The 57,220-nt window shown below is 42.6% G+C and carries 57 protein-coding genes, 4 tRNA genes and 4 pseudogenes (1 of these 65 only partly in view); 23 read left to right on the top strand and 42 right to left on the bottom strand.

Annotated elements, in window-relative coordinates:
• Positions 1-76: 76 nt before the first annotated feature.
• From htrC to dnaB, 13 genes are all read right to left on the bottom strand, one after another.
• Positions 77-1,276, bottom strand: coding sequence for a serine protease HtrC (gene htrC, locus NYE43_RS21225; protein WP_044160202.1), 1,200 nt, complete (start codon positions 1,274-1,276; stop codon positions 77-79).
• A gap of 81 nt (positions 1,277-1,357) precedes the next feature.
• The gene (locus NYE43_RS21230; protein WP_024123515.1) at positions 1,358-2,152 is read right to left on the bottom strand and encodes an MBL fold metallo-hydrolase; all 795 of its coding nucleotides are present in this window, start codon (positions 2,150-2,152) and stop codon (positions 1,358-1,360) included.
• A 14-nt stretch (positions 2,153-2,166) separates the two neighbouring features.
• Positions 2,167-3,012, bottom strand: coding sequence for a two-component system regulatory protein YycI (locus NYE43_RS21235; protein WP_024123516.1), 846 nt, complete (start codon positions 3,010-3,012; stop codon positions 2,167-2,169).
• Complete coding sequence (yycH, locus tag NYE43_RS21240) at positions 2,999-4,366, bottom strand: two-component system activity regulator YycH (protein ID WP_024123517.1); 1,368 nt, start codon at positions 4,364-4,366, stop codon at positions 2,999-3,001. Before yycH ends, NYE43_RS21235 begins: the two co-directional genes overlap by 14 nt.
• Positions 4,356-6,191, bottom strand: a complete 1,836-nt coding sequence (gene walK / locus NYE43_RS21245; RefSeq protein WP_044160205.1) for a cell wall metabolism sensor histidine kinase WalK — start codon at positions 6,189-6,191, stop codon at positions 4,356-4,358. The genes yycH and walK overlap by 11 nt, the downstream gene beginning before the upstream one ends.
• 6 nt (positions 6,192-6,197) lie before the next feature.
• Positions 6,198-6,905, bottom strand: a complete 708-nt coding sequence (walR, locus tag NYE43_RS21250) for a cell wall metabolism DNA-binding response regulator WalR (RefSeq protein WP_010332599.1) — start codon at positions 6,903-6,905, stop codon at positions 6,198-6,200.
• 383 nt (positions 6,906-7,288) lie between these two features.
• Positions 7,289-7,361, bottom strand: a tRNA-Phe gene (locus tag NYE43_RS21255).
• Positions 7,362-7,396: 35 nt separating this feature from the next.
• Positions 7,397-7,473, bottom strand: a tRNA-Asp gene (locus tag NYE43_RS21260).
• A gap of 82 nt (positions 7,474-7,555) precedes the next feature.
• Positions 7,556-7,627, bottom strand: a tRNA-Glu gene (locus NYE43_RS21265).
• Between the two features lie 10 nt (positions 7,628-7,637).
• Positions 7,638-7,713: transfer RNA gene (locus NYE43_RS21270), tRNA-Lys, on the bottom strand.
• Between the two features lie 222 nt (positions 7,714-7,935).
• Positions 7,936-9,228, bottom strand: a complete 1,293-nt coding sequence (gene purA, locus NYE43_RS21275; RefSeq protein WP_101859653.1) for an adenylosuccinate synthase — start codon at positions 9,226-9,228, stop codon at positions 7,936-7,938.
• 206 nt (positions 9,229-9,434) lie between these two features.
• Positions 9,435-9,854, bottom strand: a complete 420-nt coding sequence (locus NYE43_RS21280; protein WP_339235147.1) for a VOC family protein — start codon at positions 9,852-9,854, stop codon at positions 9,435-9,437.
• A gap of 119 nt (positions 9,855-9,973) precedes the next feature.
• The gene (gene dnaB / locus NYE43_RS21285) at positions 9,974-11,338 is read right to left on the bottom strand and encodes a replicative DNA helicase (RefSeq protein ID WP_010332602.1); all 1,365 of its coding nucleotides are present in this window, start codon (positions 11,336-11,338) and stop codon (positions 9,974-9,976) included.
• Between the two features lie 170 nt (positions 11,339-11,508).
• On the opposite strand from dnaB, the gene NYE43_RS21290 reads away from it, so the two are divergent.
• Complete coding sequence (locus NYE43_RS21290) at positions 11,509-11,709, top strand: DUF2188 domain-containing protein (RefSeq protein ID WP_038954329.1); 201 nt, start codon at positions 11,509-11,511, stop codon at positions 11,707-11,709.
• Between the two features lie 49 nt (positions 11,710-11,758).
• Here NYE43_RS21290 and NYE43_RS21295 read toward each other — a convergent pair whose 3' ends face one another.
• A complete protein-coding gene (locus NYE43_RS21295; RefSeq protein WP_101859652.1) occupies positions 11,759-11,962 on the bottom strand; it encodes a hypothetical protein in 204 nt (67 codons plus the stop codon).
• A 120-nt stretch (positions 11,963-12,082) separates the two neighbouring features.
• On the opposite strand from NYE43_RS21295, the gene NYE43_RS21300 reads away from it, so the two are divergent.
• The 3 genes from NYE43_RS21300 to NYE43_RS21310 all read left to right on the top strand — a co-directional run bounded on the left by NYE43_RS21300 (position 12,083) and on the right by NYE43_RS21310 (position 15,727).
• The gene (locus NYE43_RS21300; RefSeq protein ID WP_003242786.1) at positions 12,083-12,223 is read left to right on the top strand and encodes a YycC family protein; all 141 of its coding nucleotides are present in this window, start codon (positions 12,083-12,085) and stop codon (positions 12,221-12,223) included.
• A 72-nt stretch (positions 12,224-12,295) separates the two neighbouring features.
• Positions 12,296-13,504, top strand: a complete 1,209-nt coding sequence (locus NYE43_RS21305) for a CynX/NimT family MFS transporter (RefSeq protein ID WP_106019883.1) — start codon at positions 12,296-12,298, stop codon at positions 13,502-13,504.
• A gap of 135 nt (positions 13,505-13,639) precedes the next feature.
• Positions 13,640-15,727 (top strand): glycosyltransferase family 39 protein, encoded by a 2,088-nt coding sequence (locus NYE43_RS21310; protein ID WP_341062666.1) that lies wholly within the window; start codon positions 13,640-13,642, stop codon positions 15,725-15,727.
• 36 nt (positions 15,728-15,763) lie between these two features.
• Here NYE43_RS21310 and rplI read toward each other — a convergent pair whose 3' ends face one another.
• The 4 genes from rplI to NYE43_RS21330 all read right to left on the bottom strand — a co-directional run bounded on the left by rplI (position 15,764) and on the right by NYE43_RS21330 (position 19,529).
• Positions 15,764-16,213 (bottom strand): 50S ribosomal protein L9, encoded by a 450-nt coding sequence (gene rplI, locus NYE43_RS21315; RefSeq protein WP_010332608.1) that lies wholly within the window; start codon positions 16,211-16,213, stop codon positions 15,764-15,766.
• Positions 16,210-18,189, bottom strand: a complete 1,980-nt coding sequence (gdpP, locus tag NYE43_RS21320; RefSeq protein WP_024123525.1) for a cyclic-di-AMP phosphodiesterase GdpP — start codon at positions 18,187-18,189, stop codon at positions 16,210-16,212. Before gdpP ends, rplI begins: the two co-directional genes overlap by 4 nt.
• Positions 18,190-18,225: 36 nt before the next feature.
• Positions 18,226-19,155: a YybS family protein gene (locus NYE43_RS21325; RefSeq protein ID WP_101859650.1), complete on the bottom strand. Its 930-nt coding sequence runs from the start codon at positions 19,153-19,155 to the stop codon at positions 18,226-18,228.
• 224 nt (positions 19,156-19,379) lie between these two features.
• Positions 19,380-19,529 (bottom strand): hypothetical protein, encoded by a 150-nt coding sequence (locus tag NYE43_RS21330; RefSeq protein WP_010332611.1) that lies wholly within the window; start codon positions 19,527-19,529, stop codon positions 19,380-19,382.
• Between the two features lie 145 nt (positions 19,530-19,674).
• On the opposite strand from NYE43_RS21330, the gene NYE43_RS21335 reads away from it, so the two are divergent.
• Positions 19,675-20,160 (top strand): spore coat protein, encoded by a 486-nt coding sequence (locus NYE43_RS21335; protein ID WP_024123527.1) that lies wholly within the window; start codon positions 19,675-19,677, stop codon positions 20,158-20,160.
• A 29-nt stretch (positions 20,161-20,189) separates the two neighbouring features.
• On the opposite strand, the gene NYE43_RS21340 is transcribed toward NYE43_RS21335, so the two are convergent.
• Positions 20,190-20,567 (bottom strand): winged helix-turn-helix transcriptional regulator, encoded by a 378-nt coding sequence (locus tag NYE43_RS21340; RefSeq protein ID WP_024123528.1) that lies wholly within the window; start codon positions 20,565-20,567, stop codon positions 20,190-20,192.
• Between the two features lie 209 nt (positions 20,568-20,776).
• On the opposite strand from NYE43_RS21340, the gene NYE43_RS21345 reads away from it, so the two are divergent.
• Complete coding sequence (locus tag NYE43_RS21345; RefSeq protein WP_010332614.1) at positions 20,777-21,706, top strand: manganese-dependent inorganic pyrophosphatase; 930 nt, start codon at positions 20,777-20,779, stop codon at positions 21,704-21,706.
• 59 nt (positions 21,707-21,765) lie between these two features.
• Here the strand turns inward: NYE43_RS21345 and NYE43_RS21350 are convergent.
• Positions 21,766-22,916 (bottom strand): IS3 family transposase gene (locus NYE43_RS21350; protein ID WP_341062670.1). Its coding sequence is split into 2 segments (ribosomal slippage): positions 21,766-22,643 and positions 22,643-22,916, totalling 1,152 coding nucleotides; the frame shifts between segments, so codons are not numbered across the junction.
• Between the two features lie 113 nt (positions 22,917-23,029).
• Positions 23,030-23,479, bottom strand: coding sequence for a DUF6376 family protein (locus tag NYE43_RS21355; RefSeq protein ID WP_095712575.1), 450 nt, complete (start codon positions 23,477-23,479; stop codon positions 23,030-23,032).
• Positions 23,480-23,915: 436 nt separating this feature from the next.
• Between NYE43_RS21355 and NYE43_RS21360 the strand changes: the two genes are divergently transcribed.
• Positions 23,916-25,226, top strand: a complete 1,311-nt coding sequence (locus tag NYE43_RS21360; protein WP_038954331.1) for an MFS transporter — start codon at positions 23,916-23,918, stop codon at positions 25,224-25,226.
• 154 nt (positions 25,227-25,380) lie between these two features.
• Complete coding sequence (locus NYE43_RS21365; protein ID WP_326323494.1) at positions 25,381-26,115, top strand: MerR family transcriptional regulator; 735 nt, start codon at positions 25,381-25,383, stop codon at positions 26,113-26,115.
• A 33-nt stretch (positions 26,116-26,148) separates the two neighbouring features.
• Here NYE43_RS21365 and NYE43_RS21370 read toward each other — a convergent pair whose 3' ends face one another.
• Together NYE43_RS21370 and NYE43_RS21375 are read right to left on the bottom strand one after the other, a co-directional pair.
• Positions 26,149-26,943, bottom strand: a complete 795-nt coding sequence (locus NYE43_RS21370) for a hypothetical protein (protein ID WP_024123533.1) — start codon at positions 26,941-26,943, stop codon at positions 26,149-26,151.
• A gap of 107 nt (positions 26,944-27,050) precedes the next feature.
• A complete protein-coding gene (locus NYE43_RS21375; RefSeq protein ID WP_095712571.1) occupies positions 27,051-27,434 on the bottom strand; it encodes a YybH family protein in 384 nt (127 codons plus the stop codon).
• A 160-nt stretch (positions 27,435-27,594) separates the two neighbouring features.
• Here NYE43_RS21375 and NYE43_RS21380 point away from each other — a divergent pair, with 160 nt between their 5' ends.
• On the top strand, positions 27,595-28,443 hold the full coding sequence (locus NYE43_RS21380; protein ID WP_103672073.1) for a pentapeptide repeat-containing protein: 849 nt from the start codon (positions 27,595-27,597) through the stop codon (positions 28,441-28,443).
• Between the two features lie 79 nt (positions 28,444-28,522).
• Here the strand turns inward: NYE43_RS21380 and NYE43_RS21385 are convergent, their stop codons facing one another.
• The gene (locus tag NYE43_RS21385; RefSeq protein ID WP_341062674.1) at positions 28,523-29,722 is read right to left on the bottom strand and encodes an MFS transporter; all 1,200 of its coding nucleotides are present in this window, start codon (positions 29,720-29,722) and stop codon (positions 28,523-28,525) included.
• Between the two features lie 189 nt (positions 29,723-29,911).
• Between NYE43_RS21385 and NYE43_RS21390 the strand changes: the two are divergent.
• From NYE43_RS21390 to NYE43_RS21400, 3 genes and pseudogenes are all read left to right on the top strand, one after another.
• Positions 29,912-30,807 (top strand): annotated as a pseudogene (locus NYE43_RS21390) (LysR family transcriptional regulator).
• The gene (locus NYE43_RS21395; protein WP_095712568.1) at positions 30,804-31,247 is read left to right on the top strand and encodes a GNAT family N-acetyltransferase; all 444 of its coding nucleotides are present in this window, start codon (positions 30,804-30,806) and stop codon (positions 31,245-31,247) included. Before NYE43_RS21390 ends, NYE43_RS21395 begins: the two are co-directional and overlap by 4 nt.
• Before the next feature lie 82 nt (positions 31,248-31,329).
• A complete protein-coding gene (locus NYE43_RS21400) occupies positions 31,330-31,809 on the top strand; it encodes a DUF2798 domain-containing protein (protein ID WP_101859643.1) in 480 nt (159 codons plus the stop codon).
• A gap of 58 nt (positions 31,810-31,867) precedes the next feature.
• On the opposite strand, the gene NYE43_RS21405 is transcribed toward NYE43_RS21400, so the two are convergent.
• The gene (locus NYE43_RS21405; RefSeq protein WP_341062678.1) at positions 31,868-32,782 is read right to left on the bottom strand and encodes a LysR family transcriptional regulator; all 915 of its coding nucleotides are present in this window, start codon (positions 32,780-32,782) and stop codon (positions 31,868-31,870) included.
• A gap of 121 nt (positions 32,783-32,903) precedes the next feature.
• Here NYE43_RS21405 and NYE43_RS21410 point away from each other — a divergent pair, with 121 nt between their 5' ends.
• Positions 32,904-33,482 (top strand): LysE family translocator, encoded by a 579-nt coding sequence (locus NYE43_RS21410; protein WP_024123540.1) that lies wholly within the window; start codon positions 32,904-32,906, stop codon positions 33,480-33,482.
• Positions 33,483-33,564: 82 nt separating this feature from the next.
• Entirely contained in the window at positions 33,565-33,942 is a 378-nt protein-coding gene (locus NYE43_RS21415; RefSeq protein WP_024123541.1) for a VOC family protein, read from the top strand.
• Between the two features lie 121 nt (positions 33,943-34,063).
• On the opposite strand, the gene NYE43_RS21420 is transcribed toward NYE43_RS21415, so the two are convergent.
• Positions 34,064-34,726, bottom strand: coding sequence for an MBL fold metallo-hydrolase (locus tag NYE43_RS21420; RefSeq protein WP_101859640.1), 663 nt, complete (start codon positions 34,724-34,726; stop codon positions 34,064-34,066).
• 30 nt (positions 34,727-34,756) lie between these two features.
• Here NYE43_RS21420 and NYE43_RS21425 point away from each other — a divergent pair.
• Positions 34,757-34,948: pseudogene (locus NYE43_RS21425) on the top strand (winged helix-turn-helix transcriptional regulator).
• A gap of 105 nt (positions 34,949-35,053) precedes the next feature.
• On the opposite strand, the gene NYE43_RS21430 reads toward NYE43_RS21425, so the two are convergent.
• Positions 35,054-35,734, bottom strand: coding sequence for an ArsR/SmtB family transcription factor (locus tag NYE43_RS21430; RefSeq protein WP_095712565.1), 681 nt, complete (start codon positions 35,732-35,734; stop codon positions 35,054-35,056).
• Between the two features lie 89 nt (positions 35,735-35,823).
• Here NYE43_RS21430 and NYE43_RS21435 point away from each other — a divergent pair, with 89 nt between their 5' ends.
• The gene (locus NYE43_RS21435; protein ID WP_095712564.1) at positions 35,824-36,447 is read left to right on the top strand and encodes a flavin reductase family protein; all 624 of its coding nucleotides are present in this window, start codon (positions 35,824-35,826) and stop codon (positions 36,445-36,447) included.
• A gap of 461 nt (positions 36,448-36,908) precedes the next feature.
• Here NYE43_RS21435 and NYE43_RS21440 read toward each other — a convergent pair whose 3' ends face one another.
• The 3 genes from NYE43_RS21440 to NYE43_RS21450 all read right to left on the bottom strand — a co-directional run bounded on the left by NYE43_RS21440 (position 36,909) and on the right by NYE43_RS21450 (position 39,572).
• Positions 36,909-37,922, bottom strand: coding sequence for an NADP-dependent oxidoreductase (locus tag NYE43_RS21440; protein WP_216394749.1), 1,014 nt, complete (start codon positions 37,920-37,922; stop codon positions 36,909-36,911).
• Between the two features lie 266 nt (positions 37,923-38,188).
• Positions 38,189-38,938 (bottom strand): SDR family NAD(P)-dependent oxidoreductase, encoded by a 750-nt coding sequence (locus NYE43_RS21445; RefSeq protein ID WP_341062682.1) that lies wholly within the window; start codon positions 38,936-38,938, stop codon positions 38,189-38,191.
• Between the two features lie 58 nt (positions 38,939-38,996).
• Entirely contained in the window at positions 38,997-39,572 is a 576-nt protein-coding gene (locus NYE43_RS21450) for a TetR/AcrR family transcriptional regulator (protein WP_101859635.1), read from the bottom strand.
• Between the two features lie 466 nt (positions 39,573-40,038).
• On the opposite strand from NYE43_RS21450, the gene NYE43_RS21455 reads away from it, so the two are divergent.
• The 3 genes from NYE43_RS21455 to NYE43_RS21465 all read left to right on the top strand — a co-directional run bounded on the left by NYE43_RS21455 (position 40,039) and on the right by NYE43_RS21465 (position 42,602).
• Positions 40,039-40,851, top strand: coding sequence for a MerR family transcriptional regulator (locus NYE43_RS21455; RefSeq protein WP_024123548.1), 813 nt, complete (start codon positions 40,039-40,041; stop codon positions 40,849-40,851).
• A gap of 90 nt (positions 40,852-40,941) precedes the next feature.
• Entirely contained in the window at positions 40,942-41,631 is a 690-nt protein-coding gene (locus NYE43_RS21460) for a DUF554 domain-containing protein (protein WP_198098276.1), read from the top strand.
• 95 nt (positions 41,632-41,726) lie between these two features.
• The gene (locus NYE43_RS21465) at positions 41,727-42,602 is read left to right on the top strand and encodes an AraC family transcriptional regulator (RefSeq protein WP_024123550.1); all 876 of its coding nucleotides are present in this window, start codon (positions 41,727-41,729) and stop codon (positions 42,600-42,602) included.
• Between the two features lie 298 nt (positions 42,603-42,900).
• On the opposite strand, the pseudogene NYE43_RS21470 reads toward NYE43_RS21465, so the two are convergent.
• Positions 42,901-42,981 (bottom strand): annotated as a pseudogene (locus NYE43_RS21470) (hypothetical protein); the annotation flags it as partial.
• A gap of 55 nt (positions 42,982-43,036) precedes the next feature.
• On the opposite strand from NYE43_RS21470, the pseudogene NYE43_RS21475 reads away from it, so the two are divergent.
• A pseudogene (locus NYE43_RS21475) lies at positions 43,037-43,144 on the top strand (DUF255 domain-containing protein); the annotation flags it as partial.
• A 63-nt stretch (positions 43,145-43,207) separates the two neighbouring features.
• On the opposite strand, the gene NYE43_RS21480 reads toward NYE43_RS21475, so the two are convergent.
• On the bottom strand, positions 43,208-44,044 hold the full coding sequence (locus NYE43_RS21480) for a helix-turn-helix transcriptional regulator (protein WP_010332646.1): 837 nt from the start codon (positions 44,042-44,044) through the stop codon (positions 43,208-43,210).
• 103 nt (positions 44,045-44,147) lie between these two features.
• Here NYE43_RS21480 and fabF point away from each other — a divergent pair, with 103 nt between their 5' ends.
• On the top strand, positions 44,148-45,380 hold the full coding sequence (gene fabF, locus NYE43_RS21485) for a beta-ketoacyl-ACP synthase II (RefSeq protein WP_341062688.1): 1,233 nt from the start codon (positions 44,148-44,150) through the stop codon (positions 45,378-45,380).
• Between the two features lie 166 nt (positions 45,381-45,546).
• Positions 45,547-47,616, top strand: coding sequence for a thioredoxin domain-containing protein (locus NYE43_RS21490; RefSeq protein ID WP_341062690.1), 2,070 nt, complete (start codon positions 45,547-45,549; stop codon positions 47,614-47,616).
• Here the strand turns inward: NYE43_RS21490 and NYE43_RS21495 are convergent.
• Positions 47,613-48,512, bottom strand: a complete 900-nt coding sequence (locus NYE43_RS21495; protein WP_341062691.1) for a CPBP family intramembrane glutamic endopeptidase — start codon at positions 48,510-48,512, stop codon at positions 47,613-47,615. The two genes, NYE43_RS21490 and NYE43_RS21495, sit on opposite strands and share 4 nt — an antisense overlap.
• Positions 48,513-48,740: 228 nt before the next feature.
• Here NYE43_RS21495 and NYE43_RS21500 point away from each other — a divergent pair, with 228 nt between their 5' ends.
• A complete protein-coding gene (locus NYE43_RS21500) occupies positions 48,741-50,093 on the top strand; it encodes an MFS transporter (protein ID WP_326323694.1) in 1,353 nt (450 codons plus the stop codon).
• A gap of 30 nt (positions 50,094-50,123) precedes the next feature.
• On the opposite strand, the gene NYE43_RS21505 is transcribed toward NYE43_RS21500, so the two are convergent.
• The 9 genes from NYE43_RS21505 to NYE43_RS21545 form a co-directional block, all read right to left on the bottom strand.
• Positions 50,124-50,678: a maltose acetyltransferase domain-containing protein gene (locus tag NYE43_RS21505; protein ID WP_024123563.1), complete on the bottom strand. Its 555-nt coding sequence runs from the start codon at positions 50,676-50,678 to the stop codon at positions 50,124-50,126.
• Positions 50,679-50,696: 18 nt separating this feature from the next.
• On the bottom strand, positions 50,697-51,077 hold the full coding sequence (locus NYE43_RS21510; RefSeq protein WP_341062695.1) for a VOC family protein: 381 nt from the start codon (positions 51,075-51,077) through the stop codon (positions 50,697-50,699).
• Positions 51,078-51,128: 51 nt separating this feature from the next.
• Positions 51,129-52,070: a LacI family DNA-binding transcriptional regulator gene (locus tag NYE43_RS21515; protein WP_213418210.1), complete on the bottom strand. Its 942-nt coding sequence runs from the start codon at positions 52,068-52,070 to the stop codon at positions 51,129-51,131.
• Positions 52,071-52,128: 58 nt separating this feature from the next.
• Positions 52,129-52,887 carry an exodeoxyribonuclease III gene (gene xth, locus NYE43_RS21520; RefSeq protein ID WP_326230131.1) on the bottom strand — a complete coding sequence of 253 codons (759 nt, stop codon included), beginning with the start codon at positions 52,885-52,887 and terminating at the stop codon, positions 52,129-52,131.
• 65 nt (positions 52,888-52,952) lie between these two features.
• On the bottom strand, positions 52,953-53,192 hold the full coding sequence (rpsR, locus tag NYE43_RS21525) for a 30S ribosomal protein S18 (RefSeq protein ID WP_010332656.1): 240 nt from the start codon (positions 53,190-53,192) through the stop codon (positions 52,953-52,955).
• 42 nt (positions 53,193-53,234) lie between these two features.
• A complete protein-coding gene (gene ssbA, locus NYE43_RS21530; RefSeq protein ID WP_010332657.1) occupies positions 53,235-53,753 on the bottom strand; it encodes a single-stranded DNA-binding protein SsbA in 519 nt (172 codons plus the stop codon).
• A 40-nt stretch (positions 53,754-53,793) separates the two neighbouring features.
• Positions 53,794-54,081: a 30S ribosomal protein S6 gene (gene rpsF, locus NYE43_RS21535; protein WP_010332658.1), complete on the bottom strand. Its 288-nt coding sequence runs from the start codon at positions 54,079-54,081 to the stop codon at positions 53,794-53,796.
• A gap of 110 nt (positions 54,082-54,191) precedes the next feature.
• Positions 54,192-55,292 carry a redox-regulated ATPase YchF gene (gene ychF / locus NYE43_RS21540; protein WP_024123566.1) on the bottom strand — a complete coding sequence of 367 codons (1,101 nt, stop codon included), beginning with the start codon at positions 55,290-55,292 and terminating at the stop codon, positions 54,192-54,194.
• A 126-nt stretch (positions 55,293-55,418) separates the two neighbouring features.
• Positions 55,419-57,220, bottom strand: partial view of a molybdopterin-dependent oxidoreductase gene (locus NYE43_RS21545; RefSeq protein ID WP_341062698.1) — the 3' portion only. It continues 202 nt past the right edge of the window; 1,802 of the gene's 2,004 nt are visible here — the last part of the coding sequence; its start codon lies off the right edge, out of view; its stop codon occupies positions 55,419-55,421.

Raw genomic sequence — 57,220 nt, forward strand, 5'->3', positions numbered from 1 at the left:
TTTCTATGGAACGGACGTAACCCCCGTTCCGTTTTTTTGCATAAAAAACAGCCTGGCATCAGTGCCAGACTGCTTTTTAACTTCCTAACTGATCTGCGGAGGACAGCTTCACTTCAACGGATTTTTCTTTTCCGCCGCGGTAAAACGTCACCTTCACCCGATCACCGACTCTTTTCTGATAAAGCCGCTTTCGAAGATCCACAATATCATTTATTTTTTGCCCGTCAAATTCAGTGATGACATCCAGCTCCTTGAGTCCCGCTTTTCCGGCAGGTGAAAAGGCATCTACACCCATTATCACCGCTCCATTGGTCACATGTTTAGGAAGCTTCAGTGTTTCATCCCAATGGTAGCTTGCAATATCGCTTAACGATTTCATTTCAATTCCAAGGAACGGACGCTTCACTTTGCCGTATTTCTCTAAATCCTCTATCACCGGGATCACAAGCTTAGATGGAATGGACAGGCCAATCCCTTCAACCGCTGACTCTGCGATTTTCATTGAATTGATGCCAATGACTTTTCCGTCCATATTCAACAAAGCTCCGCCGCTGTTCCCCGGGTTAATGGCCGCATCGGTTTGCAGCACCTCTGCATTCCAGTCAGGCTGACCGTCATCATTGGAATCTACCGGAATCGCCCTCTCTGTTCCCGATATGACGCCCTGTGTGACAGAACCTGCAAATTCAAGGCCTAACGGATTGCCGATCGCAATCACCGGTTCACCAGATTTCACTTTATCTGAATTGCCAAAATCAGCGACAGCTTTGATTTTATCGCTTTTCACCCGCAAAACGGCAAGATCCATCAGCTGGTCGCTGCCGACAAGCTCAGCAGACACGCGCGAACCGTCTTTTAAACTGATTTCAATTTGGGAAGCGCCCTCGATCACATGATGGTTGGTCACGACATAAGCAGAGTGGTCATTTTTCTTATAGATGACGCCTGAGCCGCTCCCAGCCTCACCGCTTTCTCCCCAAATATCTGTTTTTTGAATGTTTACGACGCCGACAACAGCTGGCGACACATTACTGACAATCTGAGTGACAGCGTTGTTCACACTGACATTCACTGTTCGAATTGATTCCCGGCCGTTGGTCTGCTGCTGATCCGCCTCGCCCGTATCAAACCCCTCATTTGAAAGGTACGGCATAATAAACGCCATCAATACAGCACCGACAATCACCCCGATCAGGCTTGAAAGAAAATAACCTTTTTTGCTTCTCTTCGGCTGTTCAGGAGTATTATGTTCTTCCTCACGCTCGTAATCCACCATATTCCATCCTTTCAGAGAACGTTGATATGGTTATATTGTGGATTAGAAACTCCTATAATAGTCATGTTACACAAGAAAAAATTATACAGCGCAAAGCGGAGTAGCCTTTTTCGGATCGGTATCAAACAAATCAAATGTTTCGCCTGTCACAAATCCTTTAGAAGCCAATGTCTGCTGGACAGACATTCTGGCCAGCTCTTTCATATTGTTGTCCTGACTCAAATGAGCGAGGTAGATACGAGACGTCTCGTCGCCGATGACATCAGTCATCGCCAACGCAGCGTCTTCATTTGAAACGTGCCCGACGTCACTTAAAATCCGCCGCTTAATGCTCCAAGGGTATCTTCCCATTTGCAGCATGCCGACATCATGATTGCTTTCAAAAACGAACACATTCGCCGAGCGGATAATGCCCTTCATCCGGTCGCTGACATACCCTGTATCTGTCATTAAAGCGAGCTTGCGCCCATTACAATGAAATACATAAAACATGGGCTCTGCCGCATCGTGAGAGACGCCAAACGATTCTACATCAAGTCCGCCAAACGACTTCACCGTCTCCATCGGAAACTCAAACTTTTGATCGGTATCAATTTTGCCGATCTGGTTCTCCATCGCCTTCCACGTCTTCTCGTTCGCATAGATCGGAAGCTTGTACTTTCTGGCGATGACGCCGAGGCCTTTAATATGGTCACTATGCTCATGCGTCACAAAAATGCCGTCCACATCATCCAGCTTACGTCCGATTTGCGCCATTAATCCGTCCATGGCTTTCCCGCTCAAACCGGCGTCCACTAAAAACGCGTGATCCTCTGTTTCCAGGTAAAACGCATTTCCCGTACTCCCGCTCGCAAGAACGCTAAATTGCAAGCTCATTTCAGTTCACTCCATTATTTTGATTGGTCTGTATCTAAAATCGTACTCTCCAAAGCATTCACAGTAAAATACTCTTGCACTTTCTTTTTCTCGCCGTTCACTTTTTTATCATACTCCACCGTAACTCTCCATACCGGAGCCAGCACCTGCGTGCTTGTCAGCGGATATTGCGCCACATAGCCGAATTTCACACTCTTTATGGTGCAGTATTCTTTTAATTGATTTTGATAGTACAATAATTCAACCGCATCAAGCTCAGTAATTAAGTTTTCTTTCTGAATCTGCTTAAAGGTTTCAAGCGTCGACTGCTCGTATGACACAACCTCGTTTTTATCGTTTAAGTGCAAAATCACTTGTCCGATCATATTAGAGGAGTTGTCAGTCTTCTGATAAATGTAATGACCTTCATACGTTTGGAAGTAAATGATTTCTTTTTTAGATTTATCCACCTTCCAAAGCTTATATTTTTCACCATCTTGAATTTTAGAAGACACAAGCGCCTGTGCATCGTCCTCTATGTTTTTCTTTGAAAGGGCAATCGGGCTCGTAAACTTCATCTTTAGGTTCGTTACTTTATGATCATCACTAGGCATATCCATCATAGGCTTTTGATCCTTGAGTGATTCAATATCATCCTTCGTGAAGACTTTTTGATTCGCTGTGATCCGATAGCCTTCTATCGCTTCTTTATCCAGACCTTCATACGTGATATGGTCTGCCTTCATGTCATGCTCTACATCATTTTTAATGACTTCATATTCTTTACTATTAGATCGCTTCTCAAAAAACTGATAGCCTAAGAAAATATCTAAAATGAGGAAGGCAACGATGAAGATTGTTTTTGTCTTATTCCACTCCATTGTCTGCCCCCTCCTTCGTCAATAATTCCTTCGTAATCGGCACCATTTTTCCGTTTATTTTCATAGCCCAAACCGGTTCAAGCTCAACAAGAGGATCATCGTTGGTTGATGTTGAGATCATCTGATACGCAGGGAAAATCTGATCAATTTTGTCCGTATCATACGCCGTTTGTTTGGACAGAAGGGCCCTCACTTCCCTGCCGCTCATCAGCTGTGTCTCACTTGTTTTAATCGGATTCGTTCCAAGACTGTAGTTCGGCCGTTTATAGCTGAGAATATCGTCATTGGCCCATTGGACGGTGATTGCCGAAGTTCCGCCAAACGGTTTAGACATGCTGTTAATGACCGGAAGCTGATCCATAAAGATATAGAAGCTCAGCTGCTGGCTGTCGTTGATATTAAAAAATTGATAGTGATCCGTCCAGCTTCCTGTATCCTCTAGGTACTTCTGGCTCTTTTTGATTAATTCACCTGTTTGATACGAAGTGCTCTGCACTAAATTACGCTGCTGGAATTGAACCTGCCGCTGGGTCAGGCTGACATCTAAACGGCTGATGCCGTCCGTCAGTACATTTCTGTTATTATAATTCGAATCTTCTCTTACAATGCTCGGATCGCTGAACAGCGCTTGTTTAAAAGTGTTTGTTTTAATTGATTCCGTGACAAATTCCTTTTTATCCATCGTAAGCGATTTGTTCGGAAGCAAAAACTCTTTCTTTGTGCCGATCGAGAACAAGCTGTACGCAGGCATATTTGATTCTTTGTTTTTTAAATCGTTCATGATATTCCGGTAGTTTGCTGATTCAACCGTCACTTCCAGAATAAGCTGCTTGCTGTAAGATACCAAATAAATCTTCTTATTCGTTTTTGTTTCATCGAATGGGATCATAATATGATCAAACGAGCTGTATTCAAACGATTGATTGGACCATTTAAACAGCGTTTGAATAATATCAATAGGTATCGTGTCACTGAATTGCAGATCAAGCTTGGCAGCAGAACCGCCTCTTCCATAAAACCAGCTCTTAAATCCGGCCTTATCATATTGATCCGATATATCTTTAATGCCTTTTACATCCCAATGCGGCAAATCTGACCAGACTTCATCATAAAGCGTTTCATCATCGACCTTATAATGAGCACCGTCATCATGAATAAACATTTCCCGCGGTTTTACCGTTTCAGACAGCTTTTGGGTATTTTTTTCAATTTTATGCTTCTCACGCACCGTAGACTCTGCTGATGACGAGTCTTCAGAAAAATTAGGCTGAAATGTCCATATGCTCCATGTAAAAACAAGACTGATGACGACGAGTACCGTAAGTAATATTGTTTTTATATTTTCACGCTTCATCCCAATCATCCTCTTGTTCCTCTTTATATGGAAGAGTAAAAGTTATCGTTGTGCCTTTTCCTTCTACACTGTCTGCCCAAATATCTCCGCCGTGCGCCTGAACCATTTCCCTGGCAATAGCAAGTCCCAGACCGGTCCCGCCGAGCTTTCTCGTTCTCGCTTTATCAACCCTGTAGAAGCGGTCAAAGACTTTTTCGACATCCTTTTTCGGAATCCCGATCCCTTCATCCTTAACGCTGATATAGAGAAGTTCTTCCTCTTCATTTACGTCAATCGAGAAGGTGACATGTCCGCCTTCAGGTGAGTATTTTAAAGCGTTGGAAATAATATTATCGAGCACCTGCGTAATTTTATCCTGGTCAATCTCCACATACAGGTTTCTGTCCGGCAGATTGCGGATAAATTCCACATGCTGTTCCTTCGTCATTTCAAAACGATCAATAATGAGCGACATAAATCGGACGATTTGAATCCACTCACGATTAAATTGATAATCCTTGCTGTCAAACTTAGAAAGCTGAAGCAAATCGTTTACAAGCCGAATCATCCGCTCTGTTTCATTCTGCGTCACCATTAAGAAACGCGGTGCAATGTCTTTATTTTCCCACGCGCCTTCCGCTAATGCCTCTAAATAACTGCGCATGGTCGTAAGCGGCGTCCGCAGCTCGTGTGATACATTCGCTACAAACTCTCTGCGCTCCTGGTCAATTTTCTCCTGCTCGGTTACATCGTAAATGACAGCAATTAAACCGTCGATTTTGCCATGCTCCCTTTGAATCACGGAGAAATTGACACGAAGCACTGTCAATTCATCGTCGCGCTCAATTTCGAGCAGCATAGAGTCCTGCTGTTCGACTAAATCTTCAAAAGTATAATTCTCTTGAATCCCCAGCAAGCTTGTAATCGGCATTTCTAAGGCTGTTTCACGTGAAACGTTCAGCAGCTCCAGCGCCGGGCTGTTCAAGAGAATAATCGCTCCGTTTCGGTTTGTGGCAATAACGCCATCCGTCATATAGGCAATAACAGAGGAAAGCTTTCTGCGTTCACCCTCTGTCATTGCCTGAGCATCTTCAAGCTCTCTCGTTAAGTGATTAAACGTTGTGGCGAGCTGTCCAATTTCATCATGTCCGTACTTTCTAACCTTCCTGGAGAAATTCCCTTTCGCAAGCTCCATTGCCTGCTTCCTCATATCTGAAAGCGGGTGGGTAATGGTTCTGGCCAGAAAAATACCGAGAAGGGCTGTCAAAACGAGGGCCAAACCAGTGCCGGAGGCCAGTATCGTGTTGATGGTCTTCATTTGGCCAAAGACATCTTCCATGCTCGCTACCACATAAATCGCTCCGACAACCTCTTGGTTTTCAGTGGTAACGGGCTTTGCGGAAATGAGGACTCTTATTTTGCTTTTCGGGTCATAATATTTTCTCGAATAAGACTGTTTAGTAGAAAAAATTCTTTTAAAAATGAGATCCGTCGTTTGTTTCCCTGCAACTTCTTCTCCATATGGCCTTGAAGAGCCAACCACTTCATAGCTTTTATCAACAAAACTAATTTCTCGTATCTCATCACTCTTCGTGAAGTCATTCAAAATACGGCTGACATCATCCTTAATGACGGTGCTGTCATTATCACTCTTATATTCCTGCTCAATATAATAAGAAAGGTTGTCGATTCGCTGATTAAGCGATTGTTCATAAGAGGTAATCAGCGACTTCTCTACCTGATTGACAAAATACACACCAATGACTTGCATCGCGATGATAATCAAAAGCACATAAATCAAGGTAATCTTAAATTGGATCGACCGAAAAAAACCAACCTTATTCATTGGGCATTAGTCCTGTTCTGGGTTTCTCAAGTAATAACCGACGCCGCGGCGTGTGACAATCCAATTTGGATGGCTCGGGTTGTCCTCAATTTTTTCACGAAGGCGGCGCACTGTTACGTCAACCGTTCTGACATCCCCAAAGTAATCGTAGCCCCATACTGTTTGCAGCAAATGCTCACGTGTCATGACTTGTCCGATGTGTTTTGCCAGGTAATGCAGCAACTCGAACTCACGATGGGTTAATTCGATCGTTTCATCTCGTTTTGACACTACATACGCGTCAGGGAAGATCACGAGGGAGCCGATATGAATGTCGTTGGAAGATGATTCTTCCTCCGCTGGCGCTGTTGTCAGCTGGCGGCGCAAGTTCGCTTTCACACGGGCTAAAAGCTCTCGTGTGCTGAATGGTTTCGTAACATAGTCATCCGCGCCGATTTCAAGCCCGATGACCTTATCAATTTCTGAATCCTTAGCCGTCAGCATAATGATAGGCATATCGTATTTTTTTCTGACTTCACGGCATACTTCAACGCCGTCTTTATTCGGAAGCATAATATCTAAAAGTATTAAATCAGGCTGAAGCTCTTCCACCATTTCAACGGCTTCATTTCCGTCATAGGCGCAATGCACTTCATAGCCCTCTTTTCTTAAGTTAAATTCTAATATATCTGCAATCGGTTTTTCATCATCTACTACAAGGATCTTTTTATCCATCATTTTTGATTTCCTCCTGCCGAATGGTCTTCATTTCATCTATATCACATTCGTTACATCACTTATGGCCCAAATAGAACAATGGGTCCTTGTCTATTATAACGGTTTAAGGTCAAAAGATAAAAAAAATAAAGGTTTAGAAAAAAACACATTTTTCACCTTCATCCACCAGTTGTCTATCTTTTGTCATGTTTTTCAACTTTTCTTAAAAAAGATAATTTAAATGAAACCTCCCCTCACCTGCGTGCGTCTTTTCATTGACGTCTTCTTCTTTGAACCGGCCGCAGGGCCGGTTCTCCCTTTTTCTTCTATTATAACACTCCGCATGTTTATCTTTTTTATAAAGAAAAAACGCACCTACGATTGCAGATGCGTTTGGTAAGTGGCTCGGGACGGAATCGAACCGCCGACACACGGATTTTCAGTCCGTTGCTCTACCAACTGAGCTACCGAGCCAAATCATTTATTTTTCTCTACTTAGTAAAGTAAAATGGCGGTCCGGACGGGACTCGAACCCGCGACCTCCTGCGTGACAGGCAGGCATTCTAACCAACTGAACTACCGGACCTTACAGTAATTTGTCTGGAGAGCTGTCGTGTCAACTCTCGCAGACAAATAAGGAATTTAGCAATAACGCTAAAGTAAATCAATGACCCGTACGGGATTCGAACCCGTGTTACCGCCGTGAAAGGGCGGTGTCTTAACCGCTTGACCAACGGGCCTTCACAAAAATGGTGAGCCATGAAGGACTCGAACCTTCGACCCTCTGATTAAAAGTCAGATGCTCTACCAACTGAGCTAATGGCTCTTAAGATGCCGGATTTTTCATAGAGCAAACGACTTGGATCAAGTTCTCATCTTGTACTCTATTGAAGCAGTTTCCGTAACAACGAGATTTATAATATCACGAACAAATAGAAGTGGCAATAACTTTTTTGGTTTTTTTTCATATTTTTTTCTCAGACCAACTTATCTGCAGTTTTCAAACAAAAAACAAGCCCCTGAAAACAGGGGCTTGCGGGTATTCTGCTTAGTTCGCACGGTACACGCTGCGAAGGACATTTGTCTGTGAACGGTCTGGACCGACAGAGAAAATAGAAAGCGGAATGCCTGTCAGCTGAGACACACGCTCAAGATAGTGGCGCGCGTTTTCCGGAAGCTCGCTAAGGCTCTTCGCACCTGTGATATCCTCAGTCCAGCCTGGCATTTCTTCATAAACCGGTTCACATTCTGCAAGTGCTTTAAGGCTTGCAGGGAACTCTTCGATGACTTCTCCTTTGTAACGGTAAGCCACACAAATTTTCAGTGTTTCAATACCTGTTAACACGTCAATTGAGTTCAATGAAAGATCTGTGATTCCGCTGACACGGCGGGCGTGGCGGACAACGACACTGTCAAACCAGCCGACACGGCGCGGGCGGCCTGTTGTTGTTCCGTATTCACGTCCGACTTCACGGATTTGATCGCCGATTTCGTCTTTCAGCTCAGTCGGGAAAGGACCATCGCCGACACGAGTCGTATAGGCTTTTGAGACACCGACTACGTGCTTTATTTTTGTCGGGCCGACACCTGAACCGATGGTGACACCGCCGGCAACCGGGTTAGATGACGTAACAAATGGGTATGTTCCTTGATCGATATCAAGCATAACCCCTTGCGCGCCTTCAAATAACACGCGGCGGCCTTCATCAAGCGCATCATTTAAAACAACGGATGTATCGCAGACATATTTCTTAATCTGCTGTCCGTATTCATAATACTCATCTAAGATATCTTCTATTTTAAATCCTTCTGTCTCGTACATTTTCTCAAGCAGACGGTTTTTTTCTTCAAGATTGCGTTCGAGTTTCTCCGCAAACGCGTCACGATCCAACAGATCCGCGATACGAATGCCGATACGGGCTGCTTTATCCATATAAGCAGGGCCGATTCCTTTTTTCGTTGTGCCGATCTTGTTTGCTCCTTTTCGCTCTTCTTCCACTTCATCCAACTTCAAATGATACGGCAGAATGACGTGAGCTCTGTTGCTGATTCTCAGGTTATCTGTACTGACGTTGCGCTCATGAAGATACGCAAGCTCTGTGACTAATGCTTTTGGATCTACAACCATTCCGTTTCCGATCACACACGTCTTATCTTTATAGAAAATTCCAGACGGGATTAAGTGAAGCTTGTATGTGACTCCGTCAAACTTGATGGTGTGCCCTGCGTTATTTCCGCCTTGATAACGGGCGATCACTTCTGCATTTTCTGACAGGAAATCTGTGATTTTACCTTTCCCTTCATCGCCCCATTGCGTACCTACTACAACTACTGAAGACATGTCCGTGCACCTCCGTTAACCTTTCAAAAACGATTCTATTCAAACAAATCAAGTTTATCAGTGAAGAAACAGAAAGTCAATTGTAAATCCGAACATTAAATTCTTGTAAATCCAAATTCGTTCGCTTTAATTGACTTTAGAAGCGTTTTCTTAAAGATTTGCCTTGAAAAGCTCATGAAACTTTTATCCTTTAGCAGAAGAAAGAATCACTTGCCTGAAATCCCTTTTGTGTTCATGAACACGATCCGCCAGCCGTCTGGATCCTCTATCGTCACCCCTCCATGACTCCAGTACGGGTTCTCAGGTTCAGCCTCCTGATAGCCCATGTTTTTTAATTTTGCAGTGATGGCTTTGATTTCTTCTTCGCTCGGCACATAAAAGACGAGCAGGCTGTCTGGGTGGGGAACGGGGGCTGTTCTTTCCTCGTCATGCTCGGTGAATTCCAAGTGGTAATCGGTATGCGGGAGGCCAAACATGACTCCGTCAAACCCATTATGCTGATGAAATTCACCAATTCGTTTTAAGCCCAGCCCTTCTTCATAAAAGCGAATGATCTGATCAAGCCGGCCCGTAGGTCTTGCTATCCTAATTTGTGCGGCATGAAATTGTGAAAAACGCTTTCTCATTGTTACCCTCTCCTTTTTGTCTCATTTTATTAAAACGCTTTCATTTTTACATCAGCTAAGTGGCTGGTTTCTCCTCCGTCTTTTGGATGAAAAAAACCCCAAGAAGAAGCTCTTGGGGTTTACGCACCGGGCGGAACACCTGCGTCGTCAAAACGCCGTTCCAGGTTGACGAATTTATTGTATTCTTTTACGAACGCAAGAGACACGGTTCCTACCGGGCCGTTACGCTGTTTGGCAATAATGATTTCGATAATGTTTTTGTTCTCAGTTTCTTTGTCATAGTAGTCATCACGATAAAGGAACGCGACAATATCTGCATCCTGCTCAATACTTCCTGATTCACGGATATCAGACATCATCGGACGTTTATCCTGACGCTGCTCAACGCCACGCGAAAGCTGAGAAAGCGCGATAACAGGGACTTGAAGCTCTCTGGCGATCGATTTCAGTTCACGGGAAATTTCTGATACTTCCTGCTGACGGTTATCTTTTGAACGGCCGCTTCCCTGGATCAATTGCAGGTAATCGATCAAAATCATGCCAAGACCGCTTTCCTGCTTCAAACGGCGGCATTTGGCACGGATTTCACTGACACGGATACCCGGTGTGTCATCGATATAAATTCCGCTGTTGGACAGGCTTCCCATCGCCATCGTCAGCTTTCCCCAATCCTCTTCTGTCAGATTTCCTGTACGAAGGTTTTGGGCATTGATATTTCCCTCGGCACAAAGCATACGCATAACGAGCTGCTCGGCACCCATCTCAAGACTGAAAATGGCTACACTCTCGTCGGTCTTCGTCGCTACGTTTTGCGCGATATTCAAGGCAAAGGCCGTTTTCCCTACTGACGGACGGGCAGCCACAATAATCAAGTCATTTCGCTGGAATCCGGCAGTCATCCGATCAAGCTCAGAAAACCCTGTCGGAATCCCGGTAATATCGCCTTTTCGATTGTGAAGCTGCTCGATGTTATCATACGTCTGAACAAGGACATCCTTGATATTTTGGAAGGCGCTTGTATTTTTGCGCTGCGCCACTTCCATAATCGTTTTTTCCGCTTCACTGAGTAAATCTTCGACCTCGTCCTCGCGGGTATATCCGTCCTGAGCGATTGTTGTCGCTGTTCTGATTAACCGGCGAAGAATTGATTTTTCCTCAACGATCTTTGCGTAATATTCTATGTTAGCCGCTGTCGGCACCGAGTTTGCGATATCAGTCAGATACGATATGCCTCCCACTTCTTCCAGCAGGTCCGTGTTGGCAAGCTCTGACGTCACCGTAACTAAATCAACCGGTTCACCGCGGTCTCCGAGCACCAGCATCGCATTATAAATTTTTTGGTGGGACATTCTATAGAAATCATCTGGAATCAATACCTCTGAAGCCAGTGTTAAAGCAGACGGCTGTAAAAAAATAGCGCCTAACACGGCTTGTTCGGCTTCTATATTTTGCGGCGGCAGCCGATCATTCAGAAGGTCTGTCATGCTAAGCACCGTCCTCTCATTAAAAAATCTCCAAACTCCATTTTACCATTTATCCAGAAAAAAAATAGAAAAATTCTTTGTTTCCCATTTTTTTCAGTCAGCAGATTGGATAGTTTCGGACAGTGCCAGGCTGGGAAAAAAACTGATAAAACTTGAGGGAGGAATGAATGATGCTGAAAAAATACGCCGTAACACCCAACGTCGATGCGGACGGCTGGTTTATCAAAGTGGAGAATGTGGCGCCTACAGCTTTATACACCTCAAAAGACGCCGCTATTGAAAAAGCGAAGCAGGTAGCCAAAGAGAACAGCCCGGCAAAGCTTGTGATTTATGACCAGCATAAAAATGTGGAAGACGAACTGTCTTTCTAACAAACTGAAAGCCTTCGCTGCCGCGGGGCTTTTTTTAGCGCGTACCACGCTATTCCATCCATTTGAATCCAATACGCATCATAAGATCCGCCGCCTTTTGATACAGCTCCCACTCTTCAAAGGAAGCAAATTTCCCCATCAGCTCCTGAAGCTTATGCCGCAATGCAATATATTCTTCCAATGTGACATTTTTCTCTGTGTCTATCTGATGCTCATACAGCATTTGTTTTAATAATGATAACGGTTTGTTCATGATGAACCCTCCTTATCTCTTTTATAAGGGGCATTTTCCGAATGCACCATCCCTTTGTGATATCTTCTTACGTTTCACATCTGATTCTTGTACAATGGACAAAAGAGAGGAGGGATCTTTGTGAGACCTTTGCAAATTTCTGCTGAAACTGCACAAAAGCTTGCAGAGTCTTTGAATCTGCCGCTTGAACAGATCATGCATATGCCTCAACATATTCTGCTTGCCAAAATGGCTGAATTGCAGAAAGAGGACAAATCATAACCTACACTCGCATACTTGCTTACATGTATCGGAATGATATTAAGTATATGTTAGAAAAGAGGAGTAACTGCTTTGCCACATCCACAAAATAAAAAAATCCAATCGTTTTGGCTGATTGCCGGTATTATCTTTATCGCGTTTAACTTAAGACCCGCAATCACTTCAGTCGGGCCGGTCATCAGCTCCATCAGGACCGAGCTGCACATGTCCAATGGGGCAGCGGGTTTTTTGACCGCACTGCCGCTGCTTTCGTTTGCCGTTCTTTCTCCGCTCGCGCCTAAGCTCGGACGGCGCCTCGGAAATGAGCGAACCTTATGGCTTGGTCTCCTGATACTGTTTATCGGTGTTTTGATTCGATCTGCCGGCTATACCCCCGCTTTGTTTTTCGGAACGGCACTCATCGGAATCGGAATTGCGATCGGAAACGTACTTTTGCCAAGCTTAATCAAACATAAATACCCTGAAAAGCCAGGGCTCATGATCAGCCTGTATACGACATCTATGAATATATTCGCTGCTTTAGCATCAGGTATCAGCGTTCCTTTAGCGTCCCAGTTGGATGGCGGATGGAAACAGGGATTTCTTTTATGGGGAGGCTTAGCATTTCTAGCCTTGCTGATTTGGATACCTCAGCTCCGACATCGGGATGCGTCCAACCAGACGCCGCAGCTTAAAACCAGTCCGATTTGGGCTTCCAAAGTGGCATGGTTCGTCACCATCTTCATGGGCCTGCAATCATTTTTATTTTACAGCAGTATCGCCTGGTTTCCTGAGATTCTCCGTTCACACGGGATTGATACGTCAACCGCCGGATGGCTTGTATCACTCATGCAATTTGCGAGTCTGCCTTCCACTTTTCTGACACCGGTTTTAGCTGACCGCGTGAAACATCAGCGCGGGATCGTTGCAGCGCTGACCGCAGTCTATCTGATCGGTCTATGCGGATTATTAACGGGCGGCAGCCATGCCATGCTTGCCATCTGGATGGTGATTATCGGTATCGGACAAGGCTCCAGCATTAGTCTGGCACTCACTCTCATTGGGCTCCGCAGTGAAAATGCGTATCAGGCTGCAGCGCTGTCAGGCATGTCACAGTCATTCGGCTACCTTCTTGCAGCCGTCGGACCGATCTTTGTCGGGTATCTCTTTGACCAGACACATTCATGGACAATGCCGATTGTGCTTCTTATTGCTGCTTTAATCGTCATGGGAACAGCAGGACTCGGGGCAGGACGCGATCGATACGTCCTTCAGACAGAGAGAAAGAGAAATTCAGCGTAGAAAAAGGGCGGGGAAGATGTCTCTGCCTCTTTTTTTATGGAAAAACTGTCAGACATTCTTTGAATCTTTATGGTTTATTCATAAGTTTTTCATATTTGTTTTTTACAATAAGACATCATAAAGAGGTGAAAAACGATGAAAACCAAACGTTTCGACACAGTCCTTATTGTTATTTTGCTTGCAACGGCTTTTCTCAACACCTATCACATTTGGCAGGATGACGCTGCGAACCAATACTATCTGGCAGCGGTGAAAAGCATGACGCAAAGCTTCCACAATTTCTTCTATGCGTCATTTGACCCTTCCGGATTTGTAACAGTTGATAAGCCGCCTGTTGTTTTATGGATTCAAACGATCTTCGCGCTGATCTTTGGTGTTCATACGTGGAGTGTCATCATTCCTCAGGCTCTCGCCGGGGTTGGATCGGTATTCCTTCTGTACAGAATGATCAAACCGACATTTGGCATTGGAGCGGCCCGCGCCGCCGCGCTTGTCATGGCGCTGACACCGATCGCAGTCGCCGTCAGCCGGACAAACAACATTGACAGCATGCTTGTCTTTACCTTATTGCTCGGTTCATCATGCCTGCTTCGGGCGGCCAAACAAGGCAAGCTCGTTTGGCTCCTGACAGCTTTTGGCCTGATCGGCCTTGCATTTAATATGAAAATGATGCAAGCCTTTATGGTATTGCCTGCATTTGTGTTATTCTACCTGATTGCTTCTCGGATTTCACTAAAGAAAAAAACAGGATCGCTGATTCTGTCTCTTATCCTCCTAACCGGTATATCGCTCTCATGGGCGGTTATTGTGGATTCAACATCCTCCTCCAGCCGGCCGTATATCGGAAGCAGCCAGACAAACTCTGTGTTAGAACTCGCCTTCGGATATAACGGCACAGAGCGGCTGCTTGGGCAAACCACCGGCCTTGCACGCGGTGATATGAATGCCGCAGGCGGCGGTAACATGCAGAATAATGGCACAAGGCAAGCGCCAAATCACAATGAATCATCTGATGGAACCTCTTCATCTGAGAACGGAAACAGCAAGGCAGATGGAAATCAAAACAGCACCGGTTCCTTCGGGGGCAATGCACAGGCTCCTCAGCCGCCTTCTGGAAAAAATGGCACCTTTAATGGAGACGGAGGTACACCTCCAACAGGCGGACCAAACGGCGGAAATGGAGGACCCGGCGGTGGCGGCGGAAAAAGCATGAACATGTTCGGCACAGGTGATGCAGGACCGCTTCGTCTCTTCCAATCTGCTCTTTCCGGCCAGATCAGCTGGATGCTTCCATTCGCATTGATCGGATTACTTGGTGTAATTGTCAGCTGGTACCGTAATCGTCGCGGTCAGACTAATGAAATGAAAGAAACGCTATTCTGGACAGCATGGCTTGTACCTGTGGCAGGTTTCTTCAGCATCGCGGGATTCTTCCACCAGTATTACTTGATTATGCTGGCACCGCCGATTGCCGCACTTTCCGGTATCGGATGGTATACAATGTACCGCCTATACAAAAACAATAAAGATTGGACAAGCTGCCTGCTGCCAGCGGCCGTCTTCATTACAGCCGCATTCCAAGTGTATATTTTGAGTGCTTATACAAGCCAAATCGGCAGTGGTTGGATGTATGTACTCGGACTCGCAGGACTCGGCACCACCATTGCTCTGCTCATGCTCAAAAGCAGCAAACAGCTAATCATTGTCAGCTTATGTGTGCTGCTCCTCGCACCAATCTACTGGTCAGCAACGCCGCTTTTATACGGAGGCAACAGCGTTCTTCCTGAATCCGGCCCGCAGCTTAAAAGCTCGGCAAACGGAGGAAACATGTTCTCCTCAGAAATGGACACCGGTCTCCTGTCTTATCTGAGAGAGCATAATACCGGCGAAGAGTATTTATTCGCTACGTTAACAACCGTAACGGCTGCGCCATATATCATCGATACAGATGAATCTGTCATGGCACTCGGCGGCTTCAACGGCACAGATCCGATTCTGACTGTCTCTGATCTGAAAAAACTAGTCAAAGAGGGCAAAGTGAAATACTTCCTGCTGTCAGAAACTAACTCAGGCAATACTGAACTCGTTTCTTGGATCAAGAAACACGGTCAAGAAATATCTTCTGACGAGTACAGCAGTTCCTCGAGCAGCACAAGCAGCCAGCAAGGCATGAAAGGTGGACCTGGCGGAGAAAGCCAGCAAACCCTTTATCTCGCAGAATAAAAAAAGAGGCTTGGATCAATCCAAGCCTCTTTTCTATTAAGCTTCTTCTTTCACATGTACCTTTAACACAGCCTGCACCTCAGGATGCAATTTCACAGGAACGTTTGTATAACCTAACGCACGGATGCCGTCCGGCAGTTCCAGCTTCCGCTTATCCACTTTGATGTTATGGTCTTTTTGAAGCTGTTCAGTAATTTGCTTGCTTGTGACAGAGCCGAACAAACGGCCGCCTTCACCTGATTTCGCGCTGAGCTCAACAGTCAGTTTTTCTAATGTTTCTTTTAAGCTCTTTGCCTGCTCAAGCTCTGCGATGGCTTCTTTTTTCTCTTTCTGCTTTTGACCGTTTAGTACACTGATGTTTGACGCGTTCGCTTCTACCGCGAGGCCTTTTTTAATCAGAAAGTTATGCGCATAACCGTCTGCTACGTTTTTCACTTCGCCTTTTTTTCCTTTTCCTTTTACATCTTGTAAGAAAATAACCTTCATCTTTGTACGCCTCCCTCAAAATACTCATCTATGGCGCCCTTCAGCCGCTCCAGCGCTTCTGTTACTGAAATGCCGGATAACTGAGTCGCCGCATTTGTTAAATGTCCTCCGCCTTCCAGCGCCTCCATGATGATCTGAACATTCACATCGCCAAGAGACCGCGCACTGATACAAACAGTTTGTTCATCACGTCTTGCTACCGCAAATGAAGCCTCAACCTCGCTCATCGACAGCAGTGAATCCGCAGCCTGCGCAATCAGCACTTGATCGAAATATTCATCCTCATTCTCAGGCAGAGACGCAATCGCGATGTTCTCTTTATAGAGGGCCGTATGCTGGATCAGCTTCGCCCGTTTAATATAGGAATCAACGGTTTCTTTGAGGAACTTCTGCACAAGCACCGTATCGGCGCCTTTCGCTCTTAAATATGAAGCTGCATCAAAGGTCCGCGAGCCAGTGCGGAGTGAAAAGCTCTTTGTATCCACTATTATACCAGCTAATAGGGCGGTTGCTTCAATCATATTGATTTTTAAGCGCTTCGGCTGATACTCAAGCAGCTCTGTCACCAATTCCGCTGTTGATGAAGCGTACGGCTCCATATAGACGAGCAGCGGGTCTCTGATAAATTCTTCGCCTCTGCGGTGATGGTCGATGACCACAATATGTTCAATTTTGTTTACCAGCCGTTCTTCCATGACAAGCGACGGCTTATGTGTATCCACGATGACAAGCAGCGTGTCGTCATTGGCAATTTCCATCGCTTCTTCAGGCGTAATGAACCTTGACCACAGATCTTCATATTTTTTAATTTCCTCAATCAAGCGCTGCACACTTGAACCGATTTGATTCGGATCAATCACAATAAATCCATCTTTGTTATTTGCCTGTGACACCTTTAATATCCCGATCGCCGCGCCGATAGAATCCATGTCGGGGAATTTGTGACCCATGATAATCACATTGCTGCTTTCAGAAACGATTTCCTTTAAAGCATGAGAAATCACGCGGGCGCGCACCCTTGTTCGCTTCTCCATCGGGTTCGTTTTACCGCCGTAAAACTTCACTTTTCCGTTTGGCAGCTTAATGGCTACCTGGTCTCCGCCGCGGCCCAGTGCTAAGTCCAGACTGGATTGCGCCAAATCGCCAAGCTCTTTCAGCGATGAGACCGAAGCTCCGACACCAACGCTTAAGGTCAGCGCAACGCCGTCAAATGAAGTTTTTTCCCGTACCTCATCCAGAATCGAAAACTTCGAATTTTCAAGTTCGGTTAAAATGTGTTCATTAAGCACAGCGATGAAACGTTCTGATGAAGTCCTTTTCAGGAATATTCCATACTCCTGCGCCCAAGCGTTGAGCAAAGATGTCACTTGGCTGTTCATCGTGCTTCTCGTCTGGTCGTCTAATCCTTGCGTCACATCATCATAGTTATCAAGGAAAATATAGGCCAGCACAGTTCTTTCATTTTCATATTGCTTTTCAATCTGTATCTGTTCCGTCACATCGAAGAAATAAAGCAGACGCTCATCCCGTTTGATGACCACTTTAAATTTTCGGTCATTCAATGTAACCGTTTCCGATTCTACCTCTTGTTTGATGAGCGGCACAACTGATTCACACGTATCATAAAGTGATCTCCCCACTAAAGTACTTTCATTAAAGCAAGAAGAGAGAAACGGATTTGCCCATTCTATATAGTATTGATCATTAAAAAGCATGATGCCGATCGGCATTTCCATCAATGCCTCTTCACCGACTTTTTTCAACCTGTAGGATAACGTAGAAATATAAGCGTCAATCTCTTTTCGAATAAGAGAATCCGCACGTTTTATAAAAAACAGTATAACTGCAAGCAGCAACACTTCGACGGTTCCTATGATCCAGTTAAAATAAAAGCTGATGAGGATTGTAATGATTGACAAAGCAATCAATGCATAGATGGGATACCGAAACAGCGGTTTTTCATAAAAGCTTGGCATTTCTATCACTCCCCACCATGTGAGTACAACTCATATTCACTTCACCTTATTCCTTATGTTAAAGCCCATGTCCATAACGCCTAAAATGCGAATGGCTGCCATAAAAATCGGATGCAGAAAACCAAGAATGACTGCAATGACGGCGACTGCCTTCGGATATTTTTTCTTATGGCAATAGAAAAAGATAAATGATAAACCCTGGATAAAAATAAGAAACCCGAGTATAAACTCCCCATTTAAAGCGATAGAGTACAGCATTTGGCCTTTTTCTAAAGGCAGAAATGAAAGAATGACAATCAACAAATACAGCACTACAACACTTTGCGGAAACTTCAACTCTCTAAAAGGCTTTAGACTAGGAATATCGGGGGAGAATCGCCTTAAGAGCGGCTTAGCGATAAGGTAACTGAGGAAAGAAAAAATGGCTCCTACCATCACGATAGCTGTTGGAAAAAGATATTGAACCGTACTCAATTGTTCTTCCATCAGTTTCATTTGTTTCTCAAGCTCTTCAGCATTACCCGATTGTTTCAAAACGGATTCAACGATATCGAGTGATTGCCGGTATTGTGTCATTGCTTCATCAATGATATTGATACCCAAAAACTGAATGCTTATCACAAAATAGAACACGATACAAAGCATATAAATAAGGGCACCCGAAATAATAGCATGACCGGGTTCTCTTTTTTTGAAAAAATGCCCCATGGCAATGCCCGCACAAGCTGACATAAAAGCTACAATAAGTCCGTTAAAGGACCCGACAATAAAGACAACAGGAAGACTGACAGCGCCCATCCATAATCCTAATTTCAATCCGTGTCTGATCGTATAAAGGATCATAGGCAGCGGCAGTGCAAATAACAGAATTGTTCCAATCAATGGAACATAAACGACCAACAGTGTGATGATCGCAAACAAACTGATTAAAATAGCACCTTCCATTAATGCTCTTGTTTGTTTCACTTAGTCACCTCGTATCATACTGAACATACGAATAGAAAAGAGCAGCATAAACGACTGCTCTTTTTTTCATCGCCGCAACATGTTTTGCACCAATGTTTTCATATCATCTCTAAAATTACTTTTATATTTTAACATAAGTCCAAATCGCAAGTAAAATGACGCCAATGTTTCATGTGAAACATTGCAAACGAAAAGACATTCTTTAAAAGAATGCCCATCACTTCTTATTCTTTATCATCCATAAAACCAGAAGATTCTTTGTTTTTCTTCTTCGTTTTTCTGACATACACAAATATTAAAATCACAAGTAAAAGGGTTGTTGCTTGCAGAACGCCGCTGCTAAACAAGAAAAAGTTCTTTATCATGTCCCACATCGTGTTTCACCTCTTTTTGGATGTTCTCAACCCGTATCCTATATAAGGTGAATTTCCCTTTTTAAAAACTTCAAAACATCATGAACAACATTGAACGTTGGGCATATGCTGATACAGAATCTGATTGATAAAGGAGATTTGTTACATGGATGAACGCAGAACGTTGGCTTGGCATGAAACATTAGAGATGCATGAGCTGGTTGCTTTTCAGGCAAACGGGCTCATTAAACTGAAGAAAATGATTAGAGAAGTTAGAGATCCTCAGCTCAGACAGCTTTATAGCGTGTCCATTCAGGCCGTTGAGCAAAACTTAAAAGAGCTTCTCCCGTTCTTCCCTCAGGCGCCGATGCCTCGCGATGATGAAGAAGAAGAGCGCGCGGATAATCCATTTTACAGCGGTGACCTGCTCGGCTTTGCCAAAACATCTGTCCGCAGCTATGCCATTGCAATTACAGAAACAGCAACACCTCAATTAAGAACCGTACTTGTCAAACAGCTAAACGCTGCCATTAAGTTGCATGCGCAGGTTTATCAATACATGTATCAGCATGGATACTACCCATCTTACAACCTTTCTGATCTGTTAAAAAATGACGTCAGAAACGCCAATAAAGCCATTTCGATGAAATAAAAGAAGCAGCAAAGGCTCTCCCTTTGCTGCTACTTCTGCTGTTCTTTTAATAAACTGTTCGAACGACGCGCCTCCAGTACTTCTCGGTTGGCGTCACCCCATTCTTTCATTTGCAATACAATCGGCTCAAGCGTTCGCCCGAATTCTGTCAAAGAATACTCGACCTTGGGCGGCACCTGGTGATAAACTTCGCGATGAACAATGCCATCCGCTTCAAGCTCCCGAAGCTGCAGGGTCAGCATTCGTTGGGTAATACTCGGGCAGATTTTGCGAAACTCATTGAACCGTTTCTTGCCATCTATCATGTGATAAAAAAGGATTCCTTTCCACTTTCCGCCAATGACATCTAGTGTAAATTCAACTGGACAGCCTTCTTTGTTCGGATAAATATTGTTTTTTCGGCTCATGTTCGACCCTCCAATAGTACCTTTTTTGATACTACAGATCATTTTGTAACTGACCTACCCAGTATTTTACACACCTTTCCTCTTCCACTCAAAAAAAATGCTTTTTATTCACATCAATTTTTAAGGGTTTGCATGATTACACCCGCAGCAAGACGTGTTAAACTATAAAAAGAATGTTTACACTACTTAAAAAAGGATAAGGAGTTATCATGGAAAAAATACTTATTTTCGGACACCAAAATCCAGACACAGATACGATTTGCTCTGCTATTGCTTACGCTGATTTAAAAAACAAACTCGGTTTCAACGCTGAGCCTGTCAGACTTGGACAAGTCAACGGCGAAACACAATACGCGCTAGATTACTTCAAACAAGAAAGCCCTCGTCTTGTAGAAACAGCTGCAAATGAAGTGAACGGCGTTATCCTTGTTGACCACAACGAACGCCAGCAAAGCATCAAGGATATTGAAGACGTTCAGGTTCTTGAAGTCATCGACCACCACAGAATCGCAAACTTCGAAACAGCTGAGCCGCTTTACTATCGTGCTGAGCCTGTCGGCTGTACTGCTACAATCTTAAACAAAATGTACAAAGAAAATAACGTAACAATCGAGAAAGAAATTGCCGGCCTTATGCTGTCTGCTATCATTTCTGACTCTCTGTTATTCAAATCTCCAACTTGCACTGATCAAGACGTAGCTGCAGCAAAAGAACTTGCTGAAATCGCTGGCGTAGATGCTGAAGAATACGGCTTAAACATGCTGAAAGCCGGCGCTGACTTAAGCAAAAAAACAGTTGAAGAGCTGATTTCTCTTGATGCAAAAGAATTCACACTCGGCAGCAAAAAAGTCGAAATCGCACAAGTCAACACAGTGGATATTGAAGATGTGAGAAAGCGCCAAGCTGAGTTAGAAGCAGTGATTTCTAAAGTTGTGGCTGAGAAGAACCTTGATCTGTTCCTTCTTGTGATCACAGACATCTTAGAAAACGATTCACTTGCACTTGCAATCGGTAACGAAGCGGACAAAGTGGAAAAAGCATTCAACGTCACATTAGAAAACAATACAGCCCTTCTTAAAGGCGTTGTTTCTCGTAAAAAACAAGTCGTTCCTGTGTTAACAGACGCGATTGCAGAATAATAAAAAAGCATCCCGCTCGGGACTGACCCCCGTTTTTGAGACAGGGATCAAAACACCTTTTAAACAGCCAATTGCCGATAGCTTATCGGTGATTGGCTGTTTAGTTTCGTTTGAATACGAATGTTGTTATAATAATAAATGTATTCTTTGACAGTGCGTTCTACGATGGCGGTCGTGGTTCGATCAATGCTGTTAAGATAGAACGTTTCAGACTTTAGTGAGGAATGAAACGATTCGATGGAGGCATTATCAGCGGGCGTCCCTTTGCGGGACATGCTCATGGTAATGCCTTTTGTTTTAACAGCTTTCTGATACTCATAAGATGTATACACAGATCCTTGGTCACTATGTAACACGCAGTTCTGAGGCAGTGTTGGCAGCTGATCAAGTGTGTTTAAGACAAAGTCTGTGTCCTGCTTATCTCCAATCGTGAAAGCAATTACTTCTCCATTGTATACATCCAATATACTGGAAAGGTACAATTGTTTCTGTCCATAAGGCAAATACGTGATATCCGTTACTAGTTTTTCAAGAGGATGATCGGACTGAAAGTTCCGATCTAATATATTATCAACCACGGCATATGGCTGCCCATTCTTCTTGCGCTTTTTCACCTTAACCCGGCACTGCCACTGATTTTTCTGCATGATACGCTGAACCGTTTTATGGTTAATACGCATTTCCTTTTTTAATATAGCTGTAATTTTTCGATATCCATATCGATACTTGTGCTCTCGGCACAACGTGCCGATTTGTTTTTCCAAATGGCGCTTGGGATGATCTTTCATCAGGTTCTTCTTCCAACGATAATAAGACGCTCGTGAGATACCTAAATGAACACAGATATTCTGTACGGTCATTGTGCCGTGCAATACTTCTACAAGTTCGACTGACGTTTGGCTATCAACTTCCTTTCCAATTCGTTGTACTTTTTTAAAACTTCATTTTGTTGTCTCAGATAACGGTTCTCTGCCTGCAGTTTCTCTAATTCGGAAGAATACTCCGGACCTTTTCCGTAAGTGTATTGCTTACCAACAGGCTGTTCAAATCGATGTGTATCCCCAGCTTTATGCCATCTAACCCATGTCTGAACCTGCGTCTTATTCTTGATATTCAATTCCTGCATGATCGCTTTCATAGGCACGCCTGCCAATCTCATTTCTACAGCCTTCTGTTTGACTTCAATCGGATAACTCATTCTTGTTCCCATACAAAAAACACCTCCAAGTCTTATTTCGGATAACAACTATCCGTTTTCAAACTTGAAGGTGTTTTTTATTTGTCTCATCTTATGGGGTCAGTCCCCTCCCGGGATGCTTTTTCTTATTCGCCAAGCTTTTCAATTTGCCCCATCACATCAGTAATTTGCTTAGCGTTTTGGACCAATTCGGATTGCTCCAATTCCTCAAGCGATACCTTTCCTTCTTCCACTTGCTGCAAGACGTCTTCCGCATTTTTCTGCAATGTGTCGTTATGCTCCTGCAGGGTGTTGTGAAGCTCCGCTGCGGCATCAGGCGGTGTTAATTCATTAAAATCAGCCGCTGCCTTTTGAATAGACTCAAGCTGTGTCTCTAGTTTTTCTTTCGCCTCAGTGTCATTTACAGCTTCCTCAGCCAATGCAGGCGCTTCCTCTGCAAACGTCTTCACCTTTTCCACATAAGCTGACGCTTCATTTGTATAATCCAGCCCGTCATTCACCTGATCCAGTATTCCGCATCCGCCTGCCCCCAAAAGACCCGCGCCGGCCAAAACCGTCAGAACCATTTTCTTCATTGTTTGCCCCCTTATCGTTTCTTCTTCATTTTTTCTTTTAAGATCGGAATCAATTTCTCTTTCGCTAATGGCAGCCCCTTCTTCACCAATTCACGTTTCAGCCATTTCTTCAGCTTAGACATCGTAAATCTCCTCTCCCTTTTTTGATAAAAATGAAAAAACTCCACCGATTTGGTGAAGTTCAGAAACAAAAAGACCTTCACCAAATCAGATTTGGCAAAGGTCTCGCTAACAATCAAATTGCCAGCAAAGCCGAGGACACCTTGTCCCGTAATGACGACTTTACTGTGAAAGCTACTCCCCTTTGGAGTGTTCATTTTTATTACTTTCATTCTAAAGCAATGGGCTTTTCCAGTCAAATTCCTGCTGTCCGTTTACATAAAAGAGAGCTGTGGTAATTAAAATTTGAATGGTATTTACATCCGGAGATCATGCTATGACAGAGGAGGTTTTCATCATGAGTCAAGAGCGCGTGAAACGGCCCGGGCATACCAGATGGTATATATCTTCGTTACTGAGCGGCATTATCATTCTTAATTATTTTGATCGAGTGGCCATTTCTGTAGCTGCCCCGGCGATACAAGATTCGTTTCACCTCACAGCAACTGAACTCGGCATTGTGTTTTCGATTTACACATATTCGTACACACTGATGCAGCTGCCCGTCGGAAGTTTATTGGACAGGTTTGGCGTGGCCTGGGTCACAAGAATCGGAATGACGGTTTGGAGCATTTTAACGATCATTCTCGCTTTTTTACAAGGAAAACTGCTCTTATATGTGTTCCGATTTCTCATTGGGCTGACAAGCGCATCGGCGTTCCCCGCCGCTTCCAAAGCAACCGCTCTATGGTTTCCTCCAAGTGAACGGGGTCTGGCGAACTCACTGTTTGATTCAGCCGCCAAATTTTCAAACGTAATCGGAGCGCCGCTGGTCGCCTTTCTCGTCACAACATTTGACTGGCGGGTCGCCTTTTTAACGATCGGATGCATCAATGTGCTGTTTACCATCTTTTTCTGGCAGTACTATGAGCAGCCCGAACGGCACAAACGCATTTCCAAAAGCGAATTAAACTATATTCAGAAACACAATACAATCACAACAGAACAAATCCCCTATAAAACGGTCCCGCTTTTAAAAGCACTGTTTTCCAACCGTAAAGTATGGGGCTTAATGATCGGATTTACGGGGTACGGCTATACATTCAACCTGCTGCTTACATGGCTTCCGACTTTCTTTAAGCATACATACGGAATGGATCTCATGTCATCCGGTTTATTCACCGCCGTGCCGTGGCTGATCTCAACCATTTCCGGCATTGTGGTCGGCGGCTGGCTCGTCGATTACCTTATCAAAAAAGGCTATTCCAACACCAAGGTGTACCGAACCGTGATCATTGTAGGGATGAGCTTCGGCTTTTTCTTTTTGGGCTCCATTTTGACGAATAATATTACCGTTGCAATTATCTGCATTTCAATCGGCCTCGCCGGCGTTTCTGCAACGGCTCCGGTCGGCTGGTCCATCTCCGCAGAACTGGCCCCGATTGGCTCCGTTTCCATGCTGAGTTCCATGGTAAATCTGGCAAACAACCTATTCGGAGGCATAATCGCCGCTTCACTCACGGGATATTTGTTTGATGTGACAGGTTCCTTTACGCTCAGCTTTCTTGTTGCCGGTTTTGTATTGCTGCTTGGGCTGATTTTTTACGTATTTGTGCTAGGAGATGTGAAAAGAATTAAGTTGGAGTAAAGAGTGCTTGTGTGCAAGCACTCTTTTCTTTGATCTAAAACAGCTTTCTCGGGGGCTATATCCCATTCTCTCCGGGTAAAAATAACATCATTTTTATTCTTGACTCCAACCAAAGGTAAGGCCTCATAGTGATAGAGGAAGGAGGAATTGAGTTGTGAAGGTAACAGTAAAAGAATTGTCGCACATTGCGAACGTGACAATCAAAACGCTTTATCACTACCACAAAATCGGCTTGCTGGTCCCAAAAGAAATCAGCGAAGCCGGATATCGGTACTATGGCGCCGACGAGCTAAAAAGACTGCAGGAAATCCTTTTTTACAAAGAATTAGATATTCCTTTGTCAGAAATAAAAAGGTTATTAGTTGAGGATGCTGACAGAACTGGCACATTAGAAAAGCAAAAAAAGCTGTTTGAAAAGAAAATTAAAAAGTACCAGCGCTTCGTTCAAACGGTCAATACGTCTTTAGAATACACAAGAAAAGGTGAGAACATGGATCATAAGGTAATGTTTAAAGGATTTGAAACCTCAAACGAATGGAAACAATCTTTAGCGGAACAAAATGACCATTTAAAAGAGCATTACGATTTTGAAGTAGATACCCACGCTATCAATGTAGATGAAATGAACAAAATGGCGATAGAGGCAAAACATTTTCTTGATGGAATGGCTGATTTTTTAAGAAGCGGCGTGACGTATCATGACCCTGCCGTGCAAGAGCATGTCATGAATCATATTACGTTCCTGAATCAAAACGGACACCCGACAAGCAAAGAAGATTACGTAAAACAAACGCGGTTCTTTATGCAGGATGATTTTCATCGAGAAATGTTAGAAGAGCAGCAAACCGGTTTATCTTATTATCTGACCGTCGTTGCAGAACACCTGTAGCGTGAGTCTTTGCGACTAACGCATTCTCTCTGCTCAAGTTGCGGCACCGCCAACAATCGATACATTCTGCCGGTCAACGCCAAAATTCCGCCCGTTCCATTTCAATACGGTTTGAACATATCCCAATGAGTCGGCGTTATACCTTCCGGCGATTCGCTGATACGCCAGCAATTCGTATACGCCGTCTCTGTTGAAATCAACCGGATACAAGCCGGATAAAGGATTAACCCAGCCTTCTATCGGCGCTTTTAAAACACCCTGATTCGTATAAATTTCATTCAAATAGTCTCTGCCTTTGTAAGTAAGATCCAGTATATATTGTTCATGCTGGCGTTGACTGACCACGCTCGCTTTATATTGATTTAGATAGCTCACACTGTACTTGAATTCATCATTAAAAGAATCCGAATTGAAAATCTGCCTGAACTGCCGGTTCATATAGGCAAATACATACGCATAGATAGAGCCTCCGCTTCCCCCGGTATCGATTACAACAGCCACATCTTCCGTTTTATTGCCTGTCACATCAGCCAGAAAAAGTGACGGATTGTATCCGATATTGTTATGAAGCTGGATTTGCCGTTCCTGATGTGTTTTGCCGTCACGTATCACCAAAGTGATATTTCTCCATAGCGGACTGCCTGACGTTTGATTGCCAGTAAGGAAGACTTCATCAGCGACTCCATCTCCCGTCACATCACCCCGCGCTGCAGTAATAATGGCGCGCGAGAAACCGGGCTGCCTATAGACATATGGATACTGGTAAAGCGTTGATTCTCCGCCATGATAAACCCAATAAGGTGCCATTCTGCTGTTGTATGGATTCAATTGAATTCACCCTTTCCTATTCACCTTCATGAATCATTATATGCAGGAAAAGTACACAGCAGATCACATGCAGCCCGTCTTGTTTCAGAATGTCTAAGCACTATAAACTAAATTAAATCCGTACCATATGAATTATCAATTGCACAAAGCCACTCACCTTGCATATTCTTCTTAAACACATAGGTCGCCCTTCTTTCCATCGCATACTCGGAATCCTTTTTATCCGATTCAAGCAGCGTTTGAGAAAGGACCAGAGCAGTGTCGCCTGCTTCCAAAATGACCATTTCCCCTTGTGTCGGGACAAGCTGATGATTGAAATAATTTGCGATCGCAATAAACGCTTTTTTGATTTCTTCTTTACCGCGTGCGATCATGCCAGGCTTCACAACTAAAATGGCATCCTCTGTATAGTAATTCATCAGTGTATCAAAATCTTCGTTCCGGATTGCCGCATCACAAGCAGCAATGATCTCTTTTATTTGCTGTTCCAAAAAGTTCCCTCCCCATCATCACGGTTGGATATATTATACATTGTTTGAGGGGTTGATCATGAAAAAATAAAATGAAAAGTATACCTATTTCCTATATAATGCAAACAGCACGAACAAAACCTATATTTTACAAAGTTCCCGAGTGAAGGGGTGAACGATATTGTCTGTGGAATTCACATTACATAACAATAGACAGCATGATATAAGCGCAGATTGCCAACATTGTTTTGGCCTGTGCTGTGTTGCCTTGCCTTATGCGAAATCGGCCGATTTTGCTTTTGATAAAGATGGCGGAACGCCTTGCCGCAACTTAGAATCAAACTATCAATGTGCCATACATGAAGCTCTTAGAGAAAAAGGATTTCGAGGCTGCTCAGCTTATGAATGCTTTGGCGCCGGTCAAAAGGTATCCCAAATTACTTATGAGGGAAAGGATTGGCGAAAAAACCCGGAATCCGCGAAAGAGATGTTTGACGTTTTTCCAATTATGCAGCAGCTGCATGAGATGCTTTGGTATTTACATGAAGCTCTTTCTATAGAGGCAGCCAAGCCGATTCACCGTGAGCTGCGGGCTTGTTTCGAAAAGACGGACAAACTCACCAGGCTCAGCGCGGAAAACCTGCTGAACCTACATGTGTCCGAGCATAGAGCTGAGGTTAATGAATGGCTGTTAAAAACGAGTGAGCTGGTGCGTGCCCAAGCCCGCAATCAAAAACTCCCGAAAAAAATCAGCCGGGGAAGCGCCCTGATCGGCGCGAAACTGAAAGGGCTTGATCTAAGAGGAGCAAACTTCAGAGGAGCACTGCTCATAGCAGCCGACCTGAGACATTCTGATATGAGAATGACAGATTTCATCGGCGCTGATCTCAGAGATGCTGATTTAAGCGGAGCTGACCTGACAGGAAGCATTTTTCTAACGCAGGCACAAGTGAACGCTGCAAAAGGCAATCCCCGCACAAAGCTTCCGCCTACTTTAAAGATCCCGGCCCATTGGAACAACAGCCAATAAGAAAAGGACCCGCCAGAGGTCCTTTTTTTGTCACCATCATTTCAATTTACTGCCTGCACCTCAGGACATGTCAAATCAGTCATAGCGTGCTGCCTGACACGTTTTCACTCCTTGCCAGAAATACCGACAGCACGAAGGCAAACAGCAGCATGAACGTGATCATACCGACGACACCCAGCCAATGAAAAGCAGACCAAAACACGCCGCCGACTGTTCCGCAGATACTTGAACCTGCGTAATAAAAGAACAAATACAGCGATGAGGCCTGCGCCTTGTTATGCAGGGCTCTCCGTCCAACCCAGCTGCTGGCGACTGAATGCCCTCCAAAGAAACCAAAGGTAAAAAGGGCAATCCCCAGAATTTTTACTGCTAATACGCCGTTTAACGTTAATAATGCACCTGCGATCACGATAAAAATATTCATCATCAGTATTTTATGATAACCGTATTGATCGACCATTCTTCCAATAAAAGACGAGCTGAAAATCCCGACAATCATCACAATAAATATCCAGCTGACAAACGCTTTGTTAAAGGAATACGGCGGCGCTAACAGCACATACGCAATGTAGTTGAACAATGCAACATTGCTTCCGAGAAGCAAAAAACCAATGAAGAACAAGCTTAACAGTTTCCGGTCCTTCAAGTGGCTGATTAAAGACATTCCCAACTGACCGATCTCAAGTTTTCTCGACGTAAAATGGGTCGATTGAGGCAAATTCATAAAAAATATCATACTCGCTATCAAACTGATCACACCAATTGACCCCATCGCTATATGCCAAGTAAAGTACTCACTCAAGAGCCCTGAAACAATCCTTCCAAAAACGGCGCCGATCGCGTTTCCGCTGATATACAGCCCCATCGCCGACCCAAGGCTTCCGGGTTCAATTTCTTCTCCAAGATAAGCCATCGCAATCGAAGGGAGACCAGCGAGCGCAATCCCTTGAATGATTCTCAATACGAGCAGCGTATGAAAATTCGGGCTGAAGGCCGACGCCAGACAGAGAACGGATGCGGCCAGCATGGATACAGCCATAATCGGCTTACGTCCCCATACCTCTGACAACGAACCGAAAACAAGCATGCTGACAGCTAAGAGCATTGTTGTAGCAGATAAAGAAAGACTCGCTGTTGTAGGGGTCACATGAAACTCCCGCGTAAATTCCTCCATAAGCGGCTGTACACAATACAGAATGGCAAATGTATTAAAACCTGCAGCAAAGAAAGCAAACGTAATTTTACGAAAAACCGGTGTGCCTTTTTGAATGTATGTCATCGGGACTTTATCTGCCCCTCACCATTTTGTTGAAGACTGCACTCCATAAACACCCATCCTTTATTTCTTGCGATTTCAAACATCCTCGAGTCTGTTTATACATTTATCTTAGCACCGTTGATATATGTTGTATAATGCATAATAAATATCCAATTCATGCTTAAATGTAATGTAGGAGGTGTTGACGATTTGGAATGGGAACAATTTGAATATTTTCAAACACTGGCCCGCATGGAGCACGTCACGAAGGCGGCACAAAGTCTGTCGATCACACAGCCTGCGCTTTCACGCTCAATCGCCAGACTCGAACACCATTTAGGCGTCCCGCTATTCGACAGGCAAGGACGTTCGATTAAACTAAACAAATACGGAGAAATATTTTTAAGACGCGTTCATGACATGATGAAGGAATATACCGAAGGGAAAGAAGAAATCCAAGCTTTGTTACAGCCTGACCAAGGCGAAGTGTCTCTCGGTTTTTTACATACATTAGGAACAACGCTGGTTCCCGATTTAATCGGCAGCTTTCAGCAGAAATATCCCGACATTACCTTCCAGTTGAAGCAAAACCATTCATATTGGCTGCTTGAACGATTAAAATCCGGAGATCTGGATCTCTGTCTCCTTGCCTCCATCAAGCCTGAAAAGCTGATCCGCTGGATACAATTATGGAGCGAAGAACTGTTTGTATTTGTGCCAAACAACCATCCGTTATCTCATCGAGAAAGCATTGCACTGACCGAAGTCGCCGATGAGCGTTTCATTTTATTGAAAAAAGGATATGCGCTTCGCATGACGGTTGATGAATTGTTTGAGAAAGCGGACATTCAACCGAACATTATGTTTGAGGGTGAAGAAGCAGCCACTGCGGCAGGTTTTGTGGCAGCCGGTCTTGGCATATCCATTCTGCCCGATCTTAAAGGGTTAGACCAAAGCAAAATCACAAAAATTCGTGTCAGCTGGCCGGAATGTCAGGCGTCATAGGAATCGCCTGGATAGAAGGCAGATTTTTATCCCCGGTGGCAGAGACCTTTAAACAGTATGTCATCAGCCATTTTTCTGATAAAGAGGAGAATCAATCATGAATGTGAAGAGAATAACGACAGAACATGATTTACATACAGCGTTTGACATCAGAAAGACAGTATTTGTTGAGGAACAAGGCTGTCCAGTTTCCGACGAGTTCGATGAGTTCGATACACTCCATGGGGATTGCCAGCACATTCTGGTTTACCATGAACAACAGCCGGTCGGCACAGCGCGTGTGCGTATCGTTGATCACGCGGGCAAACTGGAAAGAATCTGCATTCTGAAGCCCTATCGCAAATTCGGGTTGGGGAAAGTGATTGTCGCTGAGTTAGAACGTATTGTGAAAGAAAAAAGCATTTATACATGTAAACTGCACGGTCAGACACAGGCAGCAGGTTTTTATGAAAAGCTCGGCTATCAGACAGCATCAGAGGAATTTATATTGGATGGCATTCCGCATGTGCTGATGACAAAAGAAGACGATTCCGGCCAATAAATTGTTCACAAATTTGTCACTTATGAGCATGTGTGATTCATTGGTATACTAATCACCGATTATTGAGAGAAGGATTGATTGTATGCCAGCAAATAAAAAAGAAGGCCTTATCTTTGGCGTGATGATGTGCTTTGGAATGGTCTGCGTCATGTCGATTTACAATGCAGTGATCAACGGAGCCATTCGTGATTTTTCATGGGTTACAGCTTTTGAGATGATCATTGGATTTATTGTAGCGTTACTGTTAGATTTACTTTTAGTCGGACCGCTCGCAAGAAAAATGACATTCAAAATGCCGTTCGACAAGTCTAAGAAATTATATATGGTCCTTGCCATGTCGACTTGTATGGTGGTTGGTATGGTACTTTGCATGTCTGTTTTCGGATTAATCACGGCAGCTTTGTCGAATGGACTTAACGAGAACAGCCTATTCAGCGCTTACCTTATGATCGTTCTGAAAAACTTTATTTTAGCCTACCCATTGCAATTATTAATAATGGGCCCTTTAGTCCGGGGCATTTTCGTAAAGTTTGTAAAACCCAAGGTTTCAGCCGCAGTTTGATGGATGACTAATATGAAAAGGAGTGAGCGTACCAACTCCTCCTTTTCCAACATCCTGTCTATTCACCGGACATACCAACGAGAGACTCCTGTTCAGATTCACCAAACGAATATAAAACAAGTTCAGCAAAAGCCTCTGCCGCCGGCAATTGCCATTTTTTCTTTTTGATCAGCATATGGGAATACAGCGGTTCGAAAGCTTCAGAATGACCAAGGATTTTCAGCTTACCGCTTTCCACCTCTTCTTTCACTGTCACATAAGGTAAAACAGAAAAGCCAAGCCCGCTCATGACCGTTTGTTTGATCGCTTCGATACTCCACAGCTCCATTGTTTGAACGTTGCAGATGTCATGCTTAACAAGATACCTTTCAAACATTGATCGATAGCTGCAGCCTTCTTCATTTGTGATAAAAAAATGGCCGCTGATATCTTGTTTATAATCATCAAAATGATCCGGTCCGTCATGACTGCCCACAAGGACAATCCTCTCCTCAGTTAAAGTATAATGAATGCATTTGTCCGGGCTAATTGCTGGATAGACCATAAAAGCAATATCCACCCGTCCGCTCAATAAATCTACCTGGTTTTCCCCGCATGTCCCATTGCTTAATATAATCTTCACATGAGGATATTTCAGTGAAAATTCCCTTATGATTGGCCCTAGTCTAGAAATCGTTAAAGACTCAGGTGCGGCTACCTTTAATACTCCCTTGATTTCATGAACACTCTTCATATTCTTGATCTGGTCGTGGGCAGAAAGTAAATCTTCTGCCAAAGGGATTAATTCTCTGCCTAAATGAGTCAGCTTTAGATTTCTTTTTTCATACGAAAATAAAGCGCCGCCGATCTCCTGCTCAAGCGCTTGGATATGAGTGGTGATCGTGGATTGCGTATAACCCAGCTTAGCAGCAGCTCCCGTGTAACTTCCCATTTCTACAATTGCTTGGAACGTGACAAGATGTCTGATCTCCATACGTTTTCCCCTTCTATCGAAAAAAATGATAATGCTTTTTTATATTTCAATTTTATTTATAGATATGACTATCATACAATAAAAACTGCCCAATATGACATTAGTAAATGAAGGTGATTCAATGAGTATTATAGCTTTTCTTTCGTATGTGATTTTGACATCCATTACGCCCGGCCCAAGTAACATCTTAATGATGAATGAAGCGCGAAGGTTTGGCTTTATCGGTTCGTGGCGTTTTAATAGCGGCATCTTATCGGGCTTTGCAGCACTGGGGATTCTCAGCGGTATATTCACAATAGGTGTATACAATTGGATTCCTCTTGTTGAGCCCTACTTCAAAATAGCTGGTGCAGTCTATTTGCTCTATTTGGCCTGGCAGATCGGTTTCGCCAAAGGCTCAAAGAAGGATTCCGGAGATACGCACTCTTCTTTTTTATCCGGTTTCATCTTCCAGATCATCAATATCAAAAGCGTTTTGTTCTTCTTAACATTGATGAGTGCTTTTATACTGCCGTTTCAGCATTCAATGACATCAATTATTTTTTATCTCTCATTGGCCATTTTTCTGGGCTGGTTCGCCCTGCTGCTATGGTCAGGGTTCGGCTCTGTTTTTAAAAAGCTTTTTGAAAAACACGATAAGGCATTTCGAGTCATCATGTGCTTGCTGCTCATTTATTCTGCGGTAAGTATCTTTCTTTAGTTAATCTCATCTGATACGAAAGCAGCTATGCAGGATTAATAATAGATTTAGTGAAATGTATACTTTGCAGGAGGGATCGTGAATGATAAAACGACTTGATCATTTGGTGTTAACGGTAAAAAGCCTTCAGGAGACAATCCGCTTCTACACCTCTGTTTTGGGAATGCAGGAAGAAACGTTTGGTTCGGGCAGAAAAGCATTGCGTTTTGGCAATCAAAAAATAAACTTGCATGAGGCCGGTCATGAATTCGAACCTAAGGCACAGCACCCATTACCTGGATCTGCGGATTTGTGTTTTATCACTGATGAACCTATCAATAAAGTAGTAGAACATCTCACGAAAATGAATGTCAATATAGAGCAAGGGCCTGTAAAAAGAACCGGCGCCCTTGGCCCGATTATCTCTGTTTATATTCGAGATCCCGATCAGAACCTCGTCGAAATATCAGAGTATCTTTAAATCTCCCAAAACATACCGAGTGTTTGGTATGTTTTGAGGGACTTATTCCTTCTAAAAACGATACTCAAAATAGTCTCACTCTTCTCCCCAACCAATTCATATTTACTGTTACAAACTTTCTTTAATCTCTATATTTTAAAACATACCTTTTATACAGTTCTTCGTTATAAAGAATGCTTTGTCCATGCGAAGAGCAGATAAGAGTTGGTTTGATTTCATCTATGATTGCGCCGCTATCTATATTCTCATTCATATCGACGCTGAATTTTCTGATAGGCGGGTGCAGCTCCTCCTTACTTGTAATAAAAAGGTCTCCCGATAATAAAATGTTATCTATTTCATGATGGTAGATAACATGCCCCGGAGAATGTCCGGGTGTTACATAGTATTGTATCGGCAAGTGAGTAAGTGTATGCTCCGTCAGCGGCCGGACAGTATGTGCTACCCTTGTGTTTTCGACGTCATTTTTGTTCGGATAAGGCGCTTCTCCATTTATATAAATCAGTTCTTTTTGATGGGCATAAATAGGAATGTCAAACTTCTCTAACCATTTTGCTGCACCTTGAATATGATCACTATGGCCATGGGTAAGCAGAATGGCTTTGGGATGACCAATTGCTAACGCTGCCTTTATTTGAGCATCTGCGAAACGTTCTATTCCTGTATCAATGATATAAACATCATCACCATCTTTAATAAACCAAATATGAACTGGGATATGAATCGGTATATCGAGTTCAAATTCACACTGATAGACATGTTCTGATATTTGTATTAAGTTCAAGCAAACCACTTCCTTTGAATATTTTTGTAAATGGCTTTACACATTGTTGGCTGAAAATGGAAAGGAATCATCATCGATACCCTGTCTCATCAACCGGTCAGGTTTAATGAACTGAAAAGATCAATACCGGGTATCACACAAAGGATGCTGACGTTGCAGCTAAGGGAACGGAAAACAGATGGTGTGGTGAAGACATCACAGGCTTTACGTCTCGAAACATAAGGAGATAAGCCACTTTATCACTTTGCGTTCCGCTACTCATATGAATATGGCACCCATCTGCTTTCTCCACTTTTGATGGAGGAAGTATGTTTTCCATTCAAAATCTTAGATACTCAATTTAAAGTATTTCTCAAATGCAGCTTTTCCGCTTTGTGTAACCTTAATAGCTCTAGTTTTAGGCATACGCACAATCCATTGCAGTTCTAGCATCCTGTCTAATAATGCATGTCCCAAAGCGCCTGCTAAATGATGCTGCCGCTCGCTCCAATCTAAACAGCAAAGCGCAAAAGCTCTCCTCTTATTTCTTTGTTTTTCTTCGTCGACTCCAAAATCCTTTAAAAACAAAGAGCCTTCTGAAGTGACCTCAAAGTGTAAATCCGTTTTTCGTAAGAAGCCCTGCTCGACTAATGAATGTGTCACTTGCACGCCGATATAACCAGCCAGATGATCATAACAGGTACGGGCAAAGTGTAAATCACTTTTTTCTTTTGAATCATTGAAAGACTTCACTTTTGAATCAGGCGAAATACTGAGCAATTGTTCGATCACTTTTGCAGCATCGGCGCTAGCCAATTTATAATACCGATGTCTTCCATGCTTCTCTACACTGATGAGCTGTGCTTCAAGTAATTTTTGCAGGTGAAAGCTCGCAGTTTGAGGCTTGATTTTAGCGAAATATGCAAGCTCTCCAGCAGGGTGTATTCTTCCATCCATAAGGCTCAAAAGAATAGAAGAACGCGTGGGGTCAGATAGTAACGAAGCAACCTTTGCAATATTAGGATTCATCATTCTCCTCCTTACATTCATATTTCGATGATAGTTGAAATGTTAAACCTTTACAATATGAATAAATAATGATTAGGAGGCATTAAGCGTTGAACAGTGAAAAACAAGACACCCTTCATTTTAAAGAAATCAAACCAAACATTATGTACTATGGCACGTCAACATTCCTTCTTTCCACTTTGAATGAAGATGGAACCACCAATATTAGTCCGATGTCTTCCTCGTGGGCGCTTGGAAACTATATTGTTCTGGGAGTAGGACTAGGAGGAAAAGCTATTGAAAATATAAAGAGACACAAAGAATGTGTCATTAACTTGCCCAGCCCCGATTTATGGAAAAACGTTGAAAAAATTTCGTCTTTTAGCGGAAAAAAGAATATCCCGCCTTTGAAGAAACAGCTCGGGTTTACTTACAAAAAAGAGAAATACGAAGCGGCAGGGTTAACACCTTTACCATCAATGACAGTAGCACCAACAAGAATTAAAGAGTGCCCTATCCAAATAGAAGCAGAAGTGAAACATATTCGGATACCAGATTACGAACCATCATTTGCGATTGTGGAAACACAAGCTTTACATTTTCATGCCGAGGAAAAGATCATATTGAACGACAACCACATTAACCCTTCAAAATGGAGTCCGCTTATTTATAATTTCAGACACTATTTTGGTTTAGGAAAAGAAATAGGAAAAACCTTTCGTTCGGAAACATGACTCATTTTGTCCTGCATTTTGAAGAGTTTTTGGTTGATGTGCTGCGATATACCTCAAATTTTTCAGAACTAAATGTTTTTTAAAATAAAGCCTATAAATGCTTCACAAGATATCGGCACTAACAGAGTTTAAAGCTATAAGTTTTGAAGAAATAAAAAAAGAAGCTGCCTTAGTTGTCGCTTCTTTTTTTATAGGCAAAACGTGTCATTGGTGATATGTCTGTTAGAGCAAGCACCTGTCTCAATTTCATTCCAACAATTTTTATAAGAAACAATTGAAATGTCTAGTTCTCCATGTTTTATCATTACTGATACAGGACTCCGGCTTGCTGAAGTTTTTCTATGATCTGACCTGGCTTTTTATCTTTTCCATTTGTTTCTTAATCAGCAGAACTCGCGGTTTGTTTCAAAATCCTTTACATAAATGATCTCAACTTTTTGACTGCTTTCTTCATATTCCTCTTAAAATTGAATAATCACTTTCCCTTTTGGTCGTCCATTTGCGACTAGTTTTAGTGCTTCGTTTACGTTGTCTATGGTAAATCGTGTTGGATGAATTGCTGGAACAATGTTGTTTTCTTCAATGATTTTGGTAATCTCTTTAAGTTGTGCGCCGTCAGAACGAACGAAGATAAAATGGTATTCCACGTTTTGTTTCTTGGCTTTGCGGTCAAACTTTGCACCAGCAAGGGAAAATAGCATTTGTTTCCACGATGGGAAATTTCGGTCTTTTCCGAAACGTTTATTTGGTCCTGTACGGAGAGAGAGCAATCTTCCGCCCGGTTTGATAATACTCAATTCACTGTCAAATTCTTTAGGTCCCAGTGTATCCATCACGTAATCCACATTCGACAACAAGTCAACATAGTTTTCTATTGCATAATCCAAATATTGGTCTGCACCCATTTCCAAAGTGCGTTCGCGCGCTTCTGAGCTGCCACTAACAATGACATTTAGGCCCATTGCCTTTGCAATTGGTACAGCCATTTGACCAAAGCTGCCTGATCCACCTGGAATGAAGACAGATTTACCTGACTGTGCCTCAAGTTCTTCATGCAGACCTTGATACGCTGTGAGTCCAGCCAGTGGTGCAGCAGCGGCTTCCACGTAAGACAAATTTTTTGGCATGGGTGCAATTGCAGCAGCGTCAATTGCGGCATATTCCGCAAAAGCACCAATTTTTTCGAGCGGGAGACGTGTATAGATGGCATCTCCTACGTGAAATTCCGTCACTTTTTTTCCGACTTTTTCGATAACTCCTGTCAATTCATTACCAAGCGTTAATGGGAACTCATAATCTTGAATCAGTTTCACGCTGCCTGTAATAATTAACATTTCCAGTGGATTGACCGCCGCAGCTTTGACCTTTACCAAAACTTCATTTTCACCGATTTCTGGAATTGGAATGTCATTGATTTGGGCATAGATATTTTTTGAGTACTTGGTGATCTGAGCTGCTTTCATGAGTGTTTTCATTTTTTATCAGCATCCTCTATCATATTACATATATTGGGTTTTTACCTTTTTGTATAATTGTTTAGGCGGAGGGGAATCTTATTCCTATTTTAACCCGCCACCTAAACCATAAAGAGTTCACTACATATCCTATTTATTCATTAACATTAGTCATTTTTAGAACGATCATTCTCAAATGATTAAATTTTTTAAAACCGCTTCTGTAAACAAATGTTTCTCATCCTCCAAGTGGCAGTGATATAGAGTATCGTTATATAGGTTAAATATTACATCTCTAGAATCGGATAGATTTGATCTCTTAATTTAAATTCATAGTTTTCGTCTACAATACCTACTGCTTGATTACGATCATAAAGCTCCATCATAAAACTCGCCACTTGCTCAACTGTGTGGTACATCGGGATATTTGCTTTGTAATCAAATTCTTTCGTATCAGATGCATTTTTCATGAATTCTGTTTCCGTGATTGCTGGTGCTAAAACTTTCACCTTCATTTTCGCACCTTTGCGTTCCAGTTCTTTTGCAAGCCCTTCTGTAAATGCACTAACAAAGTATTTAGATGCAGAATACGTAATACTGCCAACAGCAATTGCATACCCGAGTGCTGATGATACGTTAATTAACTGAGTTCCTTCTACATCAGAATAATCACGTACAAATAGTGTAGAAAGAATCGTTAAGGATTCTACGTTGACACGCAACATGGTTTCCACTTTCTCTAAATTCTGATCTGTGACAGAAGAGGATTCACCAAGCCCGGCATTATTAATCCAAGTCTCAATTTGATATTCCTTTAAATTGTCATACAGTGTATATGCCTGATCTGTGACAGATAAGTCACTTGTACGAATAATAACATCCAAATCAGGATTAATATTGTGAATTGTTGATTTAAGCTCTTCTAATTTATCTAATCTTCTAGCTACAATAATTAAGTTTTTGCCGCGAGCAGCAAACGCTAATGCTGTCTCATATCCTATGCCTGAGCTTGCTCCTGTAATAACTGTGTACTTCATATGATTCTCTCCTCAAAAACATATTTTTTTATTAATTCTCCATATCACAAAATATATCTCAGTCTAGCGTTGACAAAGTCAAATCGATAATGGCTTCAAATTTATCCTTATCATTTGTCGTTTTTGCTAATACTCGTACCCCTACGAGTGAATTATGAATGAATTGAGAAAGCCCTTTGATGTTATAGTGTTTAGGAATTTCTCCTTTTTCTTGACCATGTTTTAGCAGATCAAATAATAAGGCTTCCGTATTTATAAAAATCTCTTTAATTTTCTTAGCTACTTCTTCATCTAGCAGGGATAATTCAACTGCTGTATTAACAGCTAAACATCCTTTTGGCAGATTTTCTTCTGGATCAATAACCATTTCAAATATTTTTCTTATAGTCTGCTTAACCGTTAAATCAGCTTTCACCTCATTCTTCATTCTCATTTCCATTACTTCTACAAAGTGACTTAAAGCTCTCATAAATAAAGTATGTTTGTCACCAAAAGTATCATAGATACTTCTGCGGTGAACCCCCATATGGTCCACCAAATCTTGCATGGATGTTTTTTCATAACCCTGTTCCCAGAAAAGCTCCATCGCTTTTATTAATGCTAATTTTTCATCAAATTCTTTATTTCTAGCCATGTAATCCCACCTTATAACGTATCATCTATTAACACTGATAAAGTACTGAGAATCATTGATGCACTAGGGCAAAATAACTTTATATCATTCATCTCTCCCTATTCTTAAATAATTAAAGAACGATCATTCTCATTTGAGAAGAAAACAGTTAGACCTAACATGTGTTAAGTATATCAAATTTAAGAACGATCGGTAAAGAATTTAGAATTCATCCTGTGTTTTATATATTTTTTAAGGCCAAGGGCAAAAACTTTAAAATTGTCTAGGTGTGCTATTACCTGAATTTTAACGAATATCACTCCTTCTTATTTCTACTCAAATCAAATAAAGAATAGATATAATATTTATCAACTCAATCTTGATTATGGCCGTCTATATAGGGAAAACTTTACCTTTAGGGTTACTGCATCATATATAATGTGGATGTACATAAACAGACAGCTTTAATAACAGAGAGGTTGTTAGGATGAAGGAATTTTTCTCTATTGGAGAAGTATCTAAGTTATTCAATGTAAACGTACCTACTCTTAGGTATTATGATGAAATTGGTCTCTTAAAACCAGAATTTACAGACGAACATAATAACTACAGATATTATTCTACACAACAATTTGAAAGATTGAGTACAATCAAGTACCTGAGGACATTAGGTTTGCCAATAAATAAACTACTTGATTTTTATGATTCTCTTGAGGTAGATACTCTGATTCACTTGCTGAAAGACCAGCAAACTGAAATCGACCGAAAAAAGAGGGAATTGGCACGCATTGAGAGAAAGATCTCTCGCCGCATTAAACAAATGGAAGACGCAGTTAATATGCCGCTAGAAGAAATTTCAAAAATTAAACTTCCTGAACTGCGTGTGGCGTATTTACAACATGAATATATTCTTGGTCAAGATATTGAGTATCCGGTAACAGAATTGAGAACTAAGTTTAAAGTCCACAAAGATCTATTTTTAGGGAAAGTAGGATTATCCATTTCAGCAACAAATATAAAATCAAATCAGTTTGACCGATATTCCAGTATATTTATGGTTCTGGAAGATGAAGATGAAATACATTCACCTGAAATCACTTTCCCCTCAAGAGAATATCTGCAAATTAGATTTAAAGGGTCACATTCAGAAGCAGCAAAATACTACGAAATGTTACTTACATATATGAAAAAGCATCATTATGAATTGGCTGGCGACTCAATCGAAATAACGCTGATTGATTATGGGGTAACTAATAATCCAGACAATTATGTGACTGAAATACTTTTGCCAATCAAATAAATTTAATTAATGGCTGTTACATACACTTGACCCTCAAGTAACTTGAGGGTTTATTTTTTTGAAAGGAACTATTATTGGAGGAGATAGCCTATGTTTGGAACAATTTTTAACACAGTTATGATCATTGCAGGAAGCTTAATTGGAGGTATATTCAAAAAAGGAATGAAAGATGAGTACCAAGAGATACTTATGCAGGCAATGGGATTCGCCGCAGTTGGACTAGGGATCAACGCCTTTACACAGCATTTGCCTTCTAGTAAATACCCAATTCTTTTTATTGTCAGTTTAGCTATTGGGGGATTGATTGGTCAGAGCATAAATTTAGAATTAAGATTTAACAATTTAGTCAACAAGTTCTCCAAAAGCAATTTAGCCGAAGGCTTATCAACTGCAATCTTATTATATTGTATAGGCTCGTTGTCAATATTAGGCCCTGTTAACGCTGCTCTGCACGAAGATTATACTTATCTCCTAACAAACGGTATATTAGATGGGATCACTTCCATTGTTCTCGCTTCCACATTTGGTTTTGGAATAGCAGCATCTGCGGTTGTATTATTTACCTGGCAAGGCTCAATATATTTATTTGCAAAATTAATGGAAAGTGCATTAAATACAGACCTTATTAATGAAATCACAATTGTCGGCGGTGTATTAATCCTTAGTTCGGGGTTAAGTATACTGGGAATTAAAAAATTTAAAACGTTGAACCTCCTGCCATCACTGTTGATTCCGCCTATTGTAATGTTAATTATTCATGTATTTGGATTACCATTTTAAATCCTTAATCTACAATTAACCTGCAAAACTGTGCACGGAATGTCGGGTAGAAACATTTCACCCCTGTTATTCTTTTGTTAAAGGAGGTCAAATAAATGGATTTGCTTAAAAGTATGAATAAAGCATTAAAGTATATTGAAGAAAACCTCACTAATGATATTGATTTTAAAGAAGTAGCAAAGCTTGCATTCTGCTCTGAATATCATTTTAAAAGGATGTTTTCCTTCCTTTCTGGTATTTCATTATCCGAATATATTCGTCGCAGACGTCTTACTCTTGCAGCTTTTGAACTTAAAGAAAGCAATGTAAAAGTGATTGACATTGCAATAAAGTACGGATATAACTCACCAGATTCTTTTGCACGGGCATTCCAAAATTTGCATGGCATAAAACCATCAAAAGCCAGACTTAATGGCCATTCACTTAAAGCTTATCCACGTATGACCTTCCAGTTATCAATCAAAGGAGGAAGTGAAATGAACTATCGCATTGAAGAAAAAGAAGCATTTCGCATCGTTGGCATTAAAAAAAGAGTTCCTCTTATTTTCAAAGGGGTTAATCCGGAAATTGCATCCATGTGGGAAAGTTTAGATGAAGAAGCAATAAATACACTTAAAAAGCTTTCTAATGTAGCGCCTTTGGGACTCATTAGTGCTTCCACGAACTTTTCTGAAGGCCGGACCGAGGAGAAAGGAGAGCTTGATCACTATATTGGCGCAGCCACAACGAAACAGTGTCCAAATAACCTCTCACAGCTTGAAGTTCCTGCCTCAACATGGGCTGTATTCGAAGCAATCGGGCCATTTCCGGATACACTGCAAGAAGTATGGGGACGCATTTATTCTGAATGGTTTCCATCGTCAAATTATGAACAAATAGAAGGTCCAGAAATACTGTGGAACGAGCATAAAGATATAACATCCCCTTCTTTTAAAAGTGAAATTTGGATACCGATCTTAAAAAAAGAATAAGTTTTACGATAATTAAAGAGGAATTGAAGGTTCTTTATGGAAGCAAACAATTAAAGTCATCGCACACATGATGAGTAACTATAAGGTTTTTTCAAATGATATATACAGAAAATAAAAACATACCAATATTCTTTATTTGGTATGTTTTTTTATAATGCAGCGTCTGCTTTTCATTCTGCAAATTAAGAGAACATTATCTTTATGTCATTCAGGACTTGTATTTGGCCACTGCATATTTTTATTGAAGGGATTATACCATATAATGCACTTTAAATTTTTAAAGGTGAAAAATTGTACTTTAGTAATCCCTTTTGTTTCCCTTCTTCACATATTCCCAATCACGTTCTACATTTTTCCTGACTCTGTAGAGAGAAGGTGATCCCATGCCAAATAACAATAAACCCAATAGATTAATCGCTGAGTAATCACCGTATTTGCTTCAACACGCCCACAACCCAGTAGACTGGTACCCGTGGGGAGAAGAAGCCTTCGAAAAAGCAAAACGTGAAAATAAGCCGGTTCTCGTATCTATTGGGTATAGCTAACCTTGGCTATTCTAAAGAACATTGTCATTTAATGCACATTAGGAAATGAATTTCTCATAGCTAGCCTTCAATTAAACGTTTTAACTTAAGCTCAGTTTCAGTATCCTCAACTGGAGTATAGACGCTGCATCTTAAATCAGTATCCCCATGCACCTGTAATGAAGTAAGATTAAACAACATTTTACCTACCTTAGCATGACGAAACTCAATTAATACTTCAGGAGCAGAGCTTATCTCATTTTCATTCCAAATTTTACGAAACTCGGGATATGCCTGTTCCATTTCTTGTATAAATTGCTCATACCAGTCATCAGCCACATACTGTCCATAATACGTTCTAAATATTGCGATATATCCTCTAACAAAATGCTCCCAATTCACTGCTAAACTTTTAAATTCCTTTCTTGCGAATAGTAAGCGTATTATATTCCTTTCTGCCGGATTGATTTGTTCAAAATCCAAAAATACATTAGCTGCTGCTTGATTCCACCCAACAATCTGACTTCTTCTATCTGATATAATCGTTGGGCAATAACGAAGTTCCTGCAACATTTTTACTAAAGCCGGACTGATTTCCTTCTCCTTCTCATTTATAAAGGGTTGTTTCACTCCTTCCTCTAACGCTAGAGCATACAAATATCTCCTTTCATCGTTATTTAATTGTAATGCTCGAGAAATAGCATCTAATACCGAAGTAGATACTTTTATATCTCTGCCTTGTTCTAACCATGTATACCAAGTAAGACTTACACCGGCTAGTTGAGCCACTTCTTCTCTTCTTAGTCCTGGTGTTCTTCTGCGGGTTCCTACAGGTAAACCAACCATTTGGGGAGTAATTTTCGAACGTTGGTTCTTTAGAAATTCTGATAAAGCTTGAAGTCTTGTTTCAGGTTTCATTAAGATCTCCCTTTAAAATAGTATTAATTATACTAGGATAAACAACAACTTGTAATAGGATAACACAATAGCTAAAGTTAATAAAAACGAGGAGGGAATGATCATGAAAAGAGTTGTCATTACTGGAATGGGAGTTATTTCTCCACTAGGAAATGATGTAAACAGCTTTTGGAATCAACTAGTTAAAGGACACTCGGGAATATCTCTCATTGATTCTTTTGATACTGCTGATTATAAAACAAAGATAGCCGGAATCGTTCGTGATTTCGATGCAGATGAAATATTGGGGAGAAAAGAAGCAAAACGATTAGATCGTTTTAGTCAGTTTGCCTTAGCAGCAGCCGAACAAGCATTAGAACATTCACAATTACAGTTAGATAATGTTGATCTTGAACGTTTAGGGGTATATGTTGGTTCAGGAATCGGAGGCATACAATCACTTGTTGATAATGTGAATGTATTAAATAAACGAGGTCCCGCGAGAGTAAGCCCTAGCCTTGTACCAATGATGATTTCAAATGCAGCTGCGGCCCAGATAAGCATAAGATTAGGAGCACAAGGACCATCATTATCACCAGTCACAGCCTGTTCAATCGGGAATACCTCTATTGGTGAAGCTTTCAATGCTATCCGAAATGATGAAGCAGATATTATATTTGCCGGTGGAGCAGAAGCTGCAATCACACAGATATCTTTGGCTAGTTTTGGAAACGCCCATGCACTATCTACAAGAAACCAAGATCCAAATCGAGCCAGCCGTCCGTTCGATACAGATAGAGATGGCTTTGTTATGAGTGAAGGCGCAGGTATCTTAGTATTAGAATCATTAGAAAACGCTATTCTTAGAGATGCGCCGATATTATGTGAAGTAGTGGGGTACGGAGCTAGTTCAGATGCTCATCATATGGTAGCATCACACCCAGAAGGTAAGGGTGCCTACTTAGCCATGAAAAAAGCATTGAGAAGTGCAAATATATCAACAGGTGAAATTGATGTTATTAGTGCTCATGCAACAAGTACACAAGTAGGTGATCGTTCTGAAGTTCTAGCTATTAAGAAATTATTTGGTGAACATTCACGTGAAATTCCAACAACTGCTAACAAGTCAATGACTGGGCACATGCTTGGTGCTGCTGGCGGAGTAGAAGCAATTGCTTTAGTGGAAAGTTTGAGACAAGGAATTATTCCGCCAACTATTAATGTAGAGAATCAAGATCCAGATTGCAACTTAGATGTTGTATCAGAAGCGAGACACCTTCCATTGAAATATGGGCTATCAAATTCTTTTGGTTTTGGAGGACATAATTCAGCAATCGTGTTAAAGCATTACGATTGAAGACCCATCTTTATAGTTCAAAGGTGAAATAATGGATCTATCAAGGGTTTATAGCCCTTGGTTTTCATTCTGGAATCACAGACAAATCATGACGTGCCTTAACTTCTGGTATATTAAATAGAGGAAAGAGAATACTTAAAAAAACATTTAGAAAGAAGGTGATCCCATGCCCACTAACAATAAACCCAATAGATTAATCGCTGAGAAGTCTCCTTATTTACTTCAACATGCCCACAACCCCGTAGACTGGCACCCCTGGGGAAAAGAAGCCTTCGAAAAAGCAAAACGCGAAAACAAGCCGGTTCTGGTCAGCATCGGCTATTCAACATGTCATTGGTGCCACGTCATGGCTCATGAAAGCTTTGAGGACGAGGAAATCGCCCGCCTTCTTAACGAACGTTTTGTTGCGATTAAAGTAGATCGGGAAGAGCGACCTGATGTTGATTCTGTTTATATGAGAATCTGCCAGCTGATGACCGGACAGGGCGGCTGGCCGCTGAATGTGTTTATCACGCCTGATCAGAAGCCGTTTTACGCGGGTACATATTTTCCGAAGACCAGTAAATATAATCGTCCGGGTTTTGTAGACGTGCTTGAGCATCTTTCAGAAACGTTTGCGAATGATCGTGAGCATGTCGAGGATATTGCAGAAAACGCCGCTAAACATTTACAGACCAAAACAGCAGCTAAAACAAGTGAGGGGTTAAGCGAATCAGCGATCCACCGGACATTCCAGCAGCTTGCCAACGGTTTCGATACAATCTACGGCGGCTTCGGACAGGCGCCGAAATTTCCTATGCCTCATATGCTCATGTATTTTCTTCGTTATTATCACACGACGGGGCAGGAAAACGCTTTGTACAACGTCACGAAAACACTGGACAGCATGGCAAATGGAGGCATCTATGACCATATCGGCTATGGGTTTGCCCGCTATTCGACCGATGATGAGTGGCTCGTCCCTCACTTTGAAAAAATGCTGTATGACAATGCGCTCCTGCTGACAGCTTATACTGAAGCTTATCAAGTCACGCAAAACAGCCGTTACAAAGAGATTTGTGAGCAGATCATTACATTCATTCAACGGGAAATGACCCATGAAGACGGGAGCTTTTTCTCCGCTTTAGACGCGGATACAGAAGGCGAAGAAGGAAAGTACTACGTGTGGTCAAAAGAAGAGATCTTGAAGACGCTCGGAGAGGATCTCGGCACGCTGTATTGCAACGTGTATGACATCACAGAAAAAGGCAACTTTGAGGGCAAAAACATTCCCAACCTCATTCACACCAAGCGGGAACAAATCAAAGCGGATAGCGGCTTAACCGACGAAGAGCTCAGCCGCAAGCTTGAAGATGCAAGACTGAAGCTGTTAAAGACGCGTGAAGAAAGAACATATCCGCATGTTGATGATAAGGTGCTGACGTCATGGAACGCACTAATGATTGCGGGTCTCGCTAAAGCGGCAAGGGTATTCCAGGAACCCCAATACCTCACCTTGGCTGAAGACGCTATCACCTTTATTGAAAACAATGTAATCATCGACGGCCGGGTGATGGTTCGGTATCGCGACGGCGAAGTGAAAAACAAAGGATTTATCGACGATTATGCCTTTCTCTTATGGGCTTATCTCGACCTCTATGAAGCCTCGTTTGATCTATCATATTTAGAAAAAGCGAAGAAGCTGTCAGACGATATGATCGATTTGTTTTGGGACGAGGAGCATGGGGGGTTCTACTTTACCGGACACGACGCAGAAGCGTTAATTGTCAGAGAAAAAGAAGTGTACGATGGCGCCGTGCCTTCAGGAAACAGCGTGGCAGCCGTTCAGCTTCTGCGCCTCGGGCAAGTCACAGGTGATTTGTCGCTGATTGAAAAAGCCGAAACGATGTTTTCCGTGTTCAAGCCTGAAATCGAGGCATACCCGAGCGGCCACTCTTTCTTTATGCAAAGTGTGTTAAAACAGATGAATCCTAAAAAGGAAATTGTGATTTTCGGGCGCCCGAACGATCCAGACAGAAAACAGATCACAAGCGCGCTTCAAAAGGCCTTTAATCCCAACGATTCCATCCTGGTGGCAGAACATCCCGACCAGTGCAAAGACATTGCGCCATTCGCGGCTGAGTATCGCATCATAGACGATCAAACAACCGTGTATATTTGTGAAAATTTCGCCTGCCAGCAGCCGACAACAGACATCGAAGAAGCCTTACAAACATTAAAAAGCAGCAGGGATTAAACGCCTTGCTGCTTTCTTTTTGATCTCTTATGGTATTGTACAACGATAAACGCAAAGAAAAGATTAACGACAACCGTAAAGAAAGTCTCCCACATCGGATTTCCCCGTGTGATGGCAAATAAGGAAGGAATATCTCCATATACACTGTTTTTTTCAGTAATAAAAAGACATAAAAACATATTATTCGCGGCATGCACACCAAGTGAAATTTCAAGGCTGCCTGTTTTGACCGTATAATACGTTAAAAGAATCCCAATTGTTACATACTCAATGCCTGCCCAAAAAGCGCCATTACTCATTTCAGGATTGCCAAAGTGTACAGCCCCAAATAGACCGCCGACAATCAGCGTCAATACAAAAGGGTTCTTTATTACTTTTCCAAAAGCCTGCAATAAAAATCCCCTGAAAAACAGTTCTTCCGCAGAAGTCTGGAGCGGCACCAATAACAGAGATGCCACAAGCAGCCACAGAAAACGAGAGGCGTCAAAATCCTGAAAAGTGTATTTCGCCGGATGAATCGCATAATCAATCCCCTGGACCACAGCCATCAGCAAAAAATAAGCGAGAAAGCCAAAGAAAATGCTGCGCCAGCTGATTTTTGCATGCGGTGTAATGACTGACCGAAACGGGCGTTTCAGGATAAATCGAACAGCCAGCCAAACCCCAGGAATCGCAAATACATAAACGATATGAGCTAAAAACAGATCAGCCAAAGAATCGGTTAACATACCTGTATCCACATCAAACGCGATATGTGGACTTAAAAGTGCAGTCAATAACATCATAAAGACATAAACAATGCTTCCAAAAAAGAATAAGCCAACCATCACCAAAAAGGAGAAAAAATATCTCCACAATGTATTGTTTCCTTCTAGAGGACGGATAAATGAATTCATTCCTTCTATGACTCTTCCTTTCAATGAGAATATTACTATATATTTGCATAATTTGGTCTACTAATCTACTGTTTTGGAAATCTTTTAAGCAAAATTAAGGCGAAAAGTGTGAATTTAGTTCTTCCATCTAGTGATTTGAACTCTGTCCCCAATGAATCAAGATACTTATAATAATGCCAAGAGGGGAATGTTCAGTCTTTCTCCCGCTATTAAAAAAGGGGGTTTTTTATGAATACGGGCGTCAAACAGAAACATACACATCCTTTTTCAAACGCGGCAAACCGTTTAGACCGCCTCCCGATTTCACGTGTCCACTTCCAAGTATTAACCGCTCTCGGCATTGTTTACTTCTTTGATCTTGCGGATTTATTTACCCTCAGCAATGTAGCGCCGGCACTGATCGAGCATTGGGGCATCCAGCTTTCAACCATTGCCAATGTAACGGCTGCTTCGTTTTTAGGCATGTTTTTGGGAGCATCACTTGGGGGACGGCTTTCAGATCGAATCGGCCGAAAAAAAGCCTTGAATCTATTTGTCTTCGTTTTTTCAATCGCATCGTTATGTAATGCCGCTGCATGGGACATCCCATCCTTAATGTCGTTTCGTTTCCTCACTGGATTTGGCGTCGCAGCTGCCATGGTCATCACCAATAGCTATTTAGCAGAATTTTTCCCTTCAAGTGTTCGCGGAAAATATATTTCTTTCTGTGCCATGATCGGATTGATCGGCGTTCCGATCACCAATATCGTATCAGCCTTTGTCATTCCGCTCGGCTCTTGGGGATGGAGACTTGTCTTTGTATGGGGCGCTGTTGGTCTTATTTATTTTTTCTTTATTCGGCGGCTGGAGGAATCACCCCGCTGGCATGAAAATCGCGGTGAATATGAAAAAGCCGATGCCATCCTGAAAAGGATTGAAGCAAGCGTTGAAAAAGAAAAAGGCCCTCTTCCTGCTCCGGCGCCGCAAACCTCAAGCGGACAAGTCCAACATGCGGGTTACGCGGGATTATTAAAGGGGAGAAACCTTAAAATAACCATTGTGCTATCCGCGGTATGGATTTTTGAAACCTTTGGATTCTATGGCTTTGCCTCTTGGGTCCCCAGCCTGCTAAAAAGCAACGGGGTCACGATGGAAAATACATTATGGTATAACGTATTGCACTCGGTCGGCGCTCCGCTGGGCGCATTGCTGGGTTCAATGATTTCTGAAAAATTTCAGAGAAAATGGATATTGGCCGCCAGTGCGTTTCTGACTGCCATCGCAGGTCTTTTATATGGCATGACCTTCATTCCCATCATGATTATCGTGTTTGGTTTCATCGTCAATATTACGGAACGGGTTTTCACATCAAACTTATATGCGTATACATCTGAGCCTTTTCCAACAGAGTATCGCTCGTCAGGCAGCGGTTTAGCCTATGGGCTCGGGCGCTTTTCGAACATCTTCGGATCATTGCTCGTCGGTTTTATCGCCGTTCAGCTCGGCTATGTCAGCGTCTTTTTCTTTATAGGCGGCTGCTGGCTCGCATGCTCCATTTTGTTAATCTGCTTCGGCCCCAATACGAATGCCAAGCAGATATAAAAAGTCAGTGCGGCGTTAACCGCACTGATTTCAATTCAATTCCTTCAGCTTTCTCGCAGGGTTTCCCCCTACAACCGTATTCGCAGGCACATCCTTTGTCACTACGGAACCCGAAGCAATCACCGCATTATCGCCGATCGTCACTCCCGGGTTTATCACTGCCCGCCCGCCAATCCAAACATTATCTCCTATTGTAACAGGCTTACCGAACTCCTTCCCCGACTTCCTAACAAGCGGGTCGAGAGGGTGACCAGCCGTGTAGATATGCACCCCTGGAGCTATCAAACAATCACATCCTATACGAACTTCACAAACATCAAGAATGACACAGTCAAAATTAACAAATGTACGATCCCCCATATGAATGTGATAGCCGTAATCACAGCGGAATGTCGGCAAAATGGTGACTTGATCACCGATCGAACCAAGCAGATTTTTCAAAAGCTCCGTTCGCACTGACTCATCTTCTGGTGATTCGTTATATTGTTTAATCAGATTTCTCGCATGTTTACGCTCTAGTGATAATTCACGGTCTTCCGAGTTGTATAATTCTCCGGCTGCCATTTTTTCTTTTTCTGTCAGCATTCAATTCACTCCAAGATGTTAAAATGTAATCTCTATTAGATTTCCTTCCTCATCTTCAATTACACTTTCATAGTAGCCGTCCCCTGTCGTCCTTGGACCGCTTACTACAGCGAATCCGTCCTGCTTTAACCTTTCTGTCAGTTCATCAACATTCTCTTTGCTTCCAGTCGAAAAAGCGATATGCGCCCAGCCTGTCATCGTTTGTGAAGGATGATCAGTCACATCTCCTTTTTTCATGATTTCCAGCCTAGCTCCGGAATCAAACGTCATAAAATACGACTTAAAATCTTTCTTCTCATTATGATAAAGAGAATTGGCTTTGCCATGAAAATACGTTTCATAAAAAGCCTTCATTCGCTCTAAATCTCTGACCCAGATGGCCGTGTGCTCAATATGCATGTCTTCCTCCTCCTTTGTCTTTCAATGAAGTTATAAGGGATGAAATGCATTTCAGTTCAAGCTTTTTTTCATGAATTGATGCTGAATTTTTATATCTATGGGATGTTCCTGCAAAAATAACGAAAATGCTGCGGTGCCCAGCTGCTCAAGATTCAGGTCAAGCGATGGGAAACAGAGGACACGGCTGATAGAGGAATGTCCTTCTCCAATGATCTCAACATCCCAGTCTTTCTTTTTGGCAAATACATAAATTCCCGCTGCCACTTCATCACTGTTTGCATAAATAGCTGTTGGAGCCCGGCCGCTTGTATAGAAATACGCACCCGCCTGCTCTCCGTCGTCCATATGATTACAGCCGGTCAGCATATGGCGGTCCTCCAGGCTGCCATAGACGGCCTGATAAGCCGCTGCTTTATCCGCCGTACTCGGGCTCTTGTCGGCGCTTCTCACGCAAGTAAAAGCGATATTCTCATGTCCGCGATTCTTTAGATATCGAAAGCTTTCTATGTAGGCTGCTTTTCTGTCATTGTAAGCACAAGGAATATCAATGTCTCCAGTATCTTCACAAGCGATAATCGGTCCATATTCTTGATAGGCTATTATACTGTCCCAGTGATTGGCTCGTGATGTAATAATGAGGCCATCTATTTTTTTCATTCTTAACAGCTCTAAATATTTGATTTCAATGTCGGGGTTATAGTTGGTAGGGAGGAGGGTTGTTGCATATTCATGTCTAAATGCCGCCTTTGTGATGCCGTTTACGATTTTATCAAAGCAAGGGTGATCGCTGTAAGGAAGGATTACACCGATCGTTTGAGTCTTGCCGCGAATGAGGTCGATCGCAGTTCGATTCGGTGTGTAGTCTAATTCCTCCATGACTTGACGCACCAGCTTCCTTTTTTCTTCAGACACATACGGATGATGATTCAGTACGCGTGACACAGTCGAAACAGATACATTCGCCAGCCTTGCAATCTCTTTTATGTTTGCCATCTCTTTCTCCTTTTTCATCATAAAAAAACAGTAAGGATCAATCCTTACTGCTATCACATCATATATTAATCGTAAGTTCAACAGGACAATGGTCGGAACCCAAGACGTGTGCTGATATCTTGGCATCATCAATCTGCCCCTTAAGACTCTCAGAAACAATAAAGTAATCCAGACGCCAGCCGATATTTCTGTCCCGGGCACCCGCACGATACGACCACCAGGAATAAGCGCCTTCCAGATCAGGGTATAAATAACGGAATGAGTCGATAAAGCCGGCTTCCAAGAAACGAGTGAATGCTCCTCTTTCTTGATCAGAAAAACCCGCGTTATTCCGATTTGCTTTTGGATTCTTCAAATCAATTTCCTGATGAGCCACATTTAAATCACCGCACAGGATAACCGGTTTTTTCTTATCCAATTCGAGAATAAACGCTAATAAAGCCTCTTCCCACTGCAAACGGTAATCAATGCGTTCCAGCCCTCTTTTTGCATTAGGCGTGTAAACGGTCATCACATACACGTTTTCAAATTCCAGCGTAATCACTCTGCCCTCTTGATCATGCTCTTCTATTCCGATTCCGCACATGACGTTCAGCGGTTTTTGTTTTGAAAAAACAGCCGTACCTGAATATCCTTTTTTCTCTGCATAGTTCCAATATACATGATAGCCTTCAGGCTGAACATCAACCTGGCCATCCTGTATCTTTGTTTCCTGAAGACATATGATATCTGCATCCTCTTCCTTCAGATAAGAAAAGAAATCCATCTTTCTCATGACAGCCCGCAGGCCGTTTACATTCCAAGAAATCAGCTTCATATTTGTTTCATCCCCCCTATAAAAAAGAGCAAGAACCCGAAGGTCCTTGCTCTTTACGTATCAGCTTACTCACCAGTTACGTATGGAAGTAAAGCCATTTGACGAGCGCGTTTGATCGCTGCAGTCAATTTACGTTGGTATTTAGCGTTTGTTCCAGTTACACGACGTGGTAAAATTTTACCGCGCTCAGAAACAAACTTTCTAAGAAGATCTACATCTTTGTAGTCGATGTGCGTGATACCGTTAGAAGTGAAATAACACACTTTACGGCGCTTCGCACGACCGCCTCTGCGTCCTCCTGCCATTGTCATTTCCCTCCTTTCTTTGTCAATTTAGCGATATTCTCATTAGAATGGAAGATCATCATCCGAGATGTCAATCGGCTTGCCGTCGTTGGCAAATGGGTCATCATTAAAGCTGTTCCCCTGATTGCGTCTCTGGTTGTTTTGATTTCCCCCGAATGGATTATCATTTTGGCCTCCGCCAAAGTACTGGCCTCCGCCGCTGTTTCCTTCGTTGTATCCACCTGAACCAGAACCGCCGCCGCTTTTCGGCTCAAGAAATTGAACACTTTCAGCTTGGACCTCGGTCACGAAGACACGCTGCCCTTGCTGGTTTTCATAGTTTCTTGTTTGTAAACGGCCATCTACGCCTGCAAGGCTTCCTTTTTTCAGGAAGTTTGCAACGTTTTCGGCTTGTCTTCTCCAAGTGACACAATTAATGAAATCGGCCTCACGTTCTCCAGACTGGTTCGTAAATGTACGATTCACAGCAAGAGTAAACGTGGCAACAGCCGCACCGTTTGGCGTATAACGAAGCTCTGGGTCTTTTGTCAGTCTTCCGACTAATACAACTCGGTTAAGCATAAGAAAGACCACCTTTTACCATTATATATTTCAAAATTGCTTATTCTTCTTCTTTAACAACAATGTGGCGAATGATATCGTCACTGATCTTAGCTAGACGGTCAAATTCTTGAACTGCCGCAGCATCAGCTTGAACGTTTACGATTTGGTAGAAACCGTCGCGGAAATCGTTGATTTCGTAAGCTAGACGACGTTTACCCCAATCCTTTGTTCCAGTGATCTCCGCACCGTTAGAAGTCAGAACGTTGCTGAAACGCTCGATAACTGCTTTTTTAGACTCATCGTCAATGTTTGGGCGGATAATGTACATAACTTCGTACTTTCTCATCTGTTTGCACCTCCTTTTGGACTAAGCGGCCCGTAATGGGCAAGGAGCAATAATTCTATTACTCACAATTTTATATTATACCAAAGCTCTTGTCCCTTTACAACTGCATCCTATACATTAAATCGGAAATGAATAACATCTCCGTCTTTTACCACGTAATCTTTTCCTTCAAGACGGACTTTTCCGGCTTCCTTCGCTCCTGCCATGCCGCCGCCCGCAAGAAGATCATCATAAGCAACCGTTTCAGCGCGAATGAAGCCGCGCTCAAAGTCACTATGAATAATTCCAGCGCATTCAGGGGCCTTCATGCCTTTTTTGAATGTCCAAGCTCTGACTTCCTGCTCACCGGCTGTGAAATATGTTGCCAGCCCAAGCAGCGAGTAAGATGCTTTAATCAGCTGATCAAGACCTGACTCTTCAATTCCCAGCTCTTCAAGGAACATTTGCTTTTCATCGCCTTCAAGCTCAGCGATTTCGGATTCAATCTTCGCACAAACGACAATGACTTCTGCGTTTTCGCCGGCAGCGTATTCACGAATCTTCGCTACATATTCATTGCCAGACGGATCAGCCACTTCCTCTTCACTTACGTTTGCAACATACAAAATAGGCTTTGACGTCAGCAAATGAAGCTGCTTTACAAGCTTTTGCTGCTCTTCAGTAAACTCAACAGAACGAGCAGGCTTTTCATTCTCAAACGCTTCTTTCAGTTTAGACAAAATGTCAAACTCAAACACAGCCTCTTTATCTTTTTGCTTTGCAAGCTTGCTGACACGTGTAATCCGCTTTTCAACTGTTTCCATATCAGCGAGAATCAGCTCAAGATTGATCGTTTCGATATCATCAATCGGATCAACTTTACCGGAAACGTGTGTAATATTATCATCAGAAAAAGCACGGACAACGTGGCAGATCGCGTCAACTTGGCGAATATGAGAAAGGAATTTGTTACCGAGACCTTCTCCTTTTGACGCACCTTTTACGATTCCTGCAATATCAGTGAATTCAAAAGCAGTCGGCACAGTCTTCTTCGGTTTGACCAGCTCAGTCAGCTTTCGCAGACGATCGTCCGGTACTTCTACAATTCCCACGTTCGGATCAATTGTACAGAACGGGTAGTTGGCTGATTCGGCACCGGCCTGTGTAATTGCGTTAAATAATGTTGATTTCCCGACGTTCGGCAAACCGACAATTCCAGCTGTTAAAGCCATTCTTTCATCTCCTCTATATAAAACCGTCATTGCATTAACGTATTTTGAACCTAGAGCAATTATAAGGAGGTTCACTGGAAAAGACAAGCTGACAAAAAAGCATTTTCAGCCTGCTGAACCCTCTCATTATGCTTTTTTCAAGCCCACTAAACAGTCAAAAAGCGTACTTCCCATTCGATTATCAGAATTTGTATCATTTGTCAGCGTATTGACGGAGCCGCCAAAAGCCGCCCACATGCCTTCATCTACATTTATCGTCTTCGGATGAGCCTGTTTCATCACTTTAACTTTACCATTCAAACGGCCCCGATCATTGAAAATGACAACCTCGTCTCCATCCTGAAGATCCCGCTCAGCCGCTATATCTGAAGAAATATCGACCTGTATGTGCTGAAGCTTCTCGATGAACGGAACATGCTGTGAATGATTAGAGCGCTGCGGATGAATGGACAAAAGCGTGTAAGGGTATTTTTCGGCAAGTTCTTCGTTATGGTAAACAGACTCCTCAGGCACTTCCAATTGAAGTGCACCGCTAAATCCTTTTTCTTCAGCTAAAGAAGAGGTAAACTCAAATTTTCCGCTTGGCGTCAGAAACGTAAAGTCATCCCACGGCACTTGTTTAACCGGAAGCGGGAGGTGGCCTTTATCTTTCAGGCGCTCAAGTGTTACACCGTCTGCCTCCAATGAAGAAAGCCCCATCTCCAAAAGTTCTTCAGTACTGTGTTCAAAAAGCTCTCCAAATCCAAGGCGCTTTGCAAGCTCTGACCATATCCATCTGTCCGGCTTCGCTTCGCCCTGCGGTTCCACCAGCTTCTTCCCATACTGAACATAATGATGGTACATACTGGAATAGTAAATATCCTCTTCTTCAAAAACAGTGGCAGTCGGCAAAACATAGTCGCACAGCGTTGCCGTATCGGTCATGATGGAATCAATCGCTACTGTCACCGGAACCTTTTCAAACGCCTGTCTTACTTTATTTGTGTTTGGCACCTGAGTCAGCGGGTTCCCGCATGTCACGATAATCATCTCGATCGCAGGATCATCAGCGGTTAAAACCTCTTCAGCCTGTGTCATCATTGAAAAAGAACGTGATGTCGTTTTTAATTCCGGCAGCGTCAGCTTCGTTTTTGCAAAACTTTCACCAATCTGGACATTGCCAAAATTTGCGCCGCCGCCTTTAATCCCAACGTTTCCGCTTGCCGCAACAAGCGCATCAATCCAGCGAATCGTCCCGCCGCCATTTTTATACCGCTGCATACCAAGTCCCATAAAAGTAGACACCGGACCATCCGCATACAGACCTGCAAGAAACTCCAGCTCTTCCATCGTAGTTTCTGTTTTCGCAGTAAACTCCTCGAAAGAAACCGTGCTCAAAAGCTCTTTTACATCATCAAACCCGACAGAATGCTGAGAAATAAAATCCTCATCCGTTCTTCCCGTCTCGATCAGAACCTTCAAAACAGCCGCGGCAAGCCAGCCATCCATTCCCGGCTTTACAGAAATATAACGGTCAGCCAGTTTTGCAGTCGGATTAAAAATCGGATCAATCACCGTCAGTGTTGCGCCCTTTTTCTTTACCTGCTGCAAATGGTGATAAAGGTGCATATTTGTCCTTGATACATTTCTGCCCCACACAACGACGTGTTTGCTGTTGTAAATATCAAGCGGCCCGTGCCCATACGACCGGCCGAAATCCCAGCTTTGCGCCTCTATACCCGAGCCCCAGCAAATGCTTCCGACAATCTCAGTCACACCGCCATACGCATTAAAAAAACGCTGATCTAGCGCTTTTAACAAACCGTTATTGGCATAATCATGGCTGTGCAAAACTGCTGTTGTTTCTGACGTCTCCTGAATGTCCCGAAGTTTATCGGCAATTTCATCAAGAGCCTGCTCCCAGGAAATCCGCACAAACTCGCCATTTT

The organism is Bacillus sp. FSL R5-0434 (genome assembly GCF_038004745.1).
Taxonomy (GTDB): domain Bacteria; phylum Bacillota; class Bacilli; order Bacillales; family Bacillaceae; genus Bacillus; species Bacillus halotolerans.

Bases quoted from the DNA above. Each gene is read 5' to 3' on its own strand.
- htrC (WP_044160202.1), bottom strand. From the start codon at position 1,276: ATGGTGGATTACGAGCGTGAGGAAGAACATAATACTCCTGAACAGCCG.
- NYE43_RS21230 (WP_024123515.1), bottom strand. From the start codon at position 2,152: ATGAGCTTGCAATTTAGCGTTCTTGCGAGCGGGAGTACGGGAAATGCG.
- NYE43_RS21235 (WP_024123516.1), bottom strand. From the start codon at position 3,012: ATGGAGTGGAATAAGACAAAAACAATCTTCATCGTTGCCTTCCTCATT.
- yycH (WP_024123517.1), bottom strand. From the start codon at position 4,366: ATGAAGCGTGAAAATATAAAAACAATATTACTTACGGTACTCGTCGTC.
- walK (WP_044160205.1), bottom strand. From the start codon at position 6,191: ATGAATAAGGTTGGTTTTTTTCGGTCGATCCAATTTAAGATTACCTTG.
- walR (WP_010332599.1), bottom strand. From the start codon at position 6,905: ATGGATAAAAAGATCCTTGTAGTAGATGATGAAAAACCGATTGCAGAT.
- purA (WP_101859653.1), bottom strand. From the start codon at position 9,228: ATGTCTTCAGTAGTTGTAGTAGGTACGCAATGGGGCGATGAAGGGAAA.
- NYE43_RS21280 (WP_339235147.1), bottom strand. From the start codon at position 9,854: ATGAGAAAGCGTTTTTCACAATTTCATGCCGCACAAATTAGGATAGCA.
- dnaB (WP_010332602.1), bottom strand. From the start codon at position 11,338: ATGACAGACCTTCTGAATGATCGGCTGCCGCCGCAAAATATAGAAGCC.
- NYE43_RS21290 (WP_038954329.1), top strand. From the start codon at position 11,509: ATGCTGAAAAAATACGCCGTAACACCCAACGTCGATGCGGACGGCTGG.
- NYE43_RS21295 (WP_101859652.1), bottom strand. From the start codon at position 11,962: ATGAACAAACCGTTATCATTATTAAAACAAATGCTGTATGAGCATCAG.
- NYE43_RS21310 (WP_341062666.1), top strand. From the start codon at position 13,640: ATGAAAACCAAACGTTTCGACACAGTCCTTATTGTTATTTTGCTTGCA.
- rplI (WP_010332608.1), bottom strand. From the start codon at position 16,213: ATGAAGGTTATTTTCTTACAAGATGTAAAAGGAAAAGGAAAAAAAGGC.
- gdpP (WP_024123525.1), bottom strand. From the start codon at position 18,189: ATGCCAAGCTTTTATGAAAAACCGCTGTTTCGGTATCCCATCTATGCA.
- NYE43_RS21330 (WP_010332611.1), bottom strand. From the start codon at position 19,529: ATGTGGGACATGATAAAGAACTTTTTCTTGTTTAGCAGCGGCGTTCTG.
- NYE43_RS21335 (WP_024123527.1), top strand. From the start codon at position 19,675: ATGGATGAACGCAGAACGTTGGCTTGGCATGAAACATTAGAGATGCAT.
- NYE43_RS21340 (WP_024123528.1), bottom strand. From the start codon at position 20,567: ATGAGCCGAAAAAACAATATTTATCCGAACAAAGAAGGCTGTCCAGTT.
- NYE43_RS21345 (WP_010332614.1), top strand. From the start codon at position 20,777: ATGGAAAAAATACTTATTTTCGGACACCAAAATCCAGACACAGATACG.
- NYE43_RS21355 (WP_095712575.1), bottom strand. From the start codon at position 23,479: ATGAAGAAAATGGTTCTGACGGTTTTGGCCGGCGCGGGTCTTTTGGGG.
- NYE43_RS21360 (WP_038954331.1), top strand. From the start codon at position 23,916: ATGACAGAGGAGGTTTTCATCATGAGTCAAGAGCGCGTGAAACGGCCC.
- NYE43_RS21385 (WP_341062674.1), bottom strand. From the start codon at position 29,722: ATGACATACATTCAAAAAGGCACACCGGTTTTTCGTAAAATTACGTTT.
- NYE43_RS21395 (WP_095712568.1), top strand. From the start codon at position 30,804: ATGAATGTGAAGAGAATAACGACAGAACATGATTTACATACAGCGTTT.
- NYE43_RS21400 (WP_101859643.1), top strand. From the start codon at position 31,330: ATGCCAGCAAATAAAAAAGAAGGCCTTATCTTTGGCGTGATGATGTGC.
- NYE43_RS21405 (WP_341062678.1), bottom strand. From the start codon at position 32,782: ATGGAGATCAGACATCTTGTCACGTTCCAAGCAATTGTAGAAATGGGA.
- NYE43_RS21410 (WP_024123540.1), top strand. From the start codon at position 32,904: ATGAGTATTATAGCTTTTCTTTCGTATGTGATTTTGACATCCATTACG.
- NYE43_RS21415 (WP_024123541.1), top strand. From the start codon at position 33,565: ATGATAAAACGACTTGATCATTTGGTGTTAACGGTAAAAAGCCTTCAG.
- NYE43_RS21430 (WP_095712565.1), bottom strand. From the start codon at position 35,734: ATGAATCCTAATATTGCAAAGGTTGCTTCGTTACTATCTGACCCCACG.
- NYE43_RS21440 (WP_216394749.1), bottom strand. From the start codon at position 37,922: ATGAAAACACTCATGAAAGCAGCTCAGATCACCAAGTACTCAAAAAAT.
- NYE43_RS21445 (WP_341062682.1), bottom strand. From the start codon at position 38,938: ATGAAGTACACAGTTATTACAGGAGCAAGCTCAGGCATAGGATATGAG.
- NYE43_RS21450 (WP_101859635.1), bottom strand. From the start codon at position 39,572: ATGGCTAGAAATAAAGAATTTGATGAAAAATTAGCATTAATAAAAGCG.
- NYE43_RS21455 (WP_024123548.1), top strand. From the start codon at position 40,039: ATGAAGGAATTTTTCTCTATTGGAGAAGTATCTAAGTTATTCAATGTA.
- NYE43_RS21460 (WP_198098276.1), top strand. From the start codon at position 40,942: ATGTTTGGAACAATTTTTAACACAGTTATGATCATTGCAGGAAGCTTA.
- NYE43_RS21465 (WP_024123550.1), top strand. From the start codon at position 41,727: ATGGATTTGCTTAAAAGTATGAATAAAGCATTAAAGTATATTGAAGAA.
- NYE43_RS21480 (WP_010332646.1), bottom strand. From the start codon at position 44,044: ATGAAACCTGAAACAAGACTTCAAGCTTTATCAGAATTTCTAAAGAAC.
- fabF (WP_341062688.1), top strand. From the start codon at position 44,148: ATGAAAAGAGTTGTCATTACTGGAATGGGAGTTATTTCTCCACTAGGA.
- NYE43_RS21490 (WP_341062690.1), top strand. From the start codon at position 45,547: ATGCCCACTAACAATAAACCCAATAGATTAATCGCTGAGAAGTCTCCT.
- NYE43_RS21495 (WP_341062691.1), bottom strand. From the start codon at position 48,512: ATGAATTCATTTATCCGTCCTCTAGAAGGAAACAATACATTGTGGAGA.
- NYE43_RS21500 (WP_326323694.1), top strand. From the start codon at position 48,741: ATGAATACGGGCGTCAAACAGAAACATACACATCCTTTTTCAAACGCG.
- NYE43_RS21505 (WP_024123563.1), bottom strand. From the start codon at position 50,678: ATGCTGACAGAAAAAGAAAAAATGGCAGCCGGAGAATTATACAACTCG.
- NYE43_RS21510 (WP_341062695.1), bottom strand. From the start codon at position 51,077: ATGCATATTGAGCACACGGCCATCTGGGTCAGAGATTTAGAGCGAATG.
- NYE43_RS21515 (WP_213418210.1), bottom strand. From the start codon at position 52,070: ATGGCAAACATAAAAGAGATTGCAAGGCTGGCGAATGTATCTGTTTCG.
- xth (WP_326230131.1), bottom strand. From the start codon at position 52,887: ATGAAGCTGATTTCTTGGAATGTAAACGGCCTGCGGGCTGTCATGAGA.
- rpsR (WP_010332656.1), bottom strand. From the start codon at position 53,192: ATGGCAGGAGGACGCAGAGGCGGTCGTGCGAAGCGCCGTAAAGTGTGT.
- ssbA (WP_010332657.1), bottom strand. From the start codon at position 53,753: ATGCTTAACCGAGTTGTATTAGTCGGAAGACTGACAAAAGACCCAGAG.
- rpsF (WP_010332658.1), bottom strand. From the start codon at position 54,081: ATGAGAAAGTACGAAGTTATGTACATTATCCGCCCAAACATTGACGAT.
- ychF (WP_024123566.1), bottom strand. From the start codon at position 55,292: ATGGCTTTAACAGCTGGAATTGTCGGTTTGCCGAACGTCGGGAAATCA.